The 56,291-nt window shown below is 67.2% G+C and carries 52 protein-coding genes (1 of these 52 running past the window's edge); 30 read left to right on the top strand and 22 right to left on the bottom strand.

Annotated elements, in window-relative coordinates:
• The 4 genes in view from CBY09_RS07840 to CBY09_RS07825 are tightly spaced (at most 32 nt apart) and all read left to right on the top strand, a layout consistent with a single transcriptional unit that may run on beyond the window.
• On the top strand, nucleotides 1-465 hold the end of the coding sequence (locus CBY09_RS07840) for a CDP-6-deoxy-delta-3,4-glucoseen reductase (protein ID WP_094288212.1). It extends 600 nt beyond the left edge of the window; the window shows 465 of its 1,065 coding nt (coding positions 601-1,065); its start codon lies off the left edge, out of view; it ends in the stop codon at nucleotides 463-465.
• A gap of 2 nt (nucleotides 466-467) precedes the next feature.
• Nucleotides 468-2,687: an ATP-binding protein gene (locus CBY09_RS07835; protein ID WP_240515637.1), complete on the top strand. Its 2,220-nt coding sequence runs from the start codon at nucleotides 468-470 to the stop codon at nucleotides 2,685-2,687.
• Nucleotides 2,684-3,370 carry a response regulator transcription factor gene (locus CBY09_RS07830; protein ID WP_094288210.1) on the top strand — a complete coding sequence of 229 codons (687 nt, stop codon included), beginning with the start codon at nucleotides 2,684-2,686 and terminating at the stop codon, nucleotides 3,368-3,370. Before CBY09_RS07835 ends, CBY09_RS07830 begins: the two co-directional genes overlap by 4 nt.
• A gap of 32 nt (nucleotides 3,371-3,402) precedes the next feature.
• Entirely contained in the window at nucleotides 3,403-4,383 is a 981-nt protein-coding gene (locus CBY09_RS07825; protein WP_094288208.1) for a Bug family tripartite tricarboxylate transporter substrate binding protein, read from the top strand.
• Nucleotides 4,384-4,642: 259 nt separating this feature from the next.
• Here CBY09_RS07825 and folK read toward each other — a convergent pair whose 3' ends face one another.
• From folK to hda, 4 genes are read right to left on the bottom strand one after another with little or no spacing between them, the layout of a single operon-like run.
• The gene (gene folK, locus CBY09_RS07820; RefSeq protein ID WP_094288206.1) at nucleotides 4,643-5,155 is read right to left on the bottom strand and encodes a 2-amino-4-hydroxy-6-hydroxymethyldihydropteridine diphosphokinase; all 513 of its coding nucleotides are present in this window, start codon (nucleotides 5,153-5,155) and stop codon (nucleotides 4,643-4,645) included.
• Between the two features lie 11 nt (nucleotides 5,156-5,166).
• A complete protein-coding gene (pcnB, locus tag CBY09_RS07815) occupies nucleotides 5,167-6,768 on the bottom strand; it encodes a polynucleotide adenylyltransferase PcnB (RefSeq protein ID WP_094288204.1) in 1,602 nt (533 codons plus the stop codon).
• 36 nt (nucleotides 6,769-6,804) lie between these two features.
• Complete coding sequence (locus CBY09_RS07810; RefSeq protein WP_094288202.1) at nucleotides 6,805-7,515, bottom strand: histidinol-phosphatase; 711 nt, start codon at nucleotides 7,513-7,515, stop codon at nucleotides 6,805-6,807.
• Between the two features lie 35 nt (nucleotides 7,516-7,550).
• Nucleotides 7,551-8,249 (bottom strand): DnaA regulatory inactivator Hda, encoded by a 699-nt coding sequence (hda, locus tag CBY09_RS07805; RefSeq protein WP_063461677.1) that lies wholly within the window; start codon nucleotides 8,247-8,249, stop codon nucleotides 7,551-7,553.
• Between the two features lie 271 nt (nucleotides 8,250-8,520).
• Here hda and CBY09_RS07800 point away from each other — a divergent pair, with 271 nt between their 5' ends.
• The 9 genes from CBY09_RS07800 to CBY09_RS07760 all read left to right on the top strand — a co-directional run bounded on the left by CBY09_RS07800 (nucleotide 8,521) and on the right by CBY09_RS07760 (nucleotide 17,371).
• Nucleotides 8,521-9,738 carry an MFS transporter gene (locus CBY09_RS07800; protein WP_094288201.1) on the top strand — a complete coding sequence of 406 codons (1,218 nt, stop codon included), beginning with the start codon at nucleotides 8,521-8,523 and terminating at the stop codon, nucleotides 9,736-9,738.
• Nucleotides 9,739-9,818: 80 nt separating this feature from the next.
• Nucleotides 9,819-10,862 (top strand): phosphoribosylformylglycinamidine cyclo-ligase, encoded by a 1,044-nt coding sequence (purM, locus tag CBY09_RS07795; RefSeq protein ID WP_094288199.1) that lies wholly within the window; start codon nucleotides 9,819-9,821, stop codon nucleotides 10,860-10,862.
• A 178-nt stretch (nucleotides 10,863-11,040) separates the two neighbouring features.
• Entirely contained in the window at nucleotides 11,041-12,114 is a 1,074-nt protein-coding gene (locus CBY09_RS07790) for an AI-2E family transporter (protein WP_094288584.1), read from the top strand.
• A gap of 190 nt (nucleotides 12,115-12,304) precedes the next feature.
• A complete protein-coding gene (locus CBY09_RS07785) occupies nucleotides 12,305-13,918 on the top strand; it encodes a methyl-accepting chemotaxis protein (protein ID WP_240515634.1) in 1,614 nt (537 codons plus the stop codon).
• Nucleotides 13,919-14,090: 172 nt separating this feature from the next.
• Nucleotides 14,091-14,651: a cysteine hydrolase family protein gene (locus CBY09_RS07780; protein WP_094288197.1), complete on the top strand. Its 561-nt coding sequence runs from the start codon at nucleotides 14,091-14,093 to the stop codon at nucleotides 14,649-14,651.
• Between the two features lie 59 nt (nucleotides 14,652-14,710).
• Complete coding sequence (locus tag CBY09_RS07775; RefSeq protein WP_094288582.1) at nucleotides 14,711-15,325, top strand: DJ-1/PfpI family protein; 615 nt, start codon at nucleotides 14,711-14,713, stop codon at nucleotides 15,323-15,325.
• Nucleotides 15,326-15,373: 48 nt separating this feature from the next.
• A complete protein-coding gene (locus CBY09_RS07770; RefSeq protein WP_094288195.1) occupies nucleotides 15,374-16,378 on the top strand; it encodes a GlxA family transcriptional regulator in 1,005 nt (334 codons plus the stop codon).
• Nucleotides 16,379-16,451: 73 nt separating this feature from the next.
• Nucleotides 16,452-16,958, top strand: a complete 507-nt coding sequence (locus CBY09_RS07765; RefSeq protein WP_094288580.1) for a GAF domain-containing protein — start codon at nucleotides 16,452-16,454, stop codon at nucleotides 16,956-16,958.
• The gene (locus tag CBY09_RS07760) at nucleotides 16,955-17,371 is read left to right on the top strand and encodes a DNA-binding transcriptional response regulator (protein WP_094288193.1); all 417 of its coding nucleotides are present in this window, start codon (nucleotides 16,955-16,957) and stop codon (nucleotides 17,369-17,371) included. Before CBY09_RS07765 ends, CBY09_RS07760 begins: the two co-directional genes overlap by 4 nt.
• Nucleotides 17,372-17,425: 54 nt before the next feature.
• Here the strand turns inward: CBY09_RS07760 and ppk2 are convergent, their stop codons facing one another.
• Complete coding sequence (gene ppk2, locus CBY09_RS07755; RefSeq protein ID WP_094288191.1) at nucleotides 17,426-18,340, bottom strand: polyphosphate kinase 2; 915 nt, start codon at nucleotides 18,338-18,340, stop codon at nucleotides 17,426-17,428.
• A gap of 167 nt (nucleotides 18,341-18,507) precedes the next feature.
• Between ppk2 and CBY09_RS07750 the strand changes: the two genes are divergently transcribed.
• Complete coding sequence (locus CBY09_RS07750) at nucleotides 18,508-19,539, top strand: transporter (protein ID WP_094288189.1); 1,032 nt, start codon at nucleotides 18,508-18,510, stop codon at nucleotides 19,537-19,539.
• A 57-nt stretch (nucleotides 19,540-19,596) separates the two neighbouring features.
• Nucleotides 19,597-20,472 carry a ParB N-terminal domain-containing protein gene (locus CBY09_RS07745; protein WP_094288187.1) on the top strand — a complete coding sequence of 292 codons (876 nt, stop codon included), beginning with the start codon at nucleotides 19,597-19,599 and terminating at the stop codon, nucleotides 20,470-20,472.
• 12 nt (nucleotides 20,473-20,484) lie between these two features.
• Here the strand turns inward: CBY09_RS07745 and CBY09_RS07740 are convergent, their stop codons facing one another.
• Together CBY09_RS07740 and murJ are read right to left on the bottom strand one after the other, a co-directional pair.
• Entirely contained in the window at nucleotides 20,485-21,336 is an 852-nt protein-coding gene (locus tag CBY09_RS07740) for a SirB1 family protein (RefSeq protein WP_094288185.1), read from the bottom strand.
• Nucleotides 21,337-21,432: 96 nt separating this feature from the next.
• A complete protein-coding gene (murJ, locus tag CBY09_RS07735; RefSeq protein ID WP_094288183.1) occupies nucleotides 21,433-22,992 on the bottom strand; it encodes a murein biosynthesis integral membrane protein MurJ in 1,560 nt (519 codons plus the stop codon).
• 188 nt (nucleotides 22,993-23,180) lie between these two features.
• Between murJ and rpsT the strand changes: the two genes are divergently transcribed.
• Complete coding sequence (rpsT, locus tag CBY09_RS07730) at nucleotides 23,181-23,483, top strand: 30S ribosomal protein S20 (RefSeq protein WP_015015385.1); 303 nt, start codon at nucleotides 23,181-23,183, stop codon at nucleotides 23,481-23,483.
• Nucleotides 23,484-23,680: 197 nt separating this feature from the next.
• Nucleotides 23,681-24,886 (top strand): AAA family ATPase, encoded by a 1,206-nt coding sequence (locus CBY09_RS07725; protein ID WP_094288181.1) that lies wholly within the window; start codon nucleotides 23,681-23,683, stop codon nucleotides 24,884-24,886.
• 5 nt (nucleotides 24,887-24,891) lie between these two features.
• Here CBY09_RS07725 and CBY09_RS07720 read toward each other — a convergent pair whose 3' ends face one another.
• Nucleotides 24,892-25,215, bottom strand: a complete 324-nt coding sequence (locus CBY09_RS07720; protein ID WP_094288179.1) for a DUF3579 domain-containing protein — start codon at nucleotides 25,213-25,215, stop codon at nucleotides 24,892-24,894.
• Nucleotides 25,216-25,455: 240 nt separating this feature from the next.
• Between CBY09_RS07720 and CBY09_RS07715 the strand changes: the two genes are divergently transcribed.
• From CBY09_RS07715 to CBY09_RS07705, 3 genes are read left to right on the top strand one after another with little or no spacing between them, the layout of a single operon-like run.
• The gene (locus CBY09_RS07715; RefSeq protein ID WP_094288177.1) at nucleotides 25,456-26,652 is read left to right on the top strand and encodes an aspartate aminotransferase family protein; all 1,197 of its coding nucleotides are present in this window, start codon (nucleotides 25,456-25,458) and stop codon (nucleotides 26,650-26,652) included.
• A 17-nt stretch (nucleotides 26,653-26,669) separates the two neighbouring features.
• A complete protein-coding gene (gene argF / locus CBY09_RS07710) occupies nucleotides 26,670-27,599 on the top strand; it encodes an ornithine carbamoyltransferase (RefSeq protein ID WP_240515633.1) in 930 nt (309 codons plus the stop codon).
• Between the two features lie 7 nt (nucleotides 27,600-27,606).
• Nucleotides 27,607-28,287 carry an HD domain-containing protein gene (locus CBY09_RS07705; RefSeq protein WP_094288173.1) on the top strand — a complete coding sequence of 227 codons (681 nt, stop codon included), beginning with the start codon at nucleotides 27,607-27,609 and terminating at the stop codon, nucleotides 28,285-28,287.
• A gap of 90 nt (nucleotides 28,288-28,377) precedes the next feature.
• On the opposite strand, the gene CBY09_RS07700 is transcribed toward CBY09_RS07705, so the two are convergent.
• From CBY09_RS07700 to CBY09_RS24220, 5 genes are all read right to left on the bottom strand, one after another.
• Nucleotides 28,378-28,620, bottom strand: coding sequence for a hypothetical protein (locus CBY09_RS07700; protein WP_094288171.1), 243 nt, complete (start codon nucleotides 28,618-28,620; stop codon nucleotides 28,378-28,380).
• A 14-nt stretch (nucleotides 28,621-28,634) separates the two neighbouring features.
• Entirely contained in the window at nucleotides 28,635-30,560 is a 1,926-nt protein-coding gene (feoB, locus tag CBY09_RS07695; RefSeq protein ID WP_240515631.1) for a ferrous iron transporter B, read from the bottom strand.
• Nucleotides 30,557-30,886, bottom strand: a complete 330-nt coding sequence (locus tag CBY09_RS07690) for a FeoA family protein (RefSeq protein ID WP_094288576.1) — start codon at nucleotides 30,884-30,886, stop codon at nucleotides 30,557-30,559. Before CBY09_RS07690 ends, feoB begins: the two co-directional genes overlap by 4 nt.
• A 264-nt stretch (nucleotides 30,887-31,150) precedes the next feature.
• On the bottom strand, nucleotides 31,151-32,095 hold the full coding sequence (locus CBY09_RS07685; protein ID WP_133066251.1) for a leucine-rich repeat domain-containing protein: 945 nt from the start codon (nucleotides 32,093-32,095) through the stop codon (nucleotides 31,151-31,153).
• A gap of 231 nt (nucleotides 32,096-32,326) precedes the next feature.
• Nucleotides 32,327-34,276 (bottom strand): S9 family peptidase, encoded by a 1,950-nt coding sequence (locus tag CBY09_RS24220; protein ID WP_165773880.1) that lies wholly within the window; start codon nucleotides 34,274-34,276, stop codon nucleotides 32,327-32,329.
• Between the two features lie 164 nt (nucleotides 34,277-34,440).
• Here CBY09_RS24220 and CBY09_RS07675 point away from each other — a divergent pair, with 164 nt between their 5' ends.
• The 6 genes from CBY09_RS07675 to kynA all read left to right on the top strand — a co-directional run bounded on the left by CBY09_RS07675 (nucleotide 34,441) and on the right by kynA (nucleotide 39,997).
• The gene (locus CBY09_RS07675; protein WP_094288165.1) at nucleotides 34,441-35,106 is read left to right on the top strand and encodes a response regulator transcription factor; all 666 of its coding nucleotides are present in this window, start codon (nucleotides 34,441-34,443) and stop codon (nucleotides 35,104-35,106) included.
• A gap of 8 nt (nucleotides 35,107-35,114) precedes the next feature.
• Nucleotides 35,115-36,527 carry a sensor histidine kinase gene (locus CBY09_RS07670; RefSeq protein ID WP_094288163.1) on the top strand — a complete coding sequence of 471 codons (1,413 nt, stop codon included), beginning with the start codon at nucleotides 35,115-35,117 and terminating at the stop codon, nucleotides 36,525-36,527.
• 41 nt (nucleotides 36,528-36,568) lie between these two features.
• The gene (locus tag CBY09_RS07665) at nucleotides 36,569-36,919 is read left to right on the top strand and encodes a YkgJ family cysteine cluster protein (RefSeq protein WP_094288161.1); all 351 of its coding nucleotides are present in this window, start codon (nucleotides 36,569-36,571) and stop codon (nucleotides 36,917-36,919) included.
• Between the two features lie 123 nt (nucleotides 36,920-37,042).
• Nucleotides 37,043-37,696 (top strand): arylformamidase, encoded by a 654-nt coding sequence (gene kynB / locus CBY09_RS07660; protein WP_094288159.1) that lies wholly within the window; start codon nucleotides 37,043-37,045, stop codon nucleotides 37,694-37,696.
• Between the two features lie 88 nt (nucleotides 37,697-37,784).
• Complete coding sequence (gene kynU / locus CBY09_RS07655) at nucleotides 37,785-39,095, top strand: kynureninase (protein ID WP_094288157.1); 1,311 nt, start codon at nucleotides 37,785-37,787, stop codon at nucleotides 39,093-39,095.
• Nucleotides 39,096-39,097: 2 nt separating this feature from the next.
• Nucleotides 39,098-39,997: a tryptophan 2,3-dioxygenase gene (gene kynA, locus CBY09_RS07650; protein ID WP_094288155.1), complete on the top strand. Its 900-nt coding sequence runs from the start codon at nucleotides 39,098-39,100 to the stop codon at nucleotides 39,995-39,997.
• A 142-nt stretch (nucleotides 39,998-40,139) separates the two neighbouring features.
• Here the strand turns inward: kynA and CBY09_RS07645 are convergent, their stop codons facing one another.
• A complete protein-coding gene (locus CBY09_RS07645) occupies nucleotides 40,140-42,137 on the bottom strand; it encodes a beta-propeller domain-containing protein (RefSeq protein ID WP_165773879.1) in 1,998 nt (665 codons plus the stop codon).
• 200 nt (nucleotides 42,138-42,337) lie between these two features.
• Between CBY09_RS07645 and CBY09_RS07640 the strand changes: the two genes are divergently transcribed.
• Together CBY09_RS07640 and CBY09_RS07635 are read left to right on the top strand one after the other, a co-directional pair.
• Nucleotides 42,338-43,165 (top strand): DUF6502 family protein, encoded by an 828-nt coding sequence (locus CBY09_RS07640; RefSeq protein ID WP_094288151.1) that lies wholly within the window; start codon nucleotides 42,338-42,340, stop codon nucleotides 43,163-43,165.
• Nucleotides 43,149-43,685 carry a hypothetical protein gene (locus CBY09_RS07635; protein WP_133066250.1) on the top strand — a complete coding sequence of 179 codons (537 nt, stop codon included), beginning with the start codon at nucleotides 43,149-43,151 and terminating at the stop codon, nucleotides 43,683-43,685. The genes CBY09_RS07640 and CBY09_RS07635 overlap by 17 nt, the downstream gene beginning before the upstream one ends.
• Nucleotides 43,686-43,785: 100 nt before the next feature.
• Here the strand turns inward: CBY09_RS07635 and CBY09_RS07630 are convergent, their stop codons facing one another.
• On the bottom strand, nucleotides 43,786-44,148 hold the full coding sequence (locus CBY09_RS07630; RefSeq protein WP_063462535.1) for an MliC family protein: 363 nt from the start codon (nucleotides 44,146-44,148) through the stop codon (nucleotides 43,786-43,788).
• Nucleotides 44,149-44,852: 704 nt separating this feature from the next.
• Here CBY09_RS07630 and CBY09_RS07625 point away from each other — a divergent pair.
• On the top strand, nucleotides 44,853-46,037 hold the full coding sequence (locus tag CBY09_RS07625; RefSeq protein ID WP_094288147.1) for an MFS transporter: 1,185 nt from the start codon (nucleotides 44,853-44,855) through the stop codon (nucleotides 46,035-46,037).
• Here CBY09_RS07625 and CBY09_RS07620 read toward each other — a convergent pair.
• Complete coding sequence (locus CBY09_RS07620) at nucleotides 46,003-46,491, bottom strand: hypothetical protein (protein WP_094288145.1); 489 nt, start codon at nucleotides 46,489-46,491, stop codon at nucleotides 46,003-46,005. The two genes, CBY09_RS07625 and CBY09_RS07620, sit on opposite strands and share 35 nt — an antisense overlap.
• Nucleotides 46,492-46,589: 98 nt before the next feature.
• Between CBY09_RS07620 and CBY09_RS07615 the strand changes: the two genes are divergently transcribed.
• A complete protein-coding gene (locus CBY09_RS07615) occupies nucleotides 46,590-46,958 on the top strand; it encodes a MerR family transcriptional regulator (RefSeq protein ID WP_094288143.1) in 369 nt (122 codons plus the stop codon).
• A gap of 93 nt (nucleotides 46,959-47,051) precedes the next feature.
• On the opposite strand, the gene CBY09_RS07610 is transcribed toward CBY09_RS07615, so the two are convergent.
• The 6 genes from CBY09_RS07610 to CBY09_RS07585 all read right to left on the bottom strand — a co-directional run.
• Entirely contained in the window at nucleotides 47,052-48,683 is a 1,632-nt protein-coding gene (locus tag CBY09_RS07610; RefSeq protein ID WP_094288141.1) for a SpoVR family protein, read from the bottom strand.
• The gene (locus CBY09_RS07605) at nucleotides 48,680-49,945 is read right to left on the bottom strand and encodes a YeaH/YhbH family protein (RefSeq protein ID WP_094288139.1); all 1,266 of its coding nucleotides are present in this window, start codon (nucleotides 49,943-49,945) and stop codon (nucleotides 48,680-48,682) included. The genes CBY09_RS07610 and CBY09_RS07605 overlap by 4 nt, the downstream gene beginning before the upstream one ends.
• A gap of 61 nt (nucleotides 49,946-50,006) precedes the next feature.
• Complete coding sequence (locus CBY09_RS07600) at nucleotides 50,007-51,929, bottom strand: PrkA family serine protein kinase (protein ID WP_094288137.1); 1,923 nt, start codon at nucleotides 51,927-51,929, stop codon at nucleotides 50,007-50,009.
• A gap of 327 nt (nucleotides 51,930-52,256) precedes the next feature.
• Nucleotides 52,257-53,468, bottom strand: coding sequence for an FAD-dependent monooxygenase (locus CBY09_RS07595; protein ID WP_094288135.1), 1,212 nt, complete (start codon nucleotides 53,466-53,468; stop codon nucleotides 52,257-52,259).
• A gap of 37 nt (nucleotides 53,469-53,505) precedes the next feature.
• The gene (locus tag CBY09_RS07590) at nucleotides 53,506-56,019 is read right to left on the bottom strand and encodes an EAL domain-containing protein (protein WP_094288133.1); all 2,514 of its coding nucleotides are present in this window, start codon (nucleotides 56,017-56,019) and stop codon (nucleotides 53,506-53,508) included.
• Nucleotides 56,016-56,291 (bottom strand): EAL domain-containing protein (locus CBY09_RS07585; protein ID WP_133066249.1); only part of this gene is annotated, 276 nt, incomplete at its 5' end. The genes CBY09_RS07590 and CBY09_RS07585, both read right to left, overlap by 4 nt.

The raw sequence follows: 56,291 nt of genomic DNA, 5'->3' as shown, positions 1-56,291 counted from the left end.
CGTGTGGAAGGCCCGTTTGGCAGTTTCTTCCTGCGCGAGGACTCGGGAAAGCCCATCGTGCTGGTGGCCTCGGGCACGGGCTTTGCGCCCATCAAGGCGCTGATCGAGCACCTGCAGTTCAAGGGCATCACCCGCCCCACCGCGCTGTATTGGGGTGGCCGCCGCCCCGAAGACCTTTACATGAATGACTGGGTGCTGGCCCGCGCGGCCGAGCTGCCCTGGCTGCGCTACATCCCCGTCATCTCCAACGCCCTGCCCGAAGACGGCTGGAGCGGCCGCACGGGCTTTGTGCACCAGGCCGTGCTGGATGATTTTGCTGACCTCTCCGGCCACCAGGTCTATGCCTGCGGCGCGCCCATCGTGGTCGATTCGGCCCGCGCGGCCTACAGCGCCCAGCGCGGCCTGCCACCCGAAGAGTTCTTCGCCGACTCCTTCACCTCCGAAGCCGATAAACACGGCGGCTGACCGTGTACCCGCGCGCGGCGCCCGCCGACTCTGCCGAGGCCGGTGCCCCGCGCCCTTCACACCGCTTGCCCCGGCTGCGCCGGGGCGCGGGGTTCATCGCAGCGCTGCTGTGTGTGGCCGCTCTGCTGGTGGTGGCGACCGGTGAATGGGCGGCCCAAAACGAGCGGGATGCCCAGTGGGACAACCTGCGCCGCTCGGGCGAGGTGCAGGCCCTGGCGCTGCGGGGCGTGGCCACGCGCTACAACTACCTGCCCTTCACCACCGCCCAGCACCCACTGGTGCGCCAGCTGCTGCACCACCCCGCATCCCAGGAAGTGCGCGACGCCGCCAACGCCTACCTTCAGGCCGTGAACGAGCACGCGGGCTCCGACATGCTGTATGTGATGGACCCGCAGGGCCTCACCCTTGCATCAAGCAACTGGGACACGCCCAACAGCTTTGTGCACCAGAACTACCGCAACCGCCCCTACTTTCACGATGCACTGGGCGGCGACACCGGGCGCTTTTACGGCGTGGGCAAGACCACGGGCGAACCCGGCCTGTTTGTGTCGGCCCCCGTGCACGACAACGGCCGGGTGATTGGTGTGGTGGCCGTGAAAGTGCGCATGGAGCCCATCGCGAACCCCTGGGAGCAGCTGCGCGACCCGGTGTTCGTGACAGACGCACGCGGCATCGTGTTCCTGGGCTCCGAGCCCAGCTGGCTCTACCGCACCAGCCGCCCCGTACCCGCCGCCGACGTGCAGCAGCTGCAGCACAACGAACAATATGGCACCGGCTGGACGCCCCGCCCCGTGCCCTGGATGATGCGCCAGCAAGGCAACCAGCCTGGCGCCGAACTGCACCTGGAGGGCAATGGCAAGCGGTACCTGGCGTTCGAGGAAGCGCTGCCCGATCTGGGCTGGACACTCACCGTGACGGCCGACAGCCGGGTGGTGACCGTGGCGCGCCAGCAGGCCTGGGCGCTGGCCACGCTGGCTTCGGGCCTGCTGGTGCTGGGCGCACTGTATTGGCAGCTGCGCGAACGCCGCCTGGCCGAGAACCACCAGGCCCGCATCGGGCTGGAGCAGCGCGTGCAGGAGCGCACCCACGCGCTGCAGCAAGCCCAGGCCTTCCGCCAGTCGATGGAAGACTCGCTGCTGGTGGGCATGCGCGCGCGCGACCTGGAAGGCCGCATCGTCTATGTGAATGCCGCCATGTGCGACATGGTGGGCTACCGCGCCGACGAACTCATCGGCCAATTGCCGCCCTATCCCTACTGGCACCCCGACGAGCTGGACCGGCACTGGAACGACAGCGACACCGTGCTGGCCGGCAAGGCATCGCCCCAGGGCCGCGAAAACCGCCTGCGCCACCGCGATGGCTCGGACGTCTACACCATGTTCTACACCACCCGCCTCATCGACGGCCATGGCCAGCACATCGGCTGGATGAGTTCGGTGGTGAACATCACGGCCCAGAAACGCGCCGAAGAGCAGCAACAGCAGCGCGAGGCCCAGCTGCAGCGCGTGCAGCGTGTGATCACCGTGGGCGAGATGGCTTCGACTCTGGCGCACGAACTGAACCAGCCACTTGCCGCCCTGGTCAACTACGCGGCCGCCGCCAAATCCCTGGCTGCACAGGACAAGCCCGAGCTGCTGAACGAGACCCTGGCCGCGCTCTCGGCCCAGGCACTGCGCGCGGCCGATATCGTGGGCCGCATCCGCCACTGGGTGCGCCAGCACCCGGCGGCCCGCGAGCCCTGCGACCTGAACGCCGCCGTGGACCAGTCGCTCGCCCTGCTGCTGCGTGCCGAGGCCCGTCGACACAGCGTGGCCGTGCGCCTGGACCTGGCCCGCGAGCCCGTGCGGGTGAGCGCCGACCGCGTGCTGCTGGAGCAGGTGGTGCTGAACCTGGGGCTGAACGCGTTGCAGGCGATGCAGTCCCAGGCAGCGCCCGCCCACGGCACCGAGCTGCTGCTGCGCACGGCGGCCGAGGACGGCCATGCCTCCCTGCAGGTGCTGGACCGGGGCCCCGGCCTCGCGCCCGAGATTGCCGAGCGCCTGTTCGAGCCGTTTTTCACCACCCGCGAAGGCGGCCTGGGCCTGGGCCTGAACATCTGCCGCTCCATCGTCGAGAGCATGGGCGGCGAGCTGCTGGCCCGCAACCGCGAAGGGGGTGGCGCGATCTTCGAGATAAGGCTTCCCCTGCACCAGACCTCCACATCCGCTGCGACCTTGCCATGAACGACCACCCCACGGCCCAGCCCTCCGCCCCGCCTCATCATCAGGTCTACATCGTGGACGACGACGCAGGCGTACGCCACTCGCTGGCGGCCCTGCTGCTGGCCCGTGGCCACCAGACCCAGGTGTTTGCGAGCGGGGCAGAGTTTCTGGCCCAGGCCGACCTCGCCCAGCCCGGCTGCGTGCTGCTGGACCTGCGCATGGACGGCATGAGTGGCCTGCAGGTGTTCGAGGCCATGCGCCAGCGCGGCACGGTGCTCAAGACCGTGTTCCTGTCCGCCCACGGCGAGCTGGCCTCGGCCGTGGCCGCCGTCAAGCAAGGCGCGGTGGACTGGCTGGAAAAGCCCTGCGACGAAGCCACCTTGCTGACCGCCGTGCAGCGCGCGGCCCACCTGTCGCACGAGGTGGCTGCCGAGGCGCAGCGCCGCGCCTGGTTGCTGGAGCGCTGGAACGCGCTGAGCCCGCGCCAGCAGGAGGTGGCACGCCTGGTGGCCACGGGCATCAGCAGCAAGGAGGTCGCCCGCGCCCTGGCGCAGCGCGACCCCGACCGCCCCATCGACCCCCGCACCGTGGACACGCACCGCTCCGCCATCTTTTTAAAGCTGGACATCCGCTCGTCGCACGAGCTGGGCAAGCTGGTGGAAGAACTGGGACTTGCCGAAGACCCTCCGTCCAGGTTTTCGTAAGCCTTCTTACGAATTTTTAGCACAATGCACCCATGAACCGCAGAAACATCCTCCTCGCCAGTGCCGTTGCCGCCGCAACGGTTTTTTCTTCTTCCATCGCTTCGGCGCAGGACACGGGCCAACCCATCCGCCTGATCGTGCCGTATGCCCCCGGCGGCCCCATCGACGTGACGGCGCGTGCACTGGCTGAGCGCGTGCGCGATTCGCTGGGCACGGTGATCATCGACAACAAGGGCGGCGCGGGCGGCAACATCGGCGCCGACGCCATTGCCAAGGCTGCACCCGACGGCCTGACCATTGGCATCGCCGCCACCGCCACCCATGCGGTCAACCCCTGGCTGTATGCGCGCATGCCGTATGACGCAGGCAAGGACTTTGCAGCCATCACGCAGATGGTGCGCGTGCCCAACGTGCTGGTCATGAACGCCGCCAAGGCCGAGCAGCTCAAGATCAACTCGGTGGCCGACCTGATCGCCTACGCCAAGGCCAACCCCGCCAAGCTCAACTATGGCAGCGGCGGCAACGGCAGCGCAGGCCACCTGGCGGGCGAAATGTTCAAGCAGCGTGCGGGCATCTTCGCGCTGCACATCCCCTACCGGGGTGCCAACCCGGCCCAGCTCGCGCTGCTGGCGGGCGAGGTGGACTTCAACATCGACAACCTCGCCGCCGCCGCGCCCAACATCCGCGCGGGCAAGCTCAAGGCGCTGGCCGTGACCTCGCTGGATGCCTCGGCGTCGCTGCCGGGCGTGCCCCCGCTGTCGGCTACGTTCAAGGGCTTCTCCATCGACACCTGGTGGGGCCTGGTCGCCCCTGCGGCCACCCCCAAGCCCATCATCGACAAGCTGAACAAGGCGTTTGTCGCAGCGCTGAACGCACCCGAGACCAAGACCCGCTTCGGCGCCCTGCTGGCCGAACCCGTGGCCACCACGCCGCAGCAGTTCGACAGCTTCATGGCCAGCGAGCGTGCCAAGTACCAGCAGGTGGTGAAGGCGTCCGGCGCGAAGGTGGATTGACCCCCTGAGCCACAACCCACTCGGCGCCGCTGCCAGAGGCGGCAGCTCTTCGACGCCGTCCAAGCCTGCGCAGGCAGGCTGGGAGTTGCGGCCTCTCAGCCCCAGGGGGGACGCCACCCGTGGCCCGGCAGAGCCGGTTCCACGGTGGCGCTGGCATGGGGCCGCACCCGCGTCATAGGGTGCGGGGGAGTCAAGTGCACGGTTTTTTTAGGCTTTTTGGCCTCTTGCGCCCGCCCATCAAGCGCCAGCAGCTCCTAAATCAGGAGCAATCACCACCCACAGCACCCTCTGCCCAGTCCGCACCGGCCAGCCGGTAGATGCTCTGCGCGGCAACGGCCTGCAAGGCGGCAGCGCTCACCCGTTCGGGCACCAGGTCGGCCAGGGGGCGCAGCACAAAGGCGCGTTCGTCCATGCGGGGGTGGGGCACGGTGAGGGTGGGGGTGTCGATCACCCGGTCGCCAAACCACAGGATGTCCAGGTCCAGCGTGCGCGGCGCATTGCGGTAGGGGCGCTCGCGCCCGGCGGATTGTTCGATGGCCTGCAGCGCCTGCAGCAGGGCCTCTGGCGCGAGGGTGGTGGCCACTTCGGCCACGGCGTTCAGATAGTCTGGGCCGCCAGCATCCACCGGGGCGCTGCCGTACAGCGGCGACACCCGCAGCACGCGGGTGCCAGGGGATTGGCCCAGGGCGCCCAGGGCCTTGCGCAGGGCGGCTTCACGCTCGCCCAGGTTGGCGCCCAGGCCCACATAGACCAGGGAGGGCGGTACGCCCATGTCCTGCGAACTCACTCGCCTGCTGTGGCAGGCGCTGCGCCTTCGCCACCACCGCCCGCCCCGCCACCGGGCTTGCGGCGACGGCGGCGGCGCTTTTTGGGGGCGCTGCCTTCGGTGGCGAACTCCATGCCCTCTTCCGGGTAATCCGCGCCCTCCGCCGGAGCCGCAGCGCGCGGGGCTGCCGCCGGTGCATTGCGCGGCACGCGCTTGACCACTGGCTGCTGCGCCTTCTGGCGCGCCTTCTGCTCTTCGCGTGCCTGGTCCATCAGGTCGTCACGGCGCTCGTCGTCGGCCGCCTGGAAGTCCTGCCACCACTCGGCCAGCGCTTCCTCGACCTCGCCCACATCGGCGCGCAGGCGCATGAAGTCGAACCCGGCCCGGAAACGCGGCTGCATGACCATGCCGAACGGCGTGTTGCCCACGCGCTTTTCAAAGCGCGGCTGCATGACCCAGATCTCGCGCATGTCGGCGGCCAGCTTGCCCCGGCCCGATACGTCGCCAATGCGCTTGTCGAACACTTCGTCGATGGCCTCCTGCAGCGCGGGCAGCGGGTGCTGGCGCTGGTTCAGGCGCTCTTGCCAGCCATTGCGCACGTCTTCCCACAGCACGCAGGCCAGCAGGAAGCTGGGGGCCACGGGCTTGCCTTCGTTCACGCGGCGGTCGGTGTCCACCAGGGCGGCTTTCACAAACGGGGTGTCGGCACGCTCCACGGCCACGTCGAGCAGCGGGTAGATGCCCTTGGCCATGCCCAGCTTCTTGAGCTGCTCGATGGTGGCAATCGCGTGGCCGGTTTGCAGCAGCTTGAGCATTTCGTCAAACATGCGGCTCTGGGGCACCTCGGCCAGCAGGGCCTGCGACTGCACCAGGGGTGCGGCCGACTTGGCGTCGATGGTGAAGCCCAGCGGGCTGAGCTTGGCCGCAAAACGCACGGCGCGGATGATGCGCACCGGGTCTTCGCGGTAGCGCGTGGCGGGGTCGCCAATCATGCGCAGCGTCTTCTTCTTCGCGTCCTGGATGCCCTTGTGGTAGTCCACCACGATCTGGCTGACCGGGTCGTAGTACATGGCGTTCACGGTGAAGTCGCGGCGCGTGGCGTCTTCGTCCTGCGGGCCCCAGACGTTGTCGCGCAGCACGCGGCCGCTGGCGTCCACGGCGTGCTGCATGCCCGCCAGTTGTGCCTTGGAGGTCTTTTCGTTGCCGCTGACCTGGCCTGCGGCGCTGTTGTCAAGGTAGGCGCGGAAGGTGGAGACCTCGATCACCTCATGTTCGCGGCCCCGGCCGTGCACCACGTGCACGATGCGAAAGCGCTTGCCGATGATGAAGGCGCGGCGGAACAGGCCCTTGACCTGCTCGGGCGTGGCGTTGGTGGCCACGTCAAAGTCCTTGGGGCGCAGGCCCAGCAGCAGGTCGCGCACCGCGCCACCCACGATGTAAGCCTCAAAACCTGCCTGCTTGAGGGTGGCCACCACCTCGGCGGCGCGGCGGTCCACCAGCTCGGGGTTGATGCCGTGCACCGAGGCGGGCACCTCTTCGCGCTTGCCGAAATGGGGCTTGCCGCCCGAGGTGCCGGGCGTCGATTTGCCCAGCAGTTTGTCGATGAACTTCTTGATCATGGGTAGAGAAATATCAGGGGGCTGCGAGCGCAGGGGTCAAGCGGCCGTCTGGCTGGCAGGCTCGGCAAACAGGTCCAGTATGCGCCAGCCGCGCTGCTGGGCCAGGGCGCGCAGGCGCGGGTCGGGGTTGGTGGCCACCGGGCGGTTCACCTTTTCGAGCAGGGGCACGTCGTTCATGGAGTCGCTGTAGAACGTGCTGTCCACATCGGCCCAGGTGAGCTGGCGCGCGGCCAGCCATTGCTCCATGCGCGTGACCTTGCCCTCGCGCATGGTGGGCACGCCGTCGATCTCGCCGGTGTACCAGCCACTCGCGTCACGCACCAGCTGCACGGCCAGCAGCTGCGGCACGCCCAGCGCCTGGGCGATGGGGCCGGTCACGAACTCGTTGGTGGCAGTGACGATCAGCACCTCGTCGCCCGCCGCCTGGTGCTGGCGGATGAGGTCGAGTGCCTGGGGCTGTATGGCGGGGGTGATGACCTCGCGCATGAACTGCTGGTGCGCAGCCGCTGCCGCCTCGGGCCCGCGCAGGCGCACGGCCTCGGTGGCAAAACGCACGTAGTCGTGCACGTTGAGCGTGCCGGCCTGGTAGTGGGCGTAGAACTCGTCGTTGCGGCGCGCGAATTCCACGGGGTCGTTCCAGCCGATGCGGATGGTGAACTCGCCCCACTCGTAGTCGGAGTCGAGTGGCAGCAGCGTGTGGTCCAGGTCGAACAGCGCAAGCCGCAGGCGGCGTGGTTCAGAGGTCATTGAGATTTACAAAGAGACAAAAGAAAAACACCGCTTCACTCCGACTCCAGCATGGTTTTCAGCAGCGGGATCGTGATGGCGCGCTGGGTGCGCAAGGCAAACGCATCGAGCTGGTCCAGCAGCTGCATCAGGCTGCCCAGGTCGCGCGAGAAGCGGTTGAGCATGTAGTCCATCACCTCGTCGCCCAGGAACACGCCGCGCGCGTCGGCCTCCTGGCGCAGCACCGAGCGGCGCTCGGCCTCGCCCAGCAGCTGCAGCTGGAACACATGGCCCCAGCCCAGGCGGCTGCGCAGGTCGTCGCGCAGCGGCAGGTCGGCGGGGGGCAGGTCGCCCGCAGCCAGCACCCAGCGCTGGCTGCCGCTGGCGGGGCTGATGGCGTTGACGAACCAGTTGAAGGCCGTGGCCTGCTGGGCGGTGTCGTACAGATGCACATCGTCCATGACGATGGCGGCCCAGTCTTCGTTGAAATCCGGCGGTTCGGCCACCGAGGGGTCCAGCCAGCCCACGCTGGCGCCCTGCTCGCGCAGGGCCTGGCGCACGGCCTTGAGCAAGTGGGTTTTGCCGCTGCCGGGCTCGCCCCACAGGTAGGTGGGCACGGGCGAGCGGGTGGCCTGGCTGCTGCCGTCGCCAGCGGCCAAACGCAGGTGCTGCAACGCTGCCTCGTTGGGGCCTGCAAAAAAACGGGCCAGGGTAGGCCCCGTGGCCAGGCCGATGTCCAGCGCCAGTTGCTTCATCATCATGCACGGCCCCCCGGCGGCAAGGGCAGGCCCGTGGCGGTCGGTGCGGGAGCGGCAGGCGAGGAGAGTTTCAGCAGCAGCATCACAGGAGAATGGGAAGAAGGCGCCCGGCCATGGGTGGCTGCGGCGGGGTGCAGCGGCAAAGTGGCTCACGGCGCGGGGCGCGACCGGCTCCCTGGGCAGGGGGCTGGGCGACAATGGACCCGATTTTAGTCTGGCGCAGCCCCCCTGCCGCCGCCGCCGCACCCCGCTGTCAAGAACCCGCACCATGACACCTCCCGCCGCCCCCTCCAAACGCCTGCCCGCTGGCATCTGGGCCCTGGGGTTTGTCAGCCTGCTCATGGACATTTCCTCCGAGATGATCCACAGCCTGCTCCCTGTCTTCATGGTCACGGCCCTGGGCGTGAGCATGCTCACGGTGGGCCTGATCGAAGGCGCGGCCGAGGGCACGGCCATGGTTCTCAAGGTGTTTTCGGGGGCGCTGAGCGACTGGTGGGGCAAGCGCAAGCCGCTGGCCGTTCTGGGCTATGGGCTGGGCGCCCTGTCCAAGCCGCTGTTTGCCCTGGCGTCCACGGCGGGCTGGGTGATCACGGCCCGGTTGCTCGACCGGGTGGGCAAGGGCATCCGGGCGGCGCCACGCGATGCGTTGGTGGCCGACCTGGCACCGCCCGACCAGCGGGGGGCTGCGTTCGGCCTGCGGCAATCGCTGGACACCGTGGGCGCCTTCCTGGGCCCCCTGCTGGCCATGGGGCTGATGTTGCTGTGGGCCAACGATTTCCGCGCGGTGTTCTGGGTGGCCGTGATCCCGGCCGCGCTGTGCATCGTGGTGCTGGTGTGCGGCGTGAAAGAGCCCGAGCGCCCCAGCGGCCAGCCGCGCACCAACCCCATCCGCAGCGAAAACCTGCGCCGCCTGGGGAAAAACTACTGGTGGGTGGTGACCCTGGGCGCAGTCTTCACGCTGGCGCGGTTCAGTGAGGCGTTTCTGGTGCTGCGCCTGCAGCAAGGGGGGCTGCCACTGGCCCTCACGCCACTGGCCCTGGTGCTCATGAGCCTGGTGTTCTCCCTGGGCGCCTACCCCCTGGGCAAGCTCTCCGACCGGATGAACCACACCACCCTGCTGGCCTGGGGCCTGGTGGTGCTGATCGCGGCCGACGCGCTGCTGGCCTGGCGCGGCCACGGCATCGCGGCCTGGCTGGGCATTGCGCTGTGGGGCCTGCACATGGCCATGACCCAGGGGCTGCTGGCCACCATGGTGGCGGTCAGCGCGCCCGCCGACCTGCGCGGCACGGCCTTTGGCATGTTCAACCTGGCCAGCGGCGTGGCGCTGCTGGTCGCGAGCGCCCTGGCTGGCCTGCTGTGGGACCAGTGGGGCGCCAGCGCCACCTTCCTGGCCGGAGGCGTGTTCAGCACCCTGGCGCTGCTGGGTGTGCTGTGGCACGCGCGCACCGAAGCCACCCCGCCAAAGCCCCCGCTCACACAGGGCTGAGCGGGGCGGTCGGCCCAGCCCCCTTAAAATCCTCGGATTCCAGCCCGCTCGGCGGGCCTACCAGCACCAAAGCACCTCCCATGAGTTCCTCTGCCTCCTCCACCCCCATCTCCTACAAAGACGCCGGCGTTGACATCGACGCGGGCGACGCGCTGGTCGAGCGCATCAAGCCGCTGGCCAAGAAGACCATGCGCGAAGGCGTGCTGGCAGGCATCGGCGGCTTTGGCGCGCTGTTCGAGGTGCCCAAGCGCTACAAGGAGCCGGTGCTGGTCTCGGGCACCGACGGCGTGGGCACCAAGCTCAAGCTGGCGTTTGAATGGAACATGCACGACACCGTGGGCATCGACCTGGTGGCCATGAGCGTCAACGACGTGCTGGTGCAGGGCGCCGAGCCCCTGTTCTTCCTCGACTACTTCGCCTGCGGCAAGCTCGACGTGGACACCGCCGCTGCCGTGGTCGGCGGCATCGCCAAGGGCTGCGAACTCTCTGGTTGTGCACTCATCGGCGGCGAAACCGCTGAAATGCCCGGCATGTACCCCGCAGGCGAATACGACCTGGCCGGTTTTGCCGTGGGCGCGGTCGAAAAGTCCAAGATCCTGACCGGCCGGGATGTGAAGCCTGGCGACGTGGTACTGGGCCTGGCCTCGGCCGGTGTGCATTCCAACGGTTTCAGCCTGGTGCGCAAGTGCATCGACCGCGCAGGCGACAGCGCCCCCGCCACACTGGACGGCAAACCCTTCAAGCAGGCCATCATGGAACCCACCCGCCTGTACGTGAAGAACGTGCTGGCTGCGCTGGCCCAGCACCCCATCAAGGCGCTGGCCCACATCACCGGCGGCGGCCTGCTGGAAAACATTCCCCGCGTGCTGCCCGAAGGCACTGCCGCCCACCTGAAGAAGGGCAGCTGGCCTCAGACCGAGCTGTTCGCCTGGCTGCAGAAGACCGCCGGCATCGACGACATCGAGATGAACCGCACCTTCAACAACGGCATCGGCATGGTGGTGGTGGTGGATGCTGCCAACGCTGAGGCCACGGCTGCCACGCTGCGTGCGGCGGGTGAGCAGGTCTACACCATTGGTGCGATTGCCGCACGCGGCGATGGCGCCGCCGTGGTGGTCGCCTGAAGGCCCTCGCCCCAACCCGCCACAGCCAGCCGCGCGCTGGCTTGTGCGCGCCGCTTGCGCTTTGGATTGTGTTCGCCCCACCAGACCGTTCCTGAGGTGACTGCGCATGGCATCGCGTCCCACCCTCCCTGCCTTGCCGCCTGCGGCAACCCCCACACCGCCCGTTCCCGTGGACGGTGTGCCCCCTGCTACGGACTTTGACGCGGCCACGCCCGCACGCCCCGCCACCCGCGGCGTCGTGATTGCCAGTTACCTGCTGATGGCCGGTGTGCTGCTGCTGGTGATGTGGCGCGGCCTGCTGCCTGGCCTGCTGTGCGTGTGCCTGGGCTTTCTGCTCACCCGGGCGCTCACGCGGTGGTTTGGCGCCCTGGCCGCGCGCGCATTGCGCCAGCCATCGGCAACACCCCGCACCCTGCACCTGGCCCAAATCGCCGCTGCCGCGCTGGTGATGCTGCTGCCCCTGGTGCTGCTGGGCGTGGGGCTGACGCATTCGCGCGGCTACCTGGTGGCCGCGCCGCACCAGTACCAGGAACTGCTCAACTACATGGCCCGCACGGTGCTGGAGCTGCGGCTGAAACTGCCGCCCGACATGGCCAGCCACCTGCCCGATGGAGCCGTCGAGTTGCAGCGCGTGATTGCCAACTACCTGGGCGCCAAGGCGGGCGCGCTGGCCATGGCCGGGCGCGCCTGGCTGGCCGGGGTGCTGTTTGCCTATGTGGGGCTGCTGATCGGCTCCCTGGCCGCCGTGCGCCCCCTGGGCAGCGCCCTGGGCCCGCTGGCCGACCAGCTGCGGCTGCGCATCACCCTGTTCGGCGAGGCTTTCCGCCAGATCGTGGCAGCACAGTTCTGGATCGCGGCGTTCAACACCCTGCTCACGGCCCTGTTCCTGCTGTTTGTGCTGCCGCTGTGGGGCATGGAGCTGCCCTACACCCCCGTGCTCATCACCTTCACCTTTGTCGCCGGGCTGGTGCCCATCGTGGGCAACCTGGTGTGCAACGTGGTGCTCACCATCGTGGGGCTGTCGGTGTCGCCGCTGGCGGCTGCGGCCTGCCTGGGCTTTCTGATCCTGATCCACAAGGCCGAATACGTGATCAACGCCAAGGTGGTGGGCCGCCGCACGCAGATGGGTGTGTGGGAGTTGCTCTCCGTGATGTTCGTGGCCGAAGCCGTGTTCGGCCCCGCCGGGCTGGTGGCCGCGCCGCTGTTCTACGCTTACCTCAAGAAGGAACTGGTGGCGACACGGCTGGTGTAGCACCCCGCCACGCTCCGCAGGTCTGCACGGGCCGTGCCATCCCCTGCTGCCGCAGCCCCCCGGTTGCCGCCCATGCGGGTAATTGCCCTGCCACCGGCGAAAACGCAGCAGTACCCTGCCAGCAGGATGACCATGCCGCAGGGGAACCGCCGCTGCAGCACGCGCCCTCCATTCCGTATCAGGAGGCCCCATGACCACCGCACGCAAGCTGGCCCTGTTGGTGCTGAGCGCTGTTCTCGGCATCATCGTGTTGACCACCTGGTTCCTGGTGTCCGAACGCCAGCTGATCCTGGAAGAGCGCCAGACCGGTGTACGCCAGGTGGTGGAGTCGGCGCATGGCATTGCCGCCCATTTCCATGACCTCAGCACCAAGGGCGGCATGCCCGAGGACGAGGCACGCAAGCGCGCGGCGGCGGCCATCCAGGCTGTGCGCTACAGCGGCAACGAATATGTGTGGATCAACGACATGCATCCACGCATGGTGATGCACCCCATCCGCCCCGAACTCAATGGGCAGGACCTCACCGCCAACAAGGACCCGAACGGCAAGCAGCTGTTTGTGGAGTTTGTGCGCACCGTGCAGGCCAGCGGCGCGGGGTATGTGCCCTACCTCTGGCCCAAGGCGGGCAGCGACACGCCGGTCGAAAAAACCTCCTACGTGAAGGGTTTCGCGCCCTGGGGCTGGGTCATTGGCTCGGGGGTGTACATCGACACCGTGGACACCGCCATCTGGCAGCGCGCCACCCGCTTTGGCCTGCTGGCGCTGCTGCTGGGCGCGGCCCTGCTGGTCATCGGCACCCTGATCGCACGCAACCTGATCCGGCAGCTGGGTGGCGAGCCCGACTACGCGCGCAGCATTGCCCGCAGCATCTCCGAAGGCAACCTGTCGGTGGCCGTGGCCACACGCGCGGGCGACCACTCCAGCCTGATGCGGGACATGCAGGCCATGCAGGACAACCTGCACCGCATCGTGCAGAAGGTGCGCAACGGCACCGAACACATCGCCAGCGCTTCGCAGCAGATTGCAGCGGGCAACCACGACCTGTCGGCACGCACCGAATCCCAGGCGAGCGCGCTGGAGCAGACCGCTGCCTCGATGGAGGAGATGACCTCCAACGTGAAGCAGAACGCCGACAACGCCCGCCAGGCCAGTGCCCTGGCGCAGTCGGCCTCCGAGGTGGCGCGCAAGGGCGGCGCGGTGGTCGAGCAGGTGGTGCAGACCATGGGCTCCATCGATGCGTCCTCGCGCAAGGTGTCCGACATCACCGGGGTGATCGAAGGCATTGCGTTCCAGACCAACATCCTCGCGCTGAACGCGGCTGTGGAGGCCGCGCGCGCAGGCGAACAGGGCCGGGGCTTTGCCGTGGTGGCCAGCGAGGTGCGCAGCCTGGCCCAGCGCTCATCCGCCGCCGCCAAGGAGATCAAGGCGCTGATCGGCAACTCCGCCGAGCAGGTGAAGGCGGGCGCCGAACTGGCCCAGCAGGCGGGCAGCACCATGCAGGAGGTGGTGACCAGCGTGCAGCGCGTGTCGGCCGTGATCGAGGAGATCAGCCAGGCCAGCCGCGAGCAGACCGACGGCATCGAGCAGATCAACGAAGCCGTTGCCCAGATGGACCAGGGCACCCAGCAAAACGCTGCCCTGGTGGAGCAGGCCACCGCCGCAGCCGCCGCGCTGCAGCAGCAGGCGCACGAGCTGAACCAGGTGGTGGCGGCCTTCCGGCTGCACGAAGGTGGACACGGGGCCGGGCCAGACGGCGCCCCGGCGGTCCTGCCTGCGGCTGCGGCGCCGCGCCAGCTGCGCTGACGGGACTGCAAGAGGAAGGGCGAAAGGACGGGGTGCCTGCGCAGACCGCAACCAGAACAGGACCAGAAAAAATGGCCTAAATTGATCGAAGTCTGTCCCACAAGCATCGGACAACAAGGGCCTTCGGCGCGAGGATAGGGGCTTCCAAACACCCCTCTCCAGAGATTTCCGCATGAAAACCTGTCTGATTGTGATTGATGTCCAGGAATCCTTCCGCCACCGCCCGTTCTTCACGGAGAAGGACCTGCCCGCCTACCTGCAGGCCCAGAACGCCCTGATCGCGGGCAGTGTCGCCCAGGGCATCCCGGTGGTGCGGGTATTCCACAGCGAGGGCCCCGAGGTGGCCGAGAACCCGTTCTCGCAGGCAGCCGGCCAGGTGCGCGCCCTGGAGGGCCTGGCCAGCTTCGACGCGGCCGCCACCTTCACCAAGTCGCGCCACAGCGCGCTGGTGGGCACGGGCCTGGACGTGTGGCTCACACGCCATGGCATCCAGCGCCTCATCATCAGCGGCATCCGCACCGAACAGTGCTGCGAGACCACCACACGCCACGCGTCCGACCTGGGCTGGGCCGTGGACTACGTGACCGATGCCACCCTGACCTGGGACATGGTGCAGCCGGATGGCCAGGTGCTGGCGGCGGCCGACATCAAGACCCGCACCGCCACCGTGCTGCAGGGCCGCTTTGCCACGCTGTGCACCGTGCAGCAGGCGCTGGACCGGGCGGCCGCATGAGCGCCGCGCCGGGCCGCCCCAAGCAAGCTCGCACCGCAGGCGAAGCCGGAGGTACACCAGTGAGCAAGCAGCCCTTGCAGGTCGCCATCCTGGTGTTCGACGACGTGGAGGCCCTGGACCTGGGCGGGCCCTACGAGGTCTTCACCACCGCCAGCCGCATGCACCAGCGCCAGCACCCCGGCGCCCCCGCGCCGTTTGCCGTGCAGTGCGTGGCCCGCAGCCTGGCCCCGGTGCGCGCCCGGGCGGGCCTGCGCGTGCTGCCCGATGCAGACTTTGTGAGCGCCACCGCGCCCGATGTGCTCATCGTGCCCGGCGGTGTGGTCGATGCCGCTGCTGCCTGCCCCGCCACCCGCGCCTGGGTGGCCCAGGCAGCGGGCCGCGCGCAGATCACGGCCTCGGTCTGCACGGGCGCCTTCATCCTTGCTGCGGCCGGCGTGCTCACCGAAGGTCCGGCCACCACACACTGGGAGGACATTGCCGACCTGCGCGCGCAGTTTCCGGCGCTGGAGGTACAGGAGAATGTGCGCTGGGTGGACCGGGGTGCCCTGGTCACATCGGCGGGCATCAGCGCGGGCATCGACATGAGCCTGCACCTGGTCACCCGGCTGGCAGGCGCAGCACTCTCGCAGCGCACCGCCCGCCAGATGGACACCCCGTGGAACACGGCGCCATGAAACGCCTTTGAACAGGCTCTGAGACCGCCCCGTTTGCAAGAACCTTCGATGCAGGACACACCACCTTCTTCCCCCATCCACGTGTACTTCGCCCTGCTGCCGGGCAGCCTGGTGCTGGACTGGGCCGGCCCGGCCGAGGCGCTGCGCATCGCCAACCAGGCGCTGGTGGGCCGGGGCCAGCCCGAGCGGTTTGTGCAGCATTTCGTGAGCCCTACGCCGCAGTCCGTGACCTCGGTGGGCGCGGTGCTGACGGGGCTGGAGCCCCTGCCCGCCACCCTGCCCACGCCCGCCTGGGTGGTGCTGGTGGGGCTGGCGGGCAAACACATCGACGTAGCGGGCGACGAGGCGCGTGCGCTGCTGCACTGGCTGCGCGGGCTGCGGCCGGTGGCGGGGCAGCTGGAGCTGGTCACCGTGTGCGCCGGTTCGGTGCTGGCCGCCCACGCCGGCCTGCTCACGGGCCGCCGCGCCACCACGCACCACCTGCACCTGGATGAGCTGGCCGCCGTGGACCCACGCTGCGATGTGGTCGCCAACCGCGTGTTTGTGGCCGACGGCGCCGTCTACAGCAGCGCGGGCGTGACCACGGGCATCGACCTGCTGCTGCACCGCATCTCGGACACCTGCGGCCCTGCACTGGCGGCCCAGGTGGCACAGGCCATGGTGGTGGCCCTGCGCCGGGGGCCGAACGACCCGGAGTTTTCGCCCTTCCTGCACCACCGCAATCACCTGCACCCCGCCCTGCACCGCGTGCAGGACGCGGTGGGCCAGCAGCCCCAGGCCGACTGGAGCGTGCCCCAGATGGCCGAGGTGGCGCACACCTCGCCACGCCACCTCACCCGGCTGTTTCTGGAGCATGCGGGCATTGCCCCGCTGCAGTACCTGCGCCGCATCCGCCTGGCCACGGCCGAGGCCGCGCTGCGCTCGGGCCAGAACGTGACACAGGCGGCGCTGATGGCGGGCTTCAGCTCCGACACCCAGTTGCGCCGCGCCTGGCACCAGTTCGGGCGCGGGGGCACGCCGTCCCAGGGGGCGAGCCCGGGCCACACCCATTGAGCCGATCCCCGGGCTGTGGGGACGGCCTTCGCGGCCCATAATGGGCGCCCATCGCGACTGCCCCCACACCGCCATGAAAGAGCCACCGCGCCCCGCCCACGAGGACGACCGCCTGCAGGCCCTGCGCCAGTTGCTGATCCTCGACACCCCTCCTGAAGAGCGTTTCGACCGGCTCACGGCCTTTGCCGCGCAAGAGTTCGACATGCCCATCGTGCTGCTGTCGCTCATTGACGAGCAGCGGCAATGGTTCAAGTCGCGCCATGGGCTGGACGTGTGCGAGACGGCGCGCGGCATCTCGTTCTGTGGCCATGCCATCCTGCACGACGACACCATGGTGGTGCCCGATGCGGCGCAGGACGAGCGGTTTGCTGACAACCCGCTGGTGACCGGCGACCCGCACATCCTGTTCTATGCCGGAGCGCCGCTCAAGATGCCGGGCGGCCAGAACATCGGCACGCTGTGCCTTATTGACCGCACGCCGCGCCAGCTCGACGCCATTGACCTGGCCATCCTGGCGTCGCTGCGCGACCTGGCGGTGGAAGAACTGGTGCGCCGTGCCAGCGAGGAGCCCGCCGCATGAGCCCCGCCTCCACCCCACCGCCCATTCTGCTGGTGGAGCCCAGCTCGCTCACGGCCAGCATCATCGTGTCCACCGCGCGGCAGCTGAACCTGCCTGCAGTACGCCAGGTCAGCAGCGTGCGCACCGCGCAGCAACACCTGGCAGCCCAGGCGTTTCTGGGGGTGATCGTCTCGCTGGAAGAAGCACAGGCTGCCGTGGCGCTGCTGGAGCAGGTGCGCGACGCCCGCTTTGCCGTTGATGCGCAGGTGCCCGTGGCCGTGACCACGGCCCAGGTCGATGCCTCCACGGCCGTGAAGATGAAGGCGCTGCAGGTGCGGCGTGTGCTGCTCAAGCCCTTCAAGGTGCGGGACGTGATCTCGACGATCCAGATGCTGCAGGACCCCATGCAGGCCTCCAGACTTCAGGCTTTTTAGGCCACCTGCGCCCTCCAGTATTGCCTTTACAGCTATCTAATTAATAGCAATTCTTCAGTACACCTCGGGCACATACATCGACGCTGGCACGGGCTGGCGCAGGTACTCGGGGTTGCGCACACGGTCGGGCAGCACCACGGCGGGGTGTGGCACCTCCTGGTAGGGCATTTGGGCCAGCAGGTGGGCAATGCAGTTCAGGCGCGCCTTTTTCTTGTCCACCGCCTGCACCACCCACCAGGGCGCCTCGGGGATGTGAGTGCGCTCCAGCATGGTCTCCTTGGCCTTTGTGTAGGCCTCCCAGCGCACGCGGCTTTCCAGGTCCATGGGGCTGAGTTTCCACTGCTTGAGGGGGTCGTGGATGCGGCCGAGGAAGCGCAGATGCTGCTCTTCGTCAGTGATGGAGAACCAGTATTTGACGAGCCGGATGCCCGAGCGCACCAGCATCTTTTCAAACTCGGGCACGGTGCGGAAGAACTCCTCGTACTCGTCGTCGCTGCAAAAACCCATCACCCGTTCGACGCCCGCGCGGTTGTACCAGCTACGGTCAAACAGCACGATCTCGCCCGCCGCAGGCAGGTGCGCCACATAGCGCTGGAAGTACCACTGCGTGCGCTCGCGGTCGTTGGGTGCGGGCAAGGCCGCCACGCGGGCCACACGCGGGTTCAGACGCTGGGTGATGCGCTTGATCACGCCGCCCTTGCCCGCCGCATCGCGCCCCTCGAACAGGATCACCACCTTCTCGCGGCTGTGCTGCACCCAGTCCTGCAGCTTGACCAGCTCGCCCTGCAGGCGAAACAGCTCCTTGAAATACTGCTGGCGTGCGAGCTTGTCGGCGGCGGTGGGGGCGCCAATGTCGTCCACCTCGCGGTCTTCGATCTCCAGCTCCAGCTCCTCGTCGTAGCTGTCGATCAGGTCATTGGCGATGCGCTGCATCAGCTCCTGGGAGTCAAGGGCGTTGTTGTAGAACATGGGGAGCCATCCGGCAGGGCAAAAGATGCGCCATGGTGGCGCGCTGCGGTGACAGTGCCGTGAAAATTTCGTGACAGCGGCGCGATCTGTCACAGCGTTGTCATGCCCACAAGCCACGATGCAGGCCCGTGCCGCCTGTTGACCTCCCTCCCCCTCCCACCACCGCCTTGCCCCCAAGCGCCAGCCTGAACTACGGGGGCGACTCCGCCGGGCTGATCTGCGGCTACCTGCTGGGCGCCGACGCCGCGCCGCGAGAAATCTACTCGGCCCAGGCGGCGCAGTGGCTGGCGGGCCTTCAGGCCGGGGGCGCAGCGCTGCAGGGGCAGTTCCTGTGGCTGCACTTCAACCTGAGCCACGCCCAGGCCATGCGCTGGATGGAGCGGCACGCCGACCTGCCCGAGGCGTTTTTTGATGCGCTCAAGGACCGCTCCGTCTCCACCCGCATCGAGCGCGACGACGACACGCTGATTGCCGTGCTCAACGACGCGCACTTTGACTTTGCGTTCGAACCCTCGGACATCGCCACTCTGTGGACCAGCGTGGCACCGCACCTGATGGTGACGGGACGCACCCGCCCGCTGCGCTCGGTGGACGCATTGCGCACGGCGGTGCGCAGCGGCAACGCGCCCTGCTCCAGCGTGGCCCTGCTGGCCGAACTGATGCGCACGCAGGCCTCGGGCCTGGTGGACATCGTGCGCGGCGTGACCCAGCGCATCGACGACGTGGAAGACGCGCTGCTGGCGGGCCGCCTGGACCACAAACGCGCGCGGCTGGGCGTACTGCGGCGCCTGCTGGTGCGGCTGCAGCGGCTGCTGGCGCCCGAGCCCGCAGCGCTGTTCCGCCTGCTGCAGCACCCGCCCGCGTGGATGGGCGCCGACGACGCGCAGGAGCTGCGCGACTCCACCGAAGAGTTCTCGGTGGTGCTGCGCGACATGCAGGGACTGCAAGAGCGCATCAAGCTGCTGCAGGAAGAGATCGCCGCCAGCGTGCAAGAGGCCAACAGCCGCAGCCTGTTCGTACTGACGGTGGTCACCGTGCTGGCCCTGCCCATCAACATCCTGGCGGGTCTGTTTGGCATGAACGTGGGGGGCGTGCCGCTGTCGGACGACCCCCAGGGCTTCTGGATCATCGTGGCTGTGGTGGTGGCGTTCACGGCGGTGGCGGGCTGGCTGGCGCTGCGGGACACGCGGGAGCGCTAGCCCTGGCGGGGGCCCTACAATCGCGCCCCTTCCCCGCTCCCGATTGCCTCCCCTGCCATGAACATCGTCGTCAACGAAGAACTCAAAGCCTACATCGAACCCCTGACCCCCGACGAACACGATGCGCTGGAGCGCAGCATCCTGACCGAGGGCTGCCGCGACGCGCTGGTGCTGTGGGGCGATGTACTGGTGGACGGCCACAACCGCTACGGCATCTGCCAGAAACATGGTCTGCCGTTCCAGACCGTGCAGAACCCGCGCTTCAAGTCGATGGAAGACGTGCACCTGTGGATGATCGACCAGCACCTGGGTCGCCGCAGCGTGTCGGACTTCCAGCGCGGCGTGCTGGCACTGCGCAAGCGCGAGATCATTGCGGACCGCAAGGCGCGGGCCAGCACCGCCGCCGAGCCCGCAGAAGCAACGGCCGCCGCCATGACCGACTTGCCAGCGGCCGCCCCCGAGGCCGTTGCCGCCCTGCCCGCACCCGATCCGTTGAGCAGCCGCGAGGCCATTGCCAAGGCAGCGCGCCTGAGCAGCAGCCAGGTGGTGATGATCGAGAAGATCCAGAAGCAGGCCGCGCCCGAGCTGGTGGCCGCCGTGAAGTCCGGCACTATCTCCATCAACGCCGCTGCGGCTGTTGCCACCCTGCCCGCCGAGGAGCAGGTGGCAGCCGTCGTGGCGGGCAAGGACGAACTCAAACAGGCCGCCAAGCGCGTGCGCGAACTGAACAAGCGCAAGCCGCGCGACGAAGCGCCGTCGGAAGAAAAACCGGCAGTGGAAGCCGCAGCAGGTGCCGAGGGTGCGGAGGGCGGCGCCGACGAGCTGCGCACCCTGCGCAGCCGCGTAGCCGAACTCACCGCAGAGAATGCCGAGCTGCGCAGGCAGGTGGCGCAATTGCAGGCGGCGCTGCCGGAGGGCAGCGCGCCGTTCTGAAGATTCTGAAGATCAACCGCTGGCGTTGCGCAGCGCGCTCAGCCGGTCGGCGATCAGGTCGATGTCGAGCCCATCTTCCGCGTGGGTCAGGTAGGCCTCCAGGTCGGTCACCGCGTCGGCCGTGTTGCCCCTCTCGGCATGGGCCAGCCCCCGGTCGCGCCGCTCGCCCCAGGCCTCGGGCAGCAGCACGATGAGCCGGTCCAGCACGGCAATCAGGCGCTGCCAGTCCTGCTGGGTGCGGTGCACTTCCTTCAGGTTGCGCAGCATGCGCGCAATGATGTCGCGCGGCGTGGCGGCCTGCAGGTACAGGCCCAGCGGCACGTCGTAGTCGTCCACCAGGCCATTGCGGCGCTTGTAGGGCTCCAGCCGCTCGGCCAGTTCCTCGCGGCTCAATGACTGGCCCGAGATCGGGTCCATCACCACCTGCCCCTTGGGCAGCAGCACCTTGACCATGAAGTGCCCGGGGAACGCGATGCCCCGCGCATGCAGGCCCAGGCCCTGGGCCAGCTCCATCCAGAGCACGGCCAGGCTGATGGGAATGCCCCGGCGCGTGCGCAGCACCGCGTTGAGGTAGCTGTTTTCGGGGTCGTAGTAGTTGTTGATGTTGCCGCCAAAGCCCAGGTCGGCAAAAAAGAACTGGTTGAGCGTGCGCAGGCGCTGCAGCGCAGGGGCATCGGCCGGCAGGCGGCGCTGGATGCGCGCAAGCAGCTGGTCCATGTCGCCCAGCAGTTGCTGCACGTCGAATTCGGGGTATTCGTCCTGGGCCAGGCTGGCGGCGGCCTCCAGCAGCGGAAAATGCTCATCGCTGTGCACCAGCGATGCAAAGTACTCCAGCGAGGTGGGCACGGAATAGCTCAGGGACATGGTGAATTTTTAAGCGTCACGCCGGTCAGCGTCAATCGACAGAAAACCCGTCTTGACAGGGCATTTGTGGCCTTCGGAGGGACATGCCATGGTGTTTCAGCGCCGCAGCATCTGGCGCAGCTTGAGGCCCGCCGCCCACAGCGCACCAAAGTACAGCACGGCAGCCGCCACCATCAGCGCGGCCAGCAGGCCGATGCGCTGCCAGGATTTGCCGCGCATCTCCACCCAGTCGAAATACTGCGCGCCCCACACCAGCAGCACGGCCAGCAGGGCGCTCGCGGCAATCACCTGCAGGGCAAACCTGCCCCAGCCCGGCAGGGGCTTGTAGCTGCCGCGCCGCAGCAGCCCCACCAGCAGCCAGGTGGCGTTGATGAGCGCTCCGATGCCGATGGTCAGCGTCAAGGCCGCATGCTGCAGGTAGGGCACGAGCACAAGGTTCATCAGCTGCGTGAGCACCAGCACCGCCACGGCAATCAGCATGGGCGTGCGCATGTCGTGCTTGGCATAAAAACCCGGCGCCAGCACCTTGATGGCCACGATGCCCACCAAGCCCGCACCATAGCCCGTGAGCGCCAGCGTGGTCTTGCGCACGTCTTCGTCGCCGAACGCGCCGTAGTGGTACAGCACCGCCACCAGCGGCTCGGAGAACACCAGCAAGGCCACCATGCAGGGCACCGACAGCAGCACGACCAGGCGCAGCCCCCAGTCGAGCATGGCCGAGTAGCGTTCATCGTCCTGCTTGGCGCGGGCGCTGGCCAGCTGCGGCATCAACACCACGCCCAGCGCCACGCCCAGCAAGGCGGTGGGCAGCTCCATCAGGCGGTCGGCATAGGTGATCCAGCTCACGCTGCCCGTGGCCAGGTGCGAGGCAATCTGCGTGTTGATGAGCAGCGAGATCTGCGCCACGCTCACGCCCAGCAACGCGGGCAGCATCAGGCGCGCCACCTTGCGGGTGGTGGGGTCGGCCCAGGCGGTGCGGATGGCCGCCCAGCGCACACCGATGCGCGGCAGCAGCCCCAGACGCAGCAGCGCGGGCACCTGGATGCCCAGTTGCAGCAGGCCGCCCAGCATCACCCCGGCCGCCTGGGCATAGATGGGCTCGATGCCATGGCGTGCAAACAAGGGCGCGCCCAGCGTGATGGACAGAATGAGCGCGATGTTGAGCAGCACCGGCGACGCGGCGGGCACCGCAAACTTCTTCCAGGTATTGAGAATGCCCCCGGCCAGCGCGACCAGCGACATGAAGCCGATGTAGGGGAACATCCAGCGCGTCATGGTGACGGCGGCATCAAACCCCTGGGGCTGCAGCCCGCTGGCCATGGCCCACACCATCCACGGCGCGCCCAGCACCCCGGCGATGCACAGCAGCACCAGCGTCCAGGCCAGCAGCGTGCCCACATGGTCAATCAGTGCCCGGGCACCGTCGTCGCCCTCCTGAGCGCGGGTGGCGGCCAGCACCGGCACAAAAGCCTGGCTGAAAGCCCCTTCGCCCAGCACGCGGCGGAACAGGTTGGGAATGCGGAACGCCACGTTGAAGGCGTCCGTCATGGCGCTGACCCCGAAGACGGAGGCCATGAGCAACTCGCGCACCAGCCCGGTGATGCGGGAGGCGAGGGTCAGCAGGGAGACGGTGGAGGCGGCTTTGAATAACGACACCGCAAGAAGTGTAGCCCTGGATGATCCCCCAGCCGGATGGCGCGCCCGGTGGCCCGGCCAAGCCCGGCCCCATGGCACCCTGGCGCCGCCGCCGCACCGGCTTCCGGCAAGGTAGTGGCAAAAATCCCTCTCTGGGCTATAATCGCGGGCTTTGCTGGCAACATCCACAGACCCAAGGAATATTCATCATGGCATCCGCTAAACCAAAAAAGAAGAACCCCCGCCTCGCTTCGGGCCGTAAGCGCGTCCGTCAGGACGTCAAGATCAACGCCGCGAACACCTCGCTGCGCTCCAAGTACCGTACCGCTGTCAAGAACGTCGAGAAGGCTGTTCTGGCTGGCGACAAGACCAAGGCGACCGAACTGTTCGCCAAGATGCAAGCCGTGGTGGACACCGTGGCCGACAAGGGCATCTTCCACAAGAACAAGGCTGCTCGCGACAAGAGCCGTCTGTCTGCCAAGGTGAAAGCCCTGGCACCCGCAGCCGCTTAAAAAACTCACCGCCTGCTCCGGCAGGCCAACAGCCCGGACGGCCCCGCCGTTCGCCGTTTGTAACGGGTGCGCTGCCAGCAAAAAGACGAACAAACCGCCTTCGGGCGGTTTTTTCGTTTCCGGGCCTCGCACAGCACGCTTTACCTTAAATTATTGAATCAGCATAATTATTGGAATCCCATAAAATCCAATAAACCATGACCTTCCGCCGCACCGCTCTTGCCGAGCAGATGGCCCATCAGCTGCTCAGGCCCTCGTTCCTGGACACCTCGCTGCGCTCCGGCCTGTTCCTGTCGGGCCAGCGGCGCGTGGGCAAGACCACCTTCCTGGCCACCGACCTCATCCCCGCCCTGGAGGCCCTGGGCGCCATCGTGGTCTATGTGGACCTGTGGAGCCAGCCGCAGGCCAACCCGGCCGATCTGGTGCACGAGGCCATCCGCAAGACGCTCAAGGAGCTGCAGCTGCCTGGCTCAGGCCTCCTCAAACGGCTCAAGGAAGTCACCAACCTCGAAGCGGGCGCAGCGGGTTTCAAGTTCGGCTTCAAGCTCGCCGATGTGGGCAAGGACGACGGCGTGAGCCTGGCCCAGGCGTTCCAGGAGCTGATCGACCAGGCCCAGACCGATGTGGTGCTCATCGTGGACGAGGTGCAGCATGCGCTGGGCAGCGCCGATGGCGACCACCTGCTGCATGCGCTGAAGGCGGCGCGCGACGCCATCAACACCCGCCCGGGCACGCCGGGGCACTTCCTCTTCATCGGCACCGGCTCGCACCGTGCGCGCGTGCAGGAACTCACGCTCAAGGGCAACCAGGCCTTCAACGGCGCGGTGACCAACGAATTTCCGGTGCTGGGGCGGGATTTCATCGACTACGTGCTGACGCAGGTCGGCCCCCAGCTGGGTGCCATGCTGCCTTCGGCGGAAGTCACCGAAGCCGCTTTTCGCAGCATGGGCAGCCGGCCTGAGGAGCTGATGAAGGCGCTCAACGTGTTGCGCAGCCTGCCGCCGGACGCCCTGCCCGACGAACACCTGCCCACCATCGCGCAGTCTTTGGGCGCTGCGGCGGCCGATGTGGAACTGCAAAAGGTGGAGGCCATGGGCCCGCTGGCCGAGGCCGTGTTCTCACGCATCTGCAGCATCGGCGGCGACGTGAAGGGCGTGTTCACCGGCGAGGCGCTCAAGGCCTATGCGGCGCAGATCGGCCGCGAGGTGACGGCCCAGGAGGTGCAGGGCATCATCGGCGCGATGACCTCGGCCAACCTGCTCATGCGCGTGAAACACGGGCACTACGGCGTGACGGACCCGTTTGTGGAAAAAGCCTGGATGAACCGGCTGCAGGCCGACCAGCTGCTGCGCGCGAGCCCCGCTGGCGATGCGCCCCGGCTGGGTGCAGGCAAAGGAAACTGAGCGCCTCAGCCCTTGGCGGCGGGCGGGTCGGGCAGCAGGCAGGCCTCGGCCACCTGCAGGTTGTTGTCGCGGGCGAAGTTGATCACGAAATCCCAGGCCATGGGTTCATGCCCCTGCAGGTCGCGATGCACCACCACACATTTCACGCCATTGAGCGTGGTGGGAATGCACCAGGGCGAGTAGCTCAGGTGGCTGCCGGGCCGGGCTCCACCGGGGCGGAAGCTGCTCATCACCCCGGCCAGCCGCTCGGCCCAGTCGCTGGGCCGAAAGGTTTTCCCGTCATGGGTGATGCCCTGGATGAAGACTTCTTTGGAGGAGGGGGAAACCATCGGGGATTGGAGTGGTAGTGAGCGCGCCAGACACAGGATCACTGCATGCTGCACCGCAACGCGTATTCTAACTCTTATATAAGAGCTGCCCCTCTAATCCATCGCCAGCACCGGGAATCTGGCGCAAATCCCTGGTAACAGCCTTCATTGCAGTAATGCGCAATCGTCAACAGACGATCACAGTGCGCGCCCTAGAATCGTGCTTCGTTTTTTGCCACCGTACCGTCTGGAGATTCCCGCATGACCGCTTTCATCGAAGCCGCTTCGCCCCACGTGATGAACACCTACGGCCGCGTGCCAATCGCGCTGGAGCGTGGCCAGGGCTGCCGTGTGTGGGATGTGAACGGCAAGGAATACCTGGACGGCCTGGGCGGCATCGCCGTGAACACGCTGGGCCACAACCACCCCAAGTTCGTGCCCGCGCTGCAGGACCAGATCGCCAAGCTGATCCACACCTCCAACTACTACCACGTGCCCGGCCAGGAGCAACTGGCCGCCAAGCTGGTGGAGCTGTCGGGCATGCAGAACGTGTTCTTCTGCAACTCGGGCCTGGAGGCCAACGAGGCGGCCCTGAAGATCGCCCGCAAGTTCGGCGTGGACAAAGGCATCGCCAAACCCGAGATCGTGGTCTATGAAAAGGCCTTCCACGGCCGCTCCATCGCCACCATGTCGGCCACCGGCAACCCCAAGATCCACAGCGGCTTTGGCCCGCTGGTCGAGGGCTTTGTGCGCGTCCCGATGAACGACATCGAAGCCATCAAGCAGGCGACCGAAGGCAACCCCAACGTGGTCGCCGTGTTCTTCGAAACCATCCAGGGCGAAGGCGGCATCAACGCCATGCGCATCGAATACCTGCAGCAGCTGCGCAAGCTGTGCGACGAGCGCGGCTGGCTCATGATGATCGATGAAGTGCAGTGCGGCATGGGCCGCACCGGCAAGTGGTTTGCCCACCAGTGGGCGGGTATCGTGCCCGACGTGATGCCCCTGGCCAAGGGCCTGGGCTCGGGCGTGCCGATTGGCGCGGTGGTGGCGGGCCCCAAGGCCGCCAGCGTGCTGCAGCCCGGCAACCATGGCACCACCTTTGGCGGCAACCCGCTGGCCATGCGCGCCGGGGTCGAAACCATCCGCATCATGGAAGAAGACGGTCTGCTGCACAATGCGGCCCAGGTGGGTGACCACCTGCGGGCCGCCCTGACGCGCGAGCTGGGCAACCTGCCGGGCGTGAAGGAGATCCGGGGCCAGGGCCTGATGCTGGGCATCGAACTGAACAAGCCCTGCGGCGCCCTGATTGGCCGCGCAGCCGAAGCGGGCCTCTTGCTGTCGGTCACGGCCGACAGCGTGATCCGCCTGGTGCCTCCGCTGATCCTGACCACGGCCGAGGCCGACGAAATCGTCGCCAAGCTGGCCCCGCTGGTCAAAGCCATCCTGGCTGAATGAAGCAAAGCAAGATTGTCATGACGACGCTGAAACATTACCTGCAGTTCACCGACCTCACCGCCGACGAATACACCTACCTGTTCGAGCGCGCCGCGCTCATCAAGAAGAAGTTCAAGGCCTACGAAAAGCACCACCCGCTGGTGGACCGCACGCTGGCCATGATCTTCGAGAAGGCCAGCACCCGCACGCGCGTGAGCTTTGAGGCAGGCATGTACCAGCTGGGCGGCAGCGTGGTGCACCTGACCACGGGTGACAGCCAGCTGGGCCGCGCCGAGCCGATTGAAGACAGCGCCAAGGTCATCAGCCGCATGACCGACCTGGTGATGATCCGCACCTACGAGCAAAGCAAGATCGAGCGTTTTGCTGCCAACTCGCGCGTGCCGGTGATCAACGGCCTGACCAACGAGTACCACCCCTGCCAGATCCTGGCGGACATCTTCACCTACACCGAGCACCGGGGCTCCATCGCTGGCAAGACGGTGGCCTGGGTGGGCGACGGCAACAACATGGCCAACACCTGGGTGCAGGCAGCATCGCTGCTGGGCTTCAAGGTGCATGTGAGCACACCCCGTGGCTATGAAATTGATGAAAAATTGGCCGCTGGCGCCCACGGGATCAGCGCCGACAGCTATCAATTCTTTAGCAACCCCATGGAAGCCTGCCGAGGCGCCGACCTGGTCACCACCGACGTGTGGACCAGCATGGGCTACGAAGCCGAGAACGAAGCGCGCAAGAAGGCTTTTGCCGACTGGTGCGTGGACACCGAAATGATGGCCGCAGCCCAGCCCGACGCCCTCTTCATGCACTGCCTGCCCGCGCACCGGGGCGAAGAGGTCGAGGCCGACGTGATCGACGGGCCGCAGTCCGTGGTGTGGGATGAGGCAGAGAACCGCATGCACGTACAAAAAGCACTGATGGAATATCTGCTTCTGGGCAAGCTGGCCTGACAGCCCCATGCCCTGGCGCCGCCAGCCCGCGCACAGCGCCGAACTGCGAGCCCACTGGAACGCACTGGGCCAGGCGCTGGGCCGGGACACCCCCGCCTGGCGCGCCGAGGGCCGGCGCCTGCTGCGCAGCTGGGCCCGCTGGCCCCGGGCCTACCACGACACCACGCACCTGCGGGCCTGCCTGCGGCACATGCAGGCGGTGCTGGATCAGCAACCCGGCGCACTCCACAACCCCCATGCCGTCGCCTTGGCCCTGTGGTACCACGACGCCATCTACTGGCCGTGGAGCGGGCACAACGAGGCGCGCAGCGCCGAGTGGGCGCGCCAGTTTCTCCTGAGCCAGGGGCTACCCACGGAATTGGCCGAGGCCGTGCACCAGCATGTGATGGACACCCGCCATACCCCGGGCCCGCTCACGGGCGATGCATTGTGGGTGGTGGACATCGACCTGGCCGTCCTCGGCCAAAGCGATGCGGTGTACCGCCAGTTCGAGCGCAATGTGCGGCGCGAATATTTCTTTGTGCGCTGGCCGCGCTATGTGGCGGGGCGCAGCGCCGTGCTTCAGGGCTTTCTGGACCGCCCGCAGATCTACGGCACGGGCTACTTTGCACAGCGCTACGAGGCGCAGGCACGCACCAATCTGCAGCAGGCGCTGCACGCGCTGGGCGAAGGCAGGCTGTACCAGTAGCAGGCCACAAAGGCGCGGGCTTTTATGAAGAAAAACAGGCCTTACCGCGCACCCACAAAGCGCGAATAGCTATTAAATATATAGCAAACTCTACACCACGGGCCTGCGCGGTGCTGGCATGGCCATCGGCTTTTCGGCACCTGCCCCGGGCGCCACCCCGCAGGTGCCGCAACTGCGGCACTCACCATCATCGCCCCCGCCACAGCCGGGCGCCTGAGCCAGCCCCGGGTGGACCTTGCCCAACCCTTGCCGCCAGCGGGCGGGCAGATAACGCCACAGCACATAGAGCGCTGCAGCGGCGACGATCAAACCAACAATGAGTTGCTGGGCCATAAGCACCTTTCCCTTCAGCCGCCGCCCAGCGCCAGCGCCACGCGGTAAGTCACAAAACTGGCGGCGTACGCCATGGCAAACAGGTACCCCACCATGAGCAGCGGGTAGCGCCAGCCGTTGGTCTCGCGCCGCACGGCGGCGATGGTGGAGATGCACTGGGGCGCAAACACATACCAGGCCATCAGCGACAGCGCCGTGGCCAGTGACCACGACCCCGCAATCAGCGACCCCAGCTGGCTCGCCACCTCGTCGCCCGTGGCAGACAGCGCGTACACCGTGCCCAATGCACTCACCGCCACCTCGCGCGCCGCCATGCCGGGCACCAGGGCGATGGCGATCTGCCAGTTAAAGCCGATGGGCGCCACGATCACCTCCAGCCAGCGGCCCAGCTGGCCCGCATAGCTGTAGGTGATGGCCGCCTGGGTGGCGCCGTCCGGTGCGCCGGGGTAGGTGGACAAAAACCACAGCAGCACGGTGACGGCCAAAATGATGCCGCCCACGCGCTTGATGAAAATCATCGCCCGCTCGTACAGGCCAAACGCCAGGCCCCGCACGCTGGGCCAGCGGTAGGCGGGCAGCTCCATCATCAGCGGCGTGGGCCGCGTGTCACTGCGGGCCAGCTTGGCCACCGCCGCCACGGCCATGGCGCTGACGATGCCCGCCACATACAGCGCAAACAGCACCACACCCTGCAGGTTGAACACCCCCGCCACCGTGCGCTCGGGAATGAAGGCCGCAATCAGCAGCGCATACACCGGCAGGCGCGCCGAGCAGGTCATGAGCGGGGCGATCATGATGGTCACCAGCCGGTCGCGCCAATGGGTGATGGAGCGTGTGGCCATCACCCCCGGCACGGCACAGGCAAAGCTCGACAACAGCGGGATGAACGAGCGGCCCGACAGGCCCACCGTGCCCATCACGCGGTTCAGCAAGAACGCCGCGCGCGGCAGATAGCCCGAGTCTTCGAGCGCCAGGATGAACAGGAACAGAAACAAAATCTGCGGCAAAAACACCAGCACCCCGCCCGCGCCCGCCAGCACCCCATCGGTCAGCAGGCTGCGCAGGGGGCCATCGGCCATGTGGGTGTTGATAAGTGCCGCCAGCCAGGCCATTCCGTCCTCGATCCACGACTTGGGTAGCTCGGCCCAGCTGAACACCGCCTGGAACATCAGGAACAGCGTGGCCGCCAGCACCAGCAGACCCCACACCGGGTGCAGCACCACCGCGTCGATGCGGTCATCGGTGCGCAGGCTCACCATGGGCACGCGCACCGCCAGCTCCAGAATGCGCCGCACCTCCTGGTGGGTGCGGATGACGTCGTTTTGCGCCTCCAGGTCGCTCGCGTCCAGGCGCGCTGCCGCATCGGGCGCCACCACGGGGCGCTGCAGTTGCTGCAGGTTGGCGCCATCCAACCACTGCACCAGCTCCTGGGCGCCGTTGCCGCGCACGCCCACGGTGGCCAGCACCGGCATGCCCAGCTCACGCGACAGTGCCTCGCGGTCGATGGCGATGCCCTGGCGCTCGGCCACGTCCATCATGTTGAGCACCAGCACCATGGGCAGGCCCAGCGCGCGCGCCTCCAGCACCAGGCGCAGGTTCAGGCGCAGGTGGGTGGCATCGGTCACGCACACCAGCACGTCAGGCACCGGCTCACCCGCGCGCCGCCCGCGCACGATGTCGCGTGTGATGGCCTCGTCCAGGCTGTGCGCATGCAGGCTGTAGGCGCCGGGCAGGTCCAGCACCCGCACGCTGCGGCCCGCAGCAGTCTGCAGCAGGCCCTCCTTGCGCTCCACCGTCACGCCCGCGTAGTTGGCCACCTTCTGGCGCGCACCGGTGAGCAGGTTGAACAGCGCGGTCTTGCCGCAGTTGGGGTTGCCCAGCAACGCAATGCGCAAGGGGGCATCAGCCGAGGGCATGGACGCTGCCGTGGGCGCGTTCATGCCGCCTCCTCCAGTGCCTGCCCGGCGGCATCCAGCCGCTGCACCTGCACCATGGACGCCTCTTGCCTGCGCAGCGCAAACGTGACCTGCCCCACGCGCACTGCGATGGGGTCGCCCCCCACCCCGCCACGTGCCACCACGCGCACGGTTTCACCAGGCAGAAAACCGATTTCCAGCAGGCGCAACAAAACGCTGTGCTCCTGCGCATCGCGGGCGGGCAGCAGCCCGGTCACCAGCGCCTGGGCACGCAGGGGCAGCGCGTCCAGGCCGGTGGATGCAGAGTACCCGGCACGCTGATGCAGCAGCGCAGCCGCGCCATGGTCCATGGCTTTCATGGGGGAATGCCTTGTTGTGAATGATATTGATTCTCAATTTTATCAATATCACCGCCCTGCTGCTGAGGGCAAGGCTGCTAAGTCTGATCCAGAGCAAACCCAGTTCAGGGGCTGTGCGCGGCCCAAGTCAGTTGTATGGGGCAAATTTTGTATTGACTTATGCAACACCTGCCCTCATGTCGAGGACGAACGTCGCACGGGGTTCCGTCGCGCAGGTATCCCACAGCCCTAAACCAAATAAAAGCGGGCAGTCGATCAAATTGCGATCTTCGCGTTTTCACATGTATGGCCTGTGTGTGCCTCAGCGCGCCCCCTCGACTTCTTCACTTGCGTTGCGGTGTGACTGAAATGCTTCTTGGCAGTGAACAGAATGAAATTGAGCGAGGGATGTTCAATCAGAGGCTGCAGGTCCCCATCTAGCACATCTGTATTCGAGAAATCGAACCAGTCCAGCCGCTCCAGATTGCGCAGGAACCCAAGCGACGGCAAGGGCGCCGATGCGGTGAGGACCAATTTCTTCAGCATCCCGAGGTGCTTAAGCTGATCGGCCAGACCTTCGATATGGCGAGCGCCCTCCAGGGTCAACTCCACCAATCCCCCACACCGGCCCAGGTACGCCGTATCTTGCAAACCCCGAGGTTGTACAAGGGAGAGCGCGGAAAGGTGCGGGCAGGCGGCCAAGCCATCCAATGAGCGGACCTTCGAGCGGAACAGGTTGAGCTCGCGAAGTTGCGGGGCCATGCGCAGGAAGCCCAGATCTCCCGTCGTGGGAGCCGCTCCGGTCAAGCTCAAACGGGTCAGGCACGGGTAGGTCTGCGCGAAACGGATGCTGGGGGCCCAGGCCTGGCCCAAGGACTCGAGCGCCACGAATCGTTCGCAGTCCACCAGCGGGTTAAGGTCGTCATTGCAGTAATAGGCTCTCAAGTCGCCCGCATGCTGCTGCAGCGGCGCGAGATCCACTTTCCGATTCAGCATGAGGTGCAACTTGCCCACGCCTTCAAACGCCTCGAGGCACGACACCTCGGCCAGATTCGGGTTCTGCGCCTCGGAAAGCCCAAGTTGGGTATACCGGCCGGACTTCCAGAGTGCCGCGCAAGCGCGGGCTTCGGTTGCATCTACGTAGAGGGTGCGCTCCAGCAACTGACCTCCGATGACGGTGTCTACTTCTTGCGAGCGACCTGGCAGGCATTCATCATTCATCGCTGTGCTCCCTGGCTTTTGGTCTTGTTGTTTCGACCTTCGCCACCGCAGCTGCCGATCTAGGGGCCATCGTCATTAGGCAATCGCTCGTGCTGCCAAGGCAACCGCTTTTGTGGCCGAGAGCAGAAGTCTAGCCCCAGAGTTCAGATGGGGCCCCTATCGGAGCCCCGCGCTGCTACGTGAGTTGCAACTTCATTTCCACGGCGCATTTCGAGCCATCCCGGTTTCAATTCAAAACGCCCACGCCCCCAGCTGGTAATAGTCAAACCCGCTGGTGCGCCCGCCCAGGCACCGTGCGAGGAAGTCCTCTGTCTTGCGGTACATCGTGAGGTTGTTGGGCCAGCGCTGGTTGCCGTGGCCGTCGCCCTGGAAGGTGACGTAGTCCACCTCTTTGCCCGCCTTGCGCAGGGCGGCCACCATCCATTCGGACTGCTCCAGCTTCACGCGCACATCGTTCACGCCATGCATGATGAGGATGGGCTTTTGCGCATGCTCGGCGCGGTACAGGGGTGATTTGGCATCCATGCGCGCACGGTCGGCGGGCACGGCGGGGTCGCCCACGTAGCGGTGCCACCAGGGCAGGCCCAGCTCCCAGTAGGGCGGTGCGGCCTCCAGCAGGCGGGCGATGTCGGTCACGCCCACGATGCCCACCGAGCAGGCAAACACCTCGGGGGTAAAGGTCGCACCCACCAGGGCAGAGTAGCCGCCGTAGCTGGCGCCGTAGATCGCCACACGCCCGGGGTCGGCCACGCCGCGCTCTACGGCCCAGCGCACGCCGTCCACCAGGTCGTCGTGCATGCGGCCTGCAAACTCGCCCCGTGCTTTTTCCATGTGTGCGCGGCCATAGCCGCTGGAGCCCCGGTAGTTGACCTGCAGCACGGCATAGCCCCGGTTGGCCAGAAACTGCCGCATGATGCCCTCACCCCAGCGGTCACGCGCCCAGGGCCCGCCGTGAACCAGCAGCACCAGCGGGAGCGCCTGCGGCCGCTGCACGCCCACCGGCAGCGTGAGGTAGCCATGGATGGGCAGGCCGTCCCGCGCGGTGTAGGTGATGGGCTCGGAGGGCACCAGCGCATGGGCGATCACGCTCAACCGGCTTTCACCCAGAAACTGCGGCTCGTGCCCGTCGCGCAACAAGTAGGTGCGTGCACCCCGCTCCGTGCCCACGGCCACGGTGAGCACGCTGTCGGACTGGTCGGCGCTCATCACCCGCACATCCGCAGGCTGGTCGCCCGCCAGGGCCGCCAGCCGGGCGGCCAGCGCCGCATGGAACACCTGGCGGGCCGGATACCCGGGCATCGAATAAGCCACCAGCGGCTCGCGTGTGCGGCGGCTCAGGGTCACGTTGTCCAGGTCCACATCGGGGGATGCGTAAAACAGCTCTTCGGCGCCCGTGGCCAGGTCCAGCCGCACCAGCGCCAGTTTGTCGCGCCCCCGGTTGGACAGCGCCCAGGCCTTGCGCCCCTCGTCGTGCAGGCCAAAGATATTCAGCGTGTCCCAGCGGCTCCACTGCGCGGCGGTCACCCACTGGCCGGGTTCGGCGCCCGGGCGCTCCAGCAGGCCCTGGTCGCCTTGCACCTGTGCACGGGCACGCAGTTGCCCGGTGCGGTCCACGCCCCACCAGGTGACGTTGCCCGGGTTGGTGGCCAGCAGCACGGGCTCGCCACCTGCCGGGTTCACGCGGTACAGGTCAAACACTTTCTTGTCGCGCTGGTTGGAGGTGACTATGAAGTCCGAGCTACCGTCCACCCCATCCACCAGGCGCGCCACCGACTTTTGCGCGGGCATCAGCTCGCGCAACCCGGTGTCGGGCCCATTCGCCAGGCCCACGTGAATGCGCGTGTTTTCGTCCCCGGTCGGATCGGCCGTAATGGCCAGCCAGCGGCTGTCGGCACTGAACCGGACGGTGCGCGCACGGATGCGGAACGCCTTGGCATCGCTGCCGTCGATGGAGCGCACCCAGATCGCAGGCACCACGCCATCGACACCAAACCAGGCAATGCGCTGCCCGTCGGGCGACACCTGGTAGCCCCCGGTGGCCTGGCGGCTCGTCACAAAGTCGCGCACGGGGATCAGCTCGGGCAGTTGTGCATTGGCCAGCGACGGGTGCGTGGGTCCGGAGGCGCAGCCCGCCAGGGCCAGCACTGCGGCGAGCGCTGCACCGCCCCACCATCGCCGCATCGCATTCGCATTGTTTGTTGTCATATACGCCATACACCCTCTCCCTGTGTTCCTGTGTTGAGTCGCCGGATGCGGCCATTGTGCAAAGCCTTGCCTTAAGGCCAGCCAAAGGCCCCTGCCGCCGCGCCACGCAAGGGCCACCGCTCCCGCCACAATCCCACCCCATGCACATCCTGCTCATCGAAGACGACCTGGACCTGGGCCGCGCTCTGCAGTCCGCGCTGAAGGTGGAGGGCCTGACCAGCGAGTGGCTGCGCCGTGCGGTGGACGCGCCCGCCTCGGTGGATGCGACCATGGTGGACTGTGTGCTGCTCGACCTGACCTTGCCCGACGGCAGTGGCTTCGATCTGCTGGCGCGGTGGCGCAACCAGGGTGGGCAAGGCGGGCAGGTGCCCATCATCGTGATCACGGCGCGCTCGGCCGTGGAAGACCGGCTGGCCGGGCTGGATGGCGGGGCCGATGACTTCGTGGTCAAGCCTTTTGCCACGGCCGAGCTGCTCTCGCGCATCCGCGCCGTGCTGCGCCGCAGCGCCCGCCAGGCCAGCGAGCGCTGGGTGCTGGGCGAGCTGGTGATTGAGCCGCGCCGCCATGCGGTGCAGCGCAACGGCACAGTGCTGGATGTGTCGCCGCGCGAGTTCCAGCTGCTGCTGGAGCTGGCGCGCGAACCGGGCGCGGTGGTCTCCAAAAGCGTGCTGGCGCAGCGGCTGGACCCGCTGGGCGAGCCCATGGACTTTGCCGCCATCGAGGTGCATGTATCCAACCTGCGTCGCAAGATCGGGGCGGAGCTGATCCGCACGGTGCGCGGTGTGGGCTATTTGCTGCAAGCATGACCACGACGATGAAACACGCGTTGCGCAGCACATGGGGCTGGCTGGCCGAGCCCACGCTGATGCGCCGGAGCGTGGCATCGGTGCTGGTGGCGTTTGTGGTGGTGTGGGCAGTGCTGCTGGGCTACAACTTCGTCAACTACAAACACACCATCACCCGCGACCCGGGCCTGATGAAGTACGGCGATGCGGTGCTGGATTCGCTGGCCCAGGTTACCGATCCTGCGCACGCCGCCACGGCGGTGGCGGCCACCGACCACTGGACCAACATCCGCCGCCGCCAGATCGGGCTGCTGCCCGGGGTGCAGATGCACGAGCTGCTGGATGCGGCGTCGGGCCAGCGCGTATTTGCATCGCCGGGGCTGCAGAACGCGGCCTTGCCGCCCGCCGCGCCCCACGCCGAGCCATACATCCAGGAAGCCGCATTGCAGGGCCGGTCGTTCCGCATCTACACCGGCCGCAATGCGCGCTGGGTGCTGCGGGTGTTCGAGACCAAGCGCACCGACTCCAACTTCCTGCAGTACAACGGCCGCGCGCTGCTGCCCTACCTGCTGCTGGCGTCGCCCTTTGTGCTGCTGGCGGTGTGGCTGTCGGTGCGCCATGGCCTGCGGCCGCTGCAGCAACTGGCCAGCCGCATCGCCCAGCGCGGGCAGGACGACCTGCAATCCGTGGGCTTCAACGCCCGCCACCGCGAACTCAAGCCGCTGGAGCAGTCGCTGGACCACCTCTTCGCCCAACTGAGGCAAAAGGTGGAACGCGAGCGCGCCTTTGTGCAGGACGCCGCGCACGAGATCCGCACACCGCTGGCCGTGATCACCGCCCAGGCCCATGTGATGGCCCGCTCGCCCAGCCAAGAGGAACGCACGCAGGCCCAGGCCCACCTGGAGCAGGCCATCGCCCGCACCTCGCACCTGGCGCAGCAGCTGCTGGACCTGGCTGCGCTGGACGACGCGCAACGCCCCGCACCGCGCGACCTGGACGTAGCGCAGTGGCTGCGCGGGGCGTTGGCGCAGGCCGTGCCAGATGCGATGGCGCGGCAGGTCGAGCTGTCGTTGGACGCACCCGACACCTTGCCCGCGCGGCTGGACCAGCCTGCGTTCGAATCCATCGCCCACAACCTCATCGACAACGCGCTGCGCTACACGCCCCATGGCGGCAACGTGGCGGTGACGCTGCGGCGCGATGACGCGGCGCTGCGGCTGTCGGTGCAGGACGACGGGCCGGGCATCCCGCCCACCGAACAGCAGCGGGTGTTTGAGCGCTTTTACCGGGGCACGGGCCACGCCGCCAACGGCTCGGGCCTGGGCCTGGCCATCGTGCGGCAGGCGGTGCTGCGCATGGGCGGGCAGGTGCAGATCGGCGCGGGCCTGAACGGCCGGGGCGTGGGTTTTTTCGTTAGCATTCCCCTCCCCCACAGCGCCTGACGGCCCCGCCGCAGGCCCTGCGCCCATCCCGCCCGTCCCGCATGTCCGAAGCCGCCACCACCGCCGATTCCGCCCACCCGTGCCTGAGCTGCGGCGCCTGCTGCGCCAGCTTTCGCGTGGACTTTGCCGTGTACGAGATGCAGGCGATGGGCGGCACGGTGCCCGACGGTCTGGCGCTGGATGTGAACGGCAGCACCTGCCGCATGCGGGGCACGGAGCAAGTGCCCATCCGCTGCGCCGCGCTGACCGGCCAGGTGGGCCAGCAGGTGGCCTGCAGCATCTACGAACTGCGCCCGGCGCCCTGCCGGGAGTTCTCGGCAGGCGACTACGCCTGCCACAAGGCGCGTGCGCGGCACGGGCTGGCGCCGCTGGCGGAAGGCACCAGCTTGTAAGGTGACACCCTCCAGCAGCCGGGCTACTGCCGCATCAAAGTAGTTTAGGCTTCAACAAAAAATCGACCAGGTGTTGGAAATAACCGACACCACGGGTTTTTCGGGACATGCAAACTTTGTCCCATGCCAACGCCCTCCTCCCCCACCGCCCGCCGGCTTTGGGACATCTCGCCGCCCGTGCACGCGGGCAGCCCCGTGTTCCCCGGCGACACGGCCTACAGCCAGCAGTGGTGCGCCACCATCGGCCCCGGCTGCCCGGTCAACGTGAGCGCGATCACGATGTCGCCCCATGTGGGCGCGCATGCCGATGCGCCGCTGCACTACGACGCAAAGGGCGCCACCATTGGCGATGTGTCACTCGATGCTTTTCTGGGCCCCTGCCGCGTGATCCACGCCATCGGCTGCGGCACGCTCATCACCTGGGAGCACATCGCCCACGCGGTGAGCAGCCCCCTGCCCCAGCGCGTGCTGGTGCGCACCTACGAACACATGCCTGTGGACCGCTGGGATGCCCAACTGGCCGCCTATGCGCCCGGCACCATCGAACGCCTGGCCGACCTGGGCGTGCTGCTGGTGGGCATCGACACCGCCAGCATCGACCCGGCCGACAGCAAGACCCTGGACAGCCATCAGGTCATTCGCCGCCGGGGTCTGCGCGTGCTCGAAAACCTGGTGCTCGACGCCGTGCCCGAGGGCGACTACGAACTCATTGCCCTGCCGCTCAAGTTGACCACGGCCGATGCATCCCCCGTGCGCGCCGTGCTGCGGGCGCTGTAGCCCAAAAATTTCAAGCTTTTTTGGCCTCTACCGAGCGTCCATCAAGCGCTAGTAGCTATTAAAACAGAAGCAAACCACTCTGAACACCATGACCACCACCTTGCAAGACTGCCGCGCGCTCGACGCGCAAGACCCCCTGGCGCCGCTGCGCAGCCACTTCGCCCTGCCCCCGGGCGTGATCTACCTGGACGGCAATTCACTGGGCGTGGCCCCCAAGGCCGCCGCCGCACGCGTGGCCGATGTGGTCACCCGCGAATGGGGCACCGACCTCATCAAATCGTGGAACACCGCCAGCTGGTTCGACCTGCCCCAGCGCCTGGGCAACCAGCTCGCCCCGCTGATTGGCGCGGGCAAGGATGAAGTGGTGTGCACCGACAGCACCTCCATCAACCTCTACAAGGTGCTGAGCGCGGCGCTGAACATTGCGCGCGAAGACAGCCCCGCGCGCAAGCGCATCGTGAGCGAGCGCAGCAACTTCCCCACCGACCTCTACATTGCCGAAGGCCTGTGCAAGGAGCGCGGCCTGGAGCTGGTGCTGGTGGAGCCTGAAGAGATCACCGCAGCGCTGACCAGCGACGTGGCCGTGCTGATGCTCACCCACGTGAACTACCGCACCGGCGCCATGCACGACATGGCCGCCATCACCGCCGCTGCGCACGCCCAGGGCATTCTGTGCGTGTGGGACCTGGCACACAGCGCGGGCGCGGTGCCGGTCGATCTGAACGGCGCAGGCGCAGATTTCTCGATTGGCTGCGGCTACAAATATTTGAACGGCGGCCCCGGCGCACCCGCCTTTGTGTGGGTGCATCCGCGCCATGCCAGCCGCTTCTGGCAGCCGCTGTCCGGCTGGTGGGGCCATGCCGCACCGTTTGCCTTTACACCCGACTACCAGCCCGCCCCGGGCATCACGCGCTACCTGTGCGGCACGCAACCCATCATCAGCCTGTCGGCCTTGCAATGCGGTCTGGATGTGTTCACCGCCGCACAAAGCCTGGGCGGCATGGCCGCGCTGCGCACCAAGTCGCTGGCGCTCACCGACCTGTTCATCCAGTTGGTGGAAGAGCGCTGCACAGGCCACGGCCTGGGCCTGGCCACGCCGCGTGACCATGCCCAGCGCGGCTCGCAGGTGTGCCTGACGCGCGACGAAGGCGCGGGCGTGAACGGCCAGGGCAGCGGCGCCTACGCCATCGTGCAGGCGCTGATTGCACGCGGCGTGATTGGCGACTTCCGCAAGGGCGACGGCGGCACGGGCCGCCACAAGGACATCCTGCGCTTTGGCTTTACGCCGCTGTACCTGGGCTTTGAAGACGTGTGGAACGCCGTGGAGCACCTGCGCCAGGTGCTGGAGAGTGGCGAGTGGCGAAAGCCTGAGTTCAACCAGACCCATGCAGTGACCTGATCATGTGCCCCTTCTCCCACTCCAACACACCGGCCAACGCCAACCCAGGCGACAACGCAGCATCTGCCCTGCCCGAATCCATCGTGCATGAAGAGCGCGCACAGCTCGACTTCAGCCAGAGCATGAGCTACGGCGACTACCTGCAGCTCGACGCCATCCTCACCGCACAAAAGCCGCTGTCGCCCGCGCACGACGAGATGCTGTTCATCGTGCAGCACCAGACCAGCGAACTGTGGATGAAGCTCATGCTGCACGAGCTGCGCGCAGCCATCGGCCACATTGCGCGCGACGAGCTGCCGCCCGCGTTCAAGATGCTGGCGCGCGTCAGCAAGATCATGGAGCAGCTGGTGCACGCGTGGGACGTGCTGGCCACCATGACGCCGCCCGAGTACAGCGCCATGCGCCCGTACCTGGGCCAGTCCAGCGGGTTCCAGAGCTACCAGTACCGCTGCATCGAGTTTTCGATGGGCAACAAGAACCGCGCCATGCTCAAGCCCCACGAGCACCGCGCCGACCTGCTGGCCCAGGTGCAGGCCACGTACGAAGCCCCCTCACTGTATGACGAGGCCCTGCGCCTGATGGCCCGGCGCGGCCTGGCCGTGCCCGCCAGCCACACCGAACGCGACTGGACACAGCCTTATGTAGAAAACGATGCGGTGGAGCAGGCCTGGCTCACCGTGTACCGCAACCCCGAGAAGCACTGGGACCTGTACCAGCTGGGCGAGGAGCTGACCGACCTGGAAGACGCCTTCCGCCTCTGGCGCTTCCGCCACGTGACCACGGTGGAGCGCGTGATCGGCTTCAAGCGCGGCACGGGCGGCACGGGCGGGGTGAGCTACCTGCGCAAGATGCTCGACGTGGTGCTGTTCCCCGAAATCTGGAAGCTGCGCACGGACCTGTAAGCACGGCGGCACACCGCAAAAAAAACAGGCCTGCTCACCACCCCGGTGAACAGGCCTTCTAACTGCTGCCTGCGCCCTACAGGAAAGCGCTGGCAGCTATGGTTTTTATAGTTCTCTCCCTGATCTGCACTCGGCGTGCGCTTCAGTCTCCGGCCTTGGCAAACACCTGCCCGCCCGAGAGCTGGTAGGCCAGGTTGTCCACCTGCAGGCTGCGTTCGTTGGCAATGTCAAAGCGGCTGTACAGCCCGGGCGTGTCGCCGTTCAGGATGGGTGTGGACACCACCATGGAGCGCTGGGCGAGCGCGCCGGTGGTCGTGTTCACCTCCAGCCGCAGGGCGCCCTGGTAGCCCCGCACGGGCGGGGGCGTGCCCACCCCGGTGGGCGCCTGGTAGACGCGGGCCGGGAACGCCAGGCGCACCTTGCCTTCCACCACCTGTAGGTTGAGCACGGGCCGGGTGCTGTCGAGTGTGGTGATGCTGCCCCGGCCGCCCACCGTCTGCGTGGCCAGGCGCTTGCCCTGCGCGGCATTGCGCACGTCAAACACCGCCAGCTGAATGCCGTCGGCCACGCCGCCCAGGGCGCTGTCCTTGCCCACCCCCAGCAGCAGGCCGTTTGGCAGCGGCACCAGGTGGTCGGCATGGCCGCCCGCCGCCAGCTCGCCCGCCACCGTGGGGTTGGCGGGGTTGGCCAGGTCCAGCACCCACACGGGTTCGGTGGTGGCAAAGGGGGTGGCATAGGCCCGGGTGCCTGCAAAAAACACGTTGTCGATCTGCTGATCGCCCCGCGCCGTGCGCAGCCGGATGGGCAGCTTGGCCTGCGGGCTCAGGTGGTTGTCGCGGCCGCTGTCGCGCAGCACGGTCAGCAGCGCGGGGGAGGCCTGCTGGGCCTGGATGGTCACCGGCGGCATGCCACTTTGGCCCGTCTTGCCGGTGAAGGTCAGCACGCGCAAGTCGTTCTGGTACTCGTTCAGGCGCGACGGCATGCGGCGCAGGTCCCAGCCCAGGTGGCCGTCCACACTGCCCGAGGCGTCGTAGTCCACCTGCGCACCACGGAAGCTGAACTTGTGGATGTCGGTGCGGCTGTCGGCCGGGAACACGGCATTGATCACGTCGCCGCCATAGCGGTACTGGCGCGAGCTGGCCACATACACACTGCGCGCGCCCAGGTGCACGGCTTCGCTGCCACCCGCAAAACAGCGGCTGGTGCGCGCCAGGCTGGACGAGGTGAGGTCAATGGCCGTGATGGAGGTGAGCTGCAGCGACAGCGAGGCATTGCCTGTCTGCACCAGGCAGTCGGCCTCGTTCACCAGCGGCTGGGGCTGGCCGCCGTCCACGCGCAGGGTGGGGATCAGTGCGGCAGTGTTCAGGTCCTTGAGCGCCGTCTGCACCGCCGATGCCGAGGCGCCCGCATGCACGGTGAAGCGGGTGAGGTCGGGCGACCAGGTGGTGACCAGGTACAGCGTGTTGCCGATCAGGCGGCTGCCCACCAGAAGTCCGTCGATGCGCATCTGCTTGAGCTGCGCGGGCGCCATGTCCTTGCTGATCGCGAACAGGTCGAGCGACAGCATGCGGCTGTATTCGGGCACCACGGTGATGCTGGCGTCGGCCGCAGCCACCACGGGCTGGCGGTCGGCGTACGGGTCTTGCTGCGACAGCACGGCGGCGCGTGTGCCGCCGCCCGCCACATAAAAGCCCTGGGGGATGAACTTGGCATCCAGCGTGGCGCGGCCCACGCTGGCCAGGCTGCCGTCGGCGGCGCGCGCCTGGGCAGTCAGACGCGGCGGCTCGCGGCCGGTGTCGGTGGCGTAGGCGCGGTGCAGGCCGTACAGCATGGTGCCCTCGGCCTTGATGAGGCCGTCTTCCTCCACCACCGCACCTGCCAGAGGTGCGCCGGTGTGGGTGACCACGCTGCCTGCGCTGCTCAGGCCCCCCACGGTGGGCACGGTGATGGCCGTGCCGGGGTAACCCAGCGCCACCCGCTGCGCGATCTTGGCCTTGAAGTAGGCCACCAGATCGCCCGACCGCGCCACCTGCAGCCGCGCCTCGTTGGGCGTCTGCGGGTTGCCGCCCTCCCCCCCGCCGCAACCCGCCACGAATGCGGCCGTGGCCACGGCCAGCCATGCGGGCGAGACATAGGACATGCCCGCCACTTTCTTTATCAACCTTCGGTTCGTCATGTGATTTTTCTCCCTGTGGATACCTGTGATCTGCATGGCGGGGTGGAAGCTTGCCCATCCCATCTCGCAGATAAGTGGGATAATATCCCACACAATTTCCACGCGTCAACCAGATGACAATCACGGCCTGACCCTGACACCTACCGCGCGCCGGTTCTGTTTTCATGCCCTCCCGCTCCGCCATCGTTCTGGCCTCTGCCCTGCACGTGCTGCGCCCGTTGGCGCGCCTGCTGCTGCGCAACGGCGTGGCCTACCCCGCGTTTGCAGCGGCGATGAAGAAGGTGTTTCTGGACGCCGCGCACGACGAGCTGCAGCGCACGGGCAAGAAGGCCACCGACAGCGCGGTGAGCCTGATGTCGGGCGTGCACCGGCGCGACGTGCGCAACCTGGGCCGCCTGGCCGAACCTTCTGCCGAAGAAGAAGCGGGCGAAACCCCGCTGAACATGGCCAGCCAGGTGGCCGCGCGCTGGCTGAGCCAGACCGATTGCCTGGACGACGAGGGCCAACCCCGCCCCCTGCCCCGCAGCGGCGAGCCCCCGCACTTTGACGGACTGGTGGCCAGCATCAGCAGCGATGTGCGGCCCCGCGCGGTGCTTGACGAGCTGGTGCGCCTGGGCATGGCCGAGGAAGGCGAGGACGGCCAGATCCGCCTGCTGGCCGCTGGTTTTGTGCCGCGCCAGGGCTTTGCCGAGATGGCGCAGCTGATGCAGGAGAACCTGCACGACCACCTGGCCGCCGCCAGCCTCAACCTGGAGGGCGAGCACAACTACCTGGAGCAGGCCGTGTTTGTGGACCAGCTGAGCGCAGAGTCCGCCCACCGCCTGCACGTGGTGGCCGCCAGGGCCTGGCGCCAGGCTTTCAAGACCGTGATGACCGAGGCGCAGGCCCGCTACGACCACGACCAGAAAAACACCCCGCCCGGCGAGCGCAACCGGCGCGCCCGCTTTGGCAGCTACTTCTATGCCGCAGACAAAGATGAACGTCCTTCCTGAACTCTGGGCCCACATGGCCCGGCTTATGGCCCAGCGCACAGCCCGGCTGCTGGCCACGGCCGCCACCTTGCTGGTGCTGGCCGCCTGCGGGCCTGGCACCGGGGGCACGGGCACCGGGCCCATCAATGGTGTGCTTGGCTTCTCGGGCAGCGGCTTCGCCGTTGGCGCCCCTTGCGCGCAGCATTGCGGCAGCACCGAGTTGCGGCTGGAGAACGAGCGGGTGGAGCTGACCGTCACCTGCCGCCACTTTGTGTTCACCGGCCCGTGGGAGATCGATGCCACCGGCCTGGCCGTGCTGAACGGCACCCTGGAAACCACGGAGCTGGCCGACGGCCAGGTGCAGACCCGCACCGTGGCCGCCGAGATGCGCCTGCAGTTCAGCGACACCCGCGCCGACAGCAGCCGCGAGGTGGCCGTCACCGTGCGGGATGCACAGGGCAACCACCTGATTGCGCCCTTGACCCTGGAGCAGCGCCCCGCTGCCACGGCCCCCGAGGCCTGCGCACCGGGCACGCCCTGAAACGGCCTGAAACGGAAAAGGGCCTGCGCAGCCACACTGCGCAGGCCCCTGGAACCCGACCCACCGGCCAGCGGCCGGGAGGTGAAAAGAGAAAACCCTGTTACTTGATCTCGGCCACCATCATGGAACGGTTGCTGCGGCACCAGATCGGTGCCAGGTGGCCAATCTGGATGGTCAGCTCATTGCCCTTGCCCAGCACCGTGGTGGGGCCGTTGCTGTAGGCGTAGCCGGTTTCTGCCACCTGCCGGGGCAGCTCCACCGTCCAGCCACTGCGGCGCATCACGCTGCGGCCCTGGTCAGGGTAGAACTGCATTTCGACCTTCTCGCCGTTGCCACAGGCGTACTGCATGCTGTTGCCGTCTGCCGGAGCGCTGAACGCCTGCATGGCCGGGGGCTGGCTTGCGCAGCCCGACAACAAGAGGGTGGCCAACGCACCCGAACCCAGCAAAACCATCGTCTTCATCGGTCACTCCTGACATCGCAGCGCACCCTGGGTGCGCCCGACAACTTCCATCCAACGGCCTGTGGCCACCGGCCACCGGGGCCTGTTCAAAAGCCCCTGCCAGCCACCTAAGCACAAACCTTGCCATTCATCTGGCACCACCCACTGCCTGCGCCATCCTGCTTGCGAGAGACCGAAACCAGCGATTCCAGAGCCGTGAACAACACCCGGCGCAGCACATGACCCCAAGGGTGCCCCAGGCCCTGCAGCCCCGTCATTGGGGTGATCCCCACATCGAGAGCTGCCTCTAAAGTCTGTTCGCGCCCTGTGGCGCCCTCATGACGGGCGCCCGGGCCCCGGAGTGAGGTTGAATTGATCGCACCAGAAGACCCAATACTGCAAGAAACATTTGATTACAGTGATGGGCAACTCAAAACCATCAGCATCCGACCGTCTTGGTGGGGCATAGGCATCGGGGACTGGGACATACCCTAGGAAACCCCTCCAAGCCCCCCACGTGCCCGCACAGCCGCACCCCGCACGTCCCTGGGTGACAGCCCGCTTCTCCAGGTGCAGGTAACCTCGCAGGGCCCTGCGGCCAGTGCCCCTGTGCCGGCAGCCGCTGACTTCTGCCCTGGAGACCCGCACCTGTGCCCACCCCCCTGCCTGCCCCTCCGCCCGCTTCGCAACCCGCCCCGCTTCTTTCATCCCGCGCCGCCTGGGCCATGCTGCTGGCGCTGGTGTCGGGCTTTGCGCTGAGCCAGGCGTTTCGCACCATCACGGCGATCATGGCCACCGGGTTGCGGGCGGAGTTCGGGCTGTCGGCCGAGGCGCTGGGGGTGTTTGCCGGGGCTTTCGCGTTTGCGTTCGGCACCATGCAGCTGTTCATGGGCGTCGGCATCGACCTGTATGGCGTGCGGCGCACGCTGCTGGTGGCCTTCCCGCTCACCATTGCGGGTGCCCTGCTGTCGGCACTCGCGCCCGGCTATGGCGGGGTGCTGCTGGGGCAGGTGCTGATTGGGGTGGGCTGCGCGCCCGCCTTTCTGGTGTGCACCGTGTTCATTGCGCGCTACTTTCCGGCCAGCCGGTTTGCGATGGTGTCGGGCATCGCCATGGGCGTGGGCGGGCTGGGCATGCTGTTCACCGGCACGCCGCTGGCCTGGCTGGTGCAGCAGTCGTCCTGGCGCCTGGGGTTTGGCGTGCTGGCCGGGCTGGCCGCCCTGGCCTGGCTGCTGATCTTCTGGAAGGTGCACGAGCCCGTGCAGCATGCACACAGCACGCTGCCGCGCGAATCGGTCGGTGCCGCAGTGCGCGGCTTTGGTGCGCTGTTCCTGCTGCCGCACACGGCCGGCATCATGCTGCTGGGGCTGATGACCTATGCCTCCTTCCTCACGCTGCGCGGGCTGTGGCTGGGGCCGCTGCTCATCGAGCGGCATGGCTACAGCCTGTTGGCCAGCGGCAACGTGGCCATGCTCTCGTCGCTGGTGTCGCTGTTCACCCCGGCCTACTTCGGGCGCATTGACCCCGGGCCTGGCCGGCGCAGGCGCTGGCTGGTGGGCTTCACGCTGCTGCTGGCCGTGCTGTTTGTGGCCATCGGCCTGTTGCACGCCGAATGGCTGGACGTGGCGGGCTCGATTGCTGTGGGCCTGCTGTCGGGCTACATGGTGCTGCAGTACGCCGACGTGCGTTCGTCCTACCCGGCCGCGATGACCGGGCGGGCCATGGCAGTGTTCACCATGGCCCTGTTTCTGGGCGTGGCGCTGATGCAGTGGGTGACGGGCCTGGCCGCCTCGCTGGCCGCCGCGCGGGGCCTGGACCCGTATGTGGCAGTGATGCTGACCATTGCGGGCATGCTGGCGACAGGCGCCATTGCCTTCAGGTGCCTGCCCGCACCGGCCCCTGCGCACTGAGCCGCTCACTGACCCGCGTGTTGCCCGGCGGGCACAGGGCCATGCCTGCACCTTGCACGCGCCACCACTGCAGCACGCCAAACACCAGCTCGAACGCGGTGAAGCCCAGCACGATGGCATTGGCCCCGTGCGCCACGGCGTAGATCTGCCAGGCAGCAAACAAAAAGCGCGCCACGCCATCCAGCCGCCCCAGCAGCAGCGTGGGCGCCACGATGCGCGCCACCGACCACACCACCACCACCGAGCCCAGCAGGTTGGCCAGCAGCATGTGGGTGGTGTCGAGCGGGTGCAGCGTGCCGGGCAAGCCAAGTGCCTGGGCCAGCAGGTTCAGCTGCGCGTAGAGCCAGGCAAAGGTCCAGGGCAGGGCAAACGGCCAGGTGACGAGCAGGTCGTACCAACCGCTGGCGCGCACGATGCGCAGGTAACGGGCAGAAGGCAAGGCGGGGATGTGCATGGAAAAAAGACCCTCAGGGAATGGATGAAGCCCCGAGCTTCCACCTTGAAGTACGCTTCAGGGTCAAGCACTTTGTGACGTTGTGGAGGGAGCACGCGATGCTGATTGGAGAACTGGCCACGGCCTCGGGCCTGAGCCGCGAGGCGCTGCGGTTTTATGAACAGCAGGGCCTGATCCGTGCGCGGCGCCTGGCCAATGGCTACCGCGACTACCCGCCCGAGGTGGTGACGCTGGTGCAGTACATCCGCACGGCGCAACAGCTGGGCTTTACGCTGGCCGAGATTGGCGACCGGCTGCCCATGATCTGGGACGCCCCCGAACCCGGTCCGCTGCTGAACCAGGTGCTGGCCAGCAAGCTGGGCGAGATCGACACGCGCATTGCGGCGCTGCAGGCCCTGCGCCAGACCCTGGCCGAGCGCGTGGCCACCGACTGCCCGCTGCACACCCGGGGCCTTCACACCGCCTGATCAGATCAAAAATTTGAATAAAAACAGGGCTTACCGCGCGCCCACATTACCTTATTAGCTATTAAATGTATAGCAAACAAGGCGTATGTGGCCTCACGCCGCAGGCGCAGGCACCACGTGCAGTAGCACCGGGTGGTTGCCATAGGCGTCCACCCCTTCGATCTGCACGCCAAAGCCCCACAGGCGGGCCACATGCCTGAGCACCTCCTGGGTGTCGTCGGCCAGCGGGCGGCTTTGGTACTGGGTGTGGCGCAGGGTCAGGCTGCGGTCGCCGCGCAGGTTCACGTTCCAGACCTGGATGTTGGGTTCGCGCGTGCCCAGGTCGTACTGCTGCGACAGCATCTGGCGCAGGTTGCGGTAGCCGTTCTCGTCGTGGATCTCGCTGACCACCAGGTCGCCCTGGCTGGCGTCGTCGTGCAGCGCAAACAGGCGCATTTCGCGCATCAGGTGCGGGCTCAGGTACTGGCCGATGAAGCTCTCGTCCTTGAAGTTGCGCATGGCATGGTCCAGCGCAGGCAGCCAGGGCATGCCCGCGATGTCGGGGAACCAGCGCCGGTCTTCGGCCGTGGGGTTCTGGCAGATGCGCTGGATGTCGCGGTACATGGCAAAGCCCAGCGCATAGGGGTTGATGCCGCTGTAGGCCCGGTGGCCCACGGGCGGCTGAAAGACCACGTTGGTGTGCGAGCCCAGCCATTCGATCATTACGCCGTCGCTCAGGTAGCCCTCGTCATACAGGGTGTTGAGCAGCGTGTAGTGCCAGAAGGTGGCCCAGCCCTCGTTCATGACCTGCGTCTGGCGCTGGGGGTAGAAGTACTGCGCGATCTTGCGCACGATGCGCACGATCTCACGCTGCCAGGGCTCCAGCAGGGGCGCATTCTTCTCGATGAAATACAGGATGTTCTCCTGCGGCTCCTGCGGAAAGCGGTTGTGTTCGGGCACGGCGTCGTCCTTGCCGGGCCGCGTGGGCAGGGTGCGCCACAGCTCGTTGATCTGCTGCTGGGCATAGGCCTCGCGCTGCGCGCGCTCCAGCCGCTCGCGCGCCAGGTTTTTCTTGGACGGGCGGCGGTAGCGGTCCACCCCGAAGTTGGCCAGCGCGTGGCAGGAGTCAAGGATGCGCTCGACCTCGTCAAAACCATAGCGTTCCTCGCACTGCGCCACATAGTCCTTGGCATACACCAGGTAGTCGATGATGCTGGACGCGTCCGTCCACATGCGAAACAGGTAGTTGCCCTTGAAGAAGCTGTTGTGCCCGTAGGCCGCATGGGCAATCACCAGCGCCTGCATGGCGGTGGTGTTCTCCTCCATCAGGTAGCTGATGCAGGGGTTGGAGTTGATGACGATCTCATACGCCAGCCCCATGTGCCCGCGCCGGTAGCGCCGCTCGGTGGCCAGAAACTCCTTGCCGTAGCTCCAGTGGCGGTAGTTCACCGGCATGCCCACGCTGGAGTAGGCGTCCATCATCTGTTCGGCGGTGATGATTTCGAGCTGGTTGGGATAGGTGTCGAGGCCAAAACGCGCGGCTGTGGCCGCGATGGCCGCGTGGTAGCGCTCGATGAGGTCGAACGTCCAGTCGCTCGGGTCAGGCAGCGGCTCGGCAGGCCGCGCCCCGGGGGGCAGAGGCTGCTCGGGCACGGCATGGTGGCGGCGCTCGCCCACGGCGGCCGCCTTCCAGGGGTTGTCGTGGATGCGGCGCTCCAGCACCGGGTACTGGGCCATGTTGCTCATAGCGGCACCCCTTCCTTCTTGAAGAGGTCGCGGAACACCGGGTAGATCTCGCTGGGCTGCGACACCTTGCGCATGGCGAAGTGCGAGAACTCCGGCAACAGCTGGCTGTATTCCTCCCACAGGTTCTGCTCCTCCTCCGCCACCTGCACGTAGGCAAAGTAGCGCACCAGCGGCAGGATCCGGTCCACCAGCAGGTTGCGGCAGTTGCCGCTGTCGTTGGTGAAGTTGTCGCCATCGCTGGCCTGGGCCACGTAGATGTTCCAGTCACCGCTGGGGTAGCGCGCGCGGATGATCTGGTCGAGCAGCACCAGCGCGCTGCTCACCACCGTGCCGCCGCTTTCGGTGGAGTGGAAGAACTGCTCCTCGCTCACCTCGGCGGCCTGGGTGTGGTGGCGGATGAAGACGATGTCGATCTTCTCGTAGTGCCGCGTGAGGAACAGGTACAGCAGGATGAAGAAGCGCTTGGCCAGGTCCTTGCGCGCCTCGTCCATGGAGCCCGAGACATCCATCAGGCAGAACATCACCGCCTGGCTGTTGGGCACCGGCACCTGGATACGGGCCCGAAAGCGCAGGTCGATGGGGTCGAGGTAAGGGATGCGACCGATGCGCACCTGCAGCGCATCAATGCGGCGCTGCAGCGCGGCCACGGCCTCGCTGGTGCCATCGTCCTGCGCCAGCAGGGCGTCCAGCTCGGCCTGCAGCACCAGCAGCTCGCGGTGCGCGGACTTGCCCAGCGCAATGCGCCGCCCCAAAGCGCCGCGCATGGTGCGCAGCACGGCCAGGTTGTTGGGGATTCCGTCCTGGCTGTAGCCCGCGCGGCGCGACTTCCACAGCGGGTTCTCGCCGATGTGGGTGCGCAGCAGGTGCGGCAGCGCCAGGTCTTCAAAAAAGAGCTGCATGAACTCTTCCTTGGTCAGCGTGAAGGTGAAGTCGTCCTCGCCCTCCCCGCCATCGCTGGCCTGCGAGCCACGGCCACTGCCGCCCTTGGGCCGCTCGATGCGGTCGCCGCGCACATGCTCGGCATTGCCGGGGTGCACCATGTCGCGGATGCCGCCCTGGCCGTGGTGGAACACGGGCTCGCCGATGTCCTTCTTGGGGATGGTGATGTTCTCGGCCTGCTCGATCTCGCGGATGCCGCGCTGCGACACGGCGCGGCGCACGCTGTCCGCAATCTGCTCCTTGAAGCGGCGGACAAAACGCTCGCGGTTGCCGACGGACTTGTTCTTGCCTGCGAGCCTGCGGTCGATGATTTGCAATGCCATCCACTTGCCCCCTTCATGGACCGGCGCCCCAGAACGGCACGCTGGCCAACCCATCGATCAACTAGCTGCTCTTGCGCACGCGCAGGTACCACTCGCACAGCAGGCGCACCTGCTTGGGCGTATAGCCCTTGTTCACCATGCGGGTGACGAAGTCCTCGTGTTTGCGCGCCTCCTCGGCGCTGGCCTTGGCGTTGAAGCTGATCACCGGCAGCAGCTCCTCGGTGTTCGAGAACATCTTCTTCTCGATCACCAGGCGCAGTTTTTCGTAGCTCGTCCAGCTCGGGTTCTTGCCCTGGTTGTTGGCCCGGGCCCGCAGCACGAAGTTGACGATCTCGTTGCGGAAGTCCTTGGGGTTGGCAATGCCTGCGGGCTTCTCGATCTTCTCCAGCTCGGCATTGAGCGCGCCCCGGTCGAACACCTCGCCGGTGTCGGTGTCGCGGTACTCGTTGTCCTGGATCCAGTAGTCGGCGTAGGTCACGTAGCGGTCGAAGATGTTCTGGCCGTACTCGCTGTAGCTTTCCAGGTAGGCGGTCTGGATCTCCTTGCCGATGAACTCGGCATAACGCGGCGACAGAAACTCCTTGATGTAGCCGGTGTACTTGGTCTCCAGTTCGGCGGGGAACTGCTCGCGCTCGATCTGCTGCTCCAGCACATACATCAGGTGCACCGGGTTGGCAGCCACCTCGGCGCTGTCGAAGTTGAACACCTTCGAGAGGATCTTGAACGCAAAGCGGGTGGAGATGCCCGTCATGCCCTCGTCCACGCCCGCATAGTCGCGGTACTCCTGGTAGCTCTTGGCGCGGGGGTCGGTGTCCTTCAGGCTCTCGCCGTCGTAGACCTGCATCTTGCTGAGGATGCTGGAGTTCTCGGGCTCCTTCAGCCGTGTGAGGACAGCGAACTGCGCCATCATCTTGAGCGTGCCCGGCGCACACACGGCGTTGCCCAGCGACGACTCGCGGATGAGTTTTTCGTAGATGCGGGTTTCTTCGCTCACCCGCAGGCAATACGGCACCTTGACGATGTAGATGCGGTCGAGAAACGCCTCGTTGTTCTTGTTGTTGCGAAACGCCTTCCACTCGCTCTCATTGCTGTGGGCCAGCACCACGCCATCGAACGGTATGGCGCCAAAGCCTTCCGTGCCCTTGTAGTTGCCCTCCTGCGTGGCCGTGAGCAGCGGGTGCAGCACCTTGATGGGCGCCTTGAACATTTCCACAAATTCGAGCAGCCCCTGGTTGGCCAGGCACAGGCCGCCGCTGTAGCTGTAGGCATCGGTGTCGTCCTGGGCATAGGTTTCGAGCTTGCGGATGTCCACCTTGCCCACCAGGCTGGAAATGTCCTGGTTGTTCTCGTCGCCCGGCTCGGTCTTGGCGATGCCCACCTGCTTCATGATGCTGGGGTAGCGCTTGACCACCCGGAACTGGCGGATGTCACCGCCAAACTCTTCGAGCCGCTTCACGGCCCAGGGCGACAGCACACGCTGCAGGTAGCGCCGGGGGATGCCGAACTGCTCTTCCAGCACGGGCCCGTCCTCCATCGCATCGAACAGGCCCAGTGGTGATTCGTTGACCGGCGACCCCTTGAGCGCATAGAACGGCACCTTCTGCATGAGGTACTTGAGCCGCTCGGCGATCGAGCTTTTGCCGCCGCCCACGGGGCCGAGCAGGTAGAGGATCTGCTTGCGCTCTTCCAGCCCCTGCGCCGCATGGCGGAAGAAGCTCACCACCTGCTCGATGGAGTCTTCCATGCCGTAAAACTCGGCAAAGGCGGGGTAGCGTTTGATGACCTTGTTGGCAAACAGGCGCGACAGGCGCGGGTCGTTGCGCGTGTCCACCATTTCGGGCTCGCCAATGGCGGCCAGCATGCGCTGGGCGGCCGTGGCAAACGCCATCGGGTCGCGCTTGCACTCGGCGAGGTACTCGTCGATCGACATTTCCTCTTCACGGCTACGGGCGTAGCGCGCGGCGAAATTGCTGATGGCATCCATACGACCTCCTGTGGCGGCACCCCCGGCGGGCTCGGGAAGTGCCACGGTGTTGCAGTGGGAATCGCTACCGGCTTGGCTCTTTGTAGCACCACGGCCTGCGCTTGAACAGCAAATTCGTGGTCACATCCGTTGCCTTTTTGGCGCTTTGCACACACTGCGGTAGAGCACGGCATACTGCGCAAAGTTCAGCCTGCGCGTGGCCTGCACGGGTTGCCCCGGATAGGGAATGTCCTGACAACCTGCGGGGGCTGCCTACACGCTCAAAAGCGCCCTGAACCCGATGCTTGCAACAGGGCCCACGCGGCAGTCCTGCCCGTCACCAAGCACTCACAGCGCACTGGCGCCTGCACCATCGCCGCGGTACAGCCAGGGCACATCCAGCAAGCGCTCACCCAGCAGGCGCAGCGCCCCGTCCCGCCCCCACCGCACCAACCCTGTGGCATGAAAAATGCGCCCATTGCGGATGGAACGCGCCTGCACGCGGGCGTTGCGCTGCCAGCGGTTGAGGGCATAACGCGTGAGGCGCAGCGGCACCTCCAGGTCGTGCATGGCCAGCGCCCGCTGCAGCTCGGCGGCATCCTCGATCGCCATGCCCGCGCCCTGGGCCAGGTAGGGGCGCATGGGGTGGGCGGCATCGCCCAGCAGGCCCACCAGGCCGCGCGCCATCTCGTCGGCGGCGCGCACGGGCGGGCGGTCGCACAGCGGCCACAGACGCCAGCCTGCCGGGGCGTGATCACTCACACCGCGCACCAGGTCCTGCAATGTGGTGCAGGTGCCTTGTAGCGCGTGGTCCAGGCCCGCAGCGTTGGCGGCATGGTCCCAGTTCTCCAGGTCCTGTGGTGCAGGGCCCTGCACGATGACGACGATGTTCTGCAGCTCGCCCCGGCGCACGGGGTACTGCACCGCATGCAGGCGTGGGCCCAGCCAGGCGGTGACCTGGATGGTGCGCAGTGCCTCGGGCAGCGCCTGCTGCGGCACCAGGGCGCGGTAGGCCAGATGGCCCGTCACACGCGGTGGCATGGTGCACAGCAATTGGGTGCGGGTGCGGCTCCACAGGCCATCGGCGCCAATCAGCGCATCGCCCTCCACCTCCTTGCCCCGGCTGGTGCGCACGGTGACGACTTCGCCGCTGTCAGCAAAACGGTCGATGGCATGGTCCAGATGCAGCTGTGCGTCAGTGCCCTGGGTGACCCCCTGCAGCAGCAGGCCATGCAGGTCGGCGCGGTGGATGGTGGCGTAGGCCGCACCGTAGCGCTCCACCGCTGTGGGGCCCAGCGGCAGCACCGCCAGCTCGCGGCCGCTCACGGCATTGCGCACCTGCAGGCGACTGGGGAAAGCCGCCACCGCCTGCAGCGCCTGTTGCAAGCCCCAGGCCTGCAGGCGACGCACCACATTGGGCCCGATCTGCACGCCCGCGCCCACTTCGCTGAACGCGGCAGCGCGCTCGTACAGCCGCACATCCCAGCCCGCGCGCGAGGCGCCCAACGCAGCGGCCAAGCCGCCGATGCCGCCACCGGCGACCAACACCTGTTTTTTCATGGATTCATTGTCGCGCCCAAAAGGGCGGTGGCTTTTGTCATAGCGCAGGCCGCAACGCCCGTTCCAGCACCTCGGGCGGCATGGGGCGGCCAAACAGGTAGCCCTGGAAGGCCTTGCAGCCGTAGCGCTGCAAGAATTCGAGCTGGCCCGTGGTCTCCACGCCCTCGGCCACCACGCCCAGGTCCAGGCTGTCGGCCAGGGCCAGGATGGTGCGCACGATGGCCGCGTCATTGGGGTCGGTCTGCAGGTCACGCACAAAACTCTGGTCGATCTTGAGCTGGTCCAGCGGCAGGCGCTTGAGGTAGCTCAAGCTCGAATAACCGGTGCCAAAGTCGTCGAGCGAAAAGCCCACGCCGTAGCGGCGCAGGTGTTCCATGCGCGCAATGATGTCCTCGACATCGGCCAACAGCAGGCTCTCGGTAAGTTCAAGCTTGAGACGCTCGGGGTTGGCCCCCGTGGCGTCCAGCGCCCCCAGCACCTGCTCCACAAAGTCAGGCTGGCGAAACTGCCGCACGCTCACGTTGACGGACAGGAAAAACTGCCGCGTGAGCGAGCTGCGCGACCAGGCCACCAGCTGGGCACAGGCAGCCTCCATCACCCACTGGCCCAGCGGCAGGATGAGCCCGGTCTGTTCGGCCAGCGGGATGAATTCGGCGGGCGATACCATGCCCCGGCGCGGATGGCGCCAGCGCACCAGGGCCTCGGCCCCCTGCAGGCGGCCTTTGCCGTCCACCACCGGCTGGTAATACAGCACCAGTTCCTTCTCCTGCAGCCCCCGGCGCAGGTCAGCCTCCAGCGCCGAGCGGTTGCTCACCGCCGCCTGCATGTCGGGGTCAAAAAAGCGCTGCGTGTTGCGCCCCGCTGCTTTGGCCTGGTACATGGCCAGGTCGGCGTGCTTGAGCAGTTCGTCCACACTGAGCGGCTGCTGGCCAAACAGCGCAATGCCAATGCTGGGCGAGCTGTGGTGGCTGGCATCGCCCAGCACATAGGGCTTGCCGAGGGTGGTGGCAATGTGGCTGGCCACCAGCGCGGCCTCGGCACTGGCATGGTCCGCATCGGGGCTGAGGCCTTCCACCAGCACCACGAACTCGTCCCCGCCAAAACGGGCGACGGTGTCGGACTCGCGCACACAGGCCTTCAGGCGCTGGGCCACCTGCAGCAGCAACTGGTCGCCGGTGTCATGCCCCAGGGTGTCGTTGAGGTCCTTGAAGTTGTCCAAGTCGATGAACAGCAGCGCGCCCTGGGTGTCTGAACGCGCCACGGCCAGCGTGGCGTGCTGCAGGCGGTCCACCAGCAGGCGGCGGTTCGGCAGGCCGGTGAGGGAGTCGTAAAACGCCAGGCGCTCGATCTGGCTCTCGACCTGCTTGCGTTCGGTGATGTCGCGGCCCACGCCCCGGTAGCCGCGCAGCGCGCCATTCGCATCGAACACCGGCACACCGCTGACCGAAATCCAGTGCATGGTGCCATCCAGGCGCTTGCGCTGCAGCTCCAGGTCGCGAAACGGCTGGTGCGCCGCGAGCACGGCGCGGTGCGCGGCCCAGTCGGCCTCGGTCATGTTGAGGGCACCAATCTCCCAGCGGGTGCGCCCCATCACGCTCGACAGCGGGATGCCGTTCACGCTCAGATCCCCCGCCAACTGCACAAAGCGGCCTTCGGCGTCGTGCTCCCAGTACCAGTCAGAGGACAGGTCGCTCAGTGACCGGAAGCGCGCCTCACTCTCGCGCAGCTCGTTTTCGACGCGCACGTAGTCACTCACATCGGCAAAGGTGCGCACCAGGCTGCCGTCGGCCAGCGTGGTGGTGCGCACCTCGAAGGTACGGCCATCGCGCGTGGTGCGCCAGTAAAGCGCCGGGGCAGCGGCCACCGCACCCTGGGCCACGTAGTCGTGCCCGCGCCGGTCCACCAGGCTGTAGCCCGCGCCAAAGTCGCCGCGCTCGGCTTGCACACGCGTCAGGTCGGCCAGCGTGGGGCGGGTGGCCATCAGCGATTCGGGCAGATTCAGCAGCTCCAGCACGCGCTGGTTGTAGACGGTGATGCGGCCATCGGGCCCCGTCTTGAAGATGCCCTGGCTCATGCTGGCCAGCGTGGCCTGCAGGGCCGTGCGCTGCTCTTGCAGCATGGTCAGTGCCTCTTGCCAGATACGGGCGTCCACCATGCGCACGGGCTGGCCCTGACCCTTGGTGCCCTGCGTCAGGGCCACCAGGCGGTTGAGCAGCTCGCTCAGGTGCGACACGTCGTCAGGCTCGCGCAGCACATAGTCTCCCAGCCCGCAGCGGAAGGCCCGCGCGGCCAGCGCCTCCTGCGTGGCGTCGATGCACATCAGCACCGGGCGGCCGGCACACAGCTCCAGCAGGCCGGGCAGCTCCTGCTCTGAAGGCCGCAGGCACATCACCACGGCATCCCAGGCCTGCGAGGCCAGAGGCGCCATGGCCGTCTCGGGGGTGGGGCTGTTCACCACGCGCCATTCAGGGTAACGCTCGGAAATCAACCGCCGCGCAGCCGCTGCATGCTGCGTGTCAATGTCCACCCACAGGATGCCGACGTTGTTCATGGCTTGTGCCCTTCCGGCACAGCCACCAGGGGTTGCGACATCAGGCCCAGTTGCTGTTCACGCAAAAAGATGTCCATGGGGGTGGGCCGTCCAAACAAATACCCCTGGAACCCCTCGCACCCATGCAGCCTCAGAAAGCTCAGCTGCCCCGTCGTCTCCACCCCCTCCGCCACCACCTCCAGGTCCAGGCTCTTGGCCAGCGCCAGGATGGTCCGCACGATCGCCGCATCGTTCGGGTCCGAGAGCACGTCCCGCACGAAGCTCTGGTCGAT

It is taken from the genome of Acidovorax kalamii, assembly GCF_002245625.1.
Taxonomy (GTDB): domain Bacteria; phylum Pseudomonadota; class Gammaproteobacteria; order Burkholderiales; family Burkholderiaceae_C; genus Acidovorax; species Acidovorax kalamii.
Note: the sequence above shows the minus strand (reverse complement) of the source record. Positions and strands in the feature narration are given on the sequence as shown.

Coding starts and splice junctions, on each gene's coding strand:
- CBY09_RS07830 (WP_094288210.1), top strand. CDS start 2,684: ATGAACGACCACCCCACGGCCCAGCCCTCCGCCCCGCCTCATCATCAG.
- CBY09_RS07825 (WP_094288208.1), top strand. CDS start 3,403: ATGAACCGCAGAAACATCCTCCTCGCCAGTGCCGTTGCCGCCGCAACG.
- folK (WP_094288206.1), bottom strand. CDS start 5,155: ATGGGCGTACCGCCCTCCCTGGTCTATGTGGGCCTGGGCGCCAACCTG.
- pcnB (WP_094288204.1), bottom strand. CDS start 6,768: ATGATCAAGAAGTTCATCGACAAACTGCTGGGCAAATCGACGCCCGGC.
- CBY09_RS07810 (WP_094288202.1), bottom strand. CDS start 7,515: ATGACCTCTGAACCACGCCGCCTGCGGCTTGCGCTGTTCGACCTGGAC.
- hda (WP_063461677.1), bottom strand. CDS start 8,249: ATGAAGCAACTGGCGCTGGACATCGGCCTGGCCACGGGGCCTACCCTG.
- CBY09_RS07800 (WP_094288201.1), top strand. CDS start 8,521: ATGACACCTCCCGCCGCCCCCTCCAAACGCCTGCCCGCTGGCATCTGG.
- purM (WP_094288199.1), top strand. CDS start 9,819: ATGAGTTCCTCTGCCTCCTCCACCCCCATCTCCTACAAAGACGCCGGC.
- CBY09_RS07785 (WP_240515634.1), top strand. CDS start 12,305: ATGACCACCGCACGCAAGCTGGCCCTGTTGGTGCTGAGCGCTGTTCTC.
- CBY09_RS07780 (WP_094288197.1), top strand. CDS start 14,091: ATGAAAACCTGTCTGATTGTGATTGATGTCCAGGAATCCTTCCGCCAC.
- CBY09_RS07770 (WP_094288195.1), top strand. CDS start 15,374: ATGCAGGACACACCACCTTCTTCCCCCATCCACGTGTACTTCGCCCTG.
- CBY09_RS07765 (WP_094288580.1), top strand. CDS start 16,452: ATGAAAGAGCCACCGCGCCCCGCCCACGAGGACGACCGCCTGCAGGCC.
- CBY09_RS07760 (WP_094288193.1), top strand. CDS start 16,955: ATGAGCCCCGCCTCCACCCCACCGCCCATTCTGCTGGTGGAGCCCAGC.
- ppk2 (WP_094288191.1), bottom strand. CDS start 18,340: ATGTTCTACAACAACGCCCTTGACTCCCAGGAGCTGATGCAGCGCATC.
- CBY09_RS07745 (WP_094288187.1), top strand. CDS start 19,597: ATGAACATCGTCGTCAACGAAGAACTCAAAGCCTACATCGAACCCCTG.
- CBY09_RS07740 (WP_094288185.1), bottom strand. CDS start 21,336: ATGTCCCTGAGCTATTCCGTGCCCACCTCGCTGGAGTACTTTGCATCG.
- rpsT (WP_015015385.1), top strand. CDS start 23,181: ATGGCATCCGCTAAACCAAAAAAGAAGAACCCCCGCCTCGCTTCGGGC.
- CBY09_RS07725 (WP_094288181.1), top strand. CDS start 23,681: ATGACCTTCCGCCGCACCGCTCTTGCCGAGCAGATGGCCCATCAGCTG.
- CBY09_RS07720 (WP_094288179.1), bottom strand. CDS start 25,215: ATGGTTTCCCCCTCCTCCAAAGAAGTCTTCATCCAGGGCATCACCCAT.
- CBY09_RS07715 (WP_094288177.1), top strand. CDS start 25,456: ATGACCGCTTTCATCGAAGCCGCTTCGCCCCACGTGATGAACACCTAC.
- argF (WP_240515633.1), top strand. CDS start 26,670: ATGACGACGCTGAAACATTACCTGCAGTTCACCGACCTCACCGCCGAC.
- CBY09_RS07705 (WP_094288173.1), top strand. CDS start 27,607: ATGCCCTGGCGCCGCCAGCCCGCGCACAGCGCCGAACTGCGAGCCCAC.
- CBY09_RS07700 (WP_094288171.1), bottom strand. CDS start 28,620: ATGGCCCAGCAACTCATTGTTGGTTTGATCGTCGCCGCTGCAGCGCTC.
- feoB (WP_240515631.1), bottom strand. CDS start 30,560: ATGAACGCGCCCACGGCAGCGTCCATGCCCTCGGCTGATGCCCCCTTG.
- CBY09_RS07690 (WP_094288576.1), bottom strand. CDS start 30,886: ATGGACCATGGCGCGGCTGCGCTGCTGCATCAGCGTGCCGGGTACTCT.
- CBY09_RS07685 (WP_133066251.1), bottom strand. CDS start 32,095: ATGAATGATGAATGCCTGCCAGGTCGCTCGCAAGAAGTAGACACCGTC.
- CBY09_RS24220 (WP_165773880.1), bottom strand. CDS start 34,276: ATGCGGCGATGGTGGGGCGGTGCAGCGCTCGCCGCAGTGCTGGCCCTG.
- CBY09_RS07675 (WP_094288165.1), top strand. CDS start 34,441: ATGCACATCCTGCTCATCGAAGACGACCTGGACCTGGGCCGCGCTCTG.
- CBY09_RS07670 (WP_094288163.1), top strand. CDS start 35,115: ATGAAACACGCGTTGCGCAGCACATGGGGCTGGCTGGCCGAGCCCACG.
- CBY09_RS07665 (WP_094288161.1), top strand. CDS start 36,569: ATGTCCGAAGCCGCCACCACCGCCGATTCCGCCCACCCGTGCCTGAGC.
- kynB (WP_094288159.1), top strand. CDS start 37,043: ATGCCAACGCCCTCCTCCCCCACCGCCCGCCGGCTTTGGGACATCTCG.
- kynU (WP_094288157.1), top strand. CDS start 37,785: ATGACCACCACCTTGCAAGACTGCCGCGCGCTCGACGCGCAAGACCCC.
- kynA (WP_094288155.1), top strand. CDS start 39,098: ATGTGCCCCTTCTCCCACTCCAACACACCGGCCAACGCCAACCCAGGC.
- CBY09_RS07645 (WP_165773879.1), bottom strand. CDS start 42,137: ATGTCCTATGTCTCGCCCGCATGGCTGGCCGTGGCCACGGCCGCATTC.
- CBY09_RS07640 (WP_094288151.1), top strand. CDS start 42,338: ATGCCCTCCCGCTCCGCCATCGTTCTGGCCTCTGCCCTGCACGTGCTG.
- CBY09_RS07635 (WP_133066250.1), top strand. CDS start 43,149: ATGAACGTCCTTCCTGAACTCTGGGCCCACATGGCCCGGCTTATGGCC.
- CBY09_RS07630 (WP_063462535.1), bottom strand. CDS start 44,148: ATGAAGACGATGGTTTTGCTGGGTTCGGGTGCGTTGGCCACCCTCTTG.
- CBY09_RS07625 (WP_094288147.1), top strand. CDS start 44,853: ATGCTGCTGGCGCTGGTGTCGGGCTTTGCGCTGAGCCAGGCGTTTCGC.
- CBY09_RS07620 (WP_094288145.1), bottom strand. CDS start 46,491: ATGCACATCCCCGCCTTGCCTTCTGCCCGTTACCTGCGCATCGTGCGC.
- CBY09_RS07615 (WP_094288143.1), top strand. CDS start 46,590: ATGCTGATTGGAGAACTGGCCACGGCCTCGGGCCTGAGCCGCGAGGCG.
- CBY09_RS07610 (WP_094288141.1), bottom strand. CDS start 48,683: ATGAGCAACATGGCCCAGTACCCGGTGCTGGAGCGCCGCATCCACGAC.
- CBY09_RS07605 (WP_094288139.1), bottom strand. CDS start 49,945: ATGGCATTGCAAATCATCGACCGCAGGCTCGCAGGCAAGAACAAGTCC.
- CBY09_RS07600 (WP_094288137.1), bottom strand. CDS start 51,929: ATGGATGCCATCAGCAATTTCGCCGCGCGCTACGCCCGTAGCCGTGAA.
- CBY09_RS07595 (WP_094288135.1), bottom strand. CDS start 53,468: ATGAAAAAACAGGTGTTGGTCGCCGGTGGCGGCATCGGCGGCTTGGCC.
- CBY09_RS07590 (WP_094288133.1), bottom strand. CDS start 56,019: ATGAACAACGTCGGCATCCTGTGGGTGGACATTGACACGCAGCATGCA.